Origin of the sequence: Providencia sp. (genome assembly GCF_040396775.1) — a bacterium.
GTDB lineage: Bacteria > Pseudomonadota > Gammaproteobacteria > Enterobacterales > Enterobacteriaceae > Providencia.
The window spans coordinates 1-44,785 of sequence record NZ_JBEBNT010000027.1; the positions used below are offsets into that span (position 1 = coordinate 1).

Genomic DNA, 44,785 nt, shown 5'->3' on the forward strand with positions numbered 1-44,785 from the left:
TCTTTCTCATCAGCTTCGTCTTTAGCGCGAACAGACAGGTTGATTACACGGTTTTTACGATCAACACCAGTGTATTTAGCTTCAACATCATCACCAACGTTCAGAACCAGTGTTGCATCTTCAACACGGTCACGTGAAGCTTCTGATGCACGCAGGTAACCTTCAACGCCCAGTGTCAGCTCAACAGTTGCACCTTTAGCATCAACTGCGATTACTTTACCAGTTACGATTGCGCCTTTCTTAGTTGCTGCTAAGTAGTTATTGAATGGATCTTCAGCTAACTGTTTAACACCTAAAGAAATACGCTCACGCTCTGCGTCGACTTGCAGAACAACAGCTGCGATTTCGTCACCTTTTTTGTATTCACGAACTGCTTCTTCACCTGCAACGTTCCAGGAGATGTCAGACAGGTGAACAAGGCCATCGATGCCGCCGTCCAGTCCGATGAAGATACCAAAGTCAGTGATAGACTTGATTTTACCTTCAACACGGTCGCCTTTGTTGTGAGTTTCTGCAAATTGCTGCCATGGGTTAGATTTGCATTGTTTCAGGCCCAGGGAGATACGACGACGTTCTTCATCGATATCCAGAACCATAACTTCAACAACATCACCAACGTTAACAACTTTAGATGGGTGGATGTTTTTGTTAGTCCAATCCATTTCTGAAACGTGAACCAGACCTTCAACGCCTTCTTCGATTTCGACGAAGCAACCATAGTCAGTCAGGTTAGTAACGCGACCAGTCAGTTTAGTACCTTCTGGGTAACGTTTAGCGATTGCGACCCAAGGATCTTCGCCCAGTTGTTTCAGACCCAGAGAAACACGAGTGCGCTCACGGTCGAATTTCAGAACTTTAACATTGATTTCATCACCAACGTTGACGATTTCGCTTGGGTGTTTAACACGTTTCCAAGCCATGTCAGTGATATGCAGCAGGCCGTCAACACCGCCCAGATCAACGAATGCACCGTAGTCAGTAAGGTTCTTAACGATACCTTTAACTTCCATGCCTTCTTGCAGATTTTCCAGCAGTTGATCGCGCTCAGCGCTGCTTTCAGATTCAATTACAGCACGACGAGAAACAACAACGTTGTTGCGTTTCTGATCCAGCTTGATTACTTTGAACTCAAGCTCTTTGCCTTCCAAGTGAGTAGTATCACGAACTGGGCGTACATCTACCAGTGAACCTGGTAAGAACGCACGAATGCCGTTCAGTTCAACAGTGAAACCACCTTTAACTTTACCGTTGATAACACCAGTTACAGTTTCAGCTTCTTCGTAAGCTTTTTCCAGCATCAGCCATGCTTCATGACGTTTCGCTTTCTCACGAGACAGGATAGTTTCACCGAAACCATCTTCTACTGCATCCAGAGCTACATCGATTTCGTCGCCAACTTGGATTTCTAGCTCACCCTGAGCATTTTTGAACTGTTCTACTGGGATAGCAGATTCTGATTTAAGACCTGCGTCAACCAAGACGACGTCTTTATCAATGGCAACAACAGTACCACGGACAATAGAACCAGGACGAGTTTCAATATTCTGCAGGGATTCTTCAAAGAGTTGAGCAAAAGATTCAGTCATATTAATGATCTTCAAGAGTTTTAAATTAACGTCCACTTAGCTTCCCGCCAAATGGGGTTGTTTCACATACCCGACAACATTCCATGTCGCAAGGTTGATGCTATGCTAATTAAATAACCAACATAGCGGTAAGTGCGTATATTATCTAATTATAAGCTAAAATAAAGCCTATAATCACGATAATTGTAGAATTTTTTTTGCGTAGGTGCGTGCTTTTTCAATAACTTCCTCAATAGACATACTTGTGGAGTCCAGCACTAACGCGTCTTTTGCGGCGATAAGAGGCGCGACAGAACGATTACGATCACGAAAATCACGCTCCTCAATTTCGCTCAAAAGACGTTCAAAATTAACATCAAAGCCCTTTTCTTGCAACTGCTTCATACGCCGATGCGCACGTTCTTCCGCTGAAGCATCAAGAAAAATTTTCACTGGTGCATCTGGAAACACGACAGTTCCCATGTCACGACCATCTGCAATTAGCCCCGGCATTGAGCGAAATGCCCGTTGACGTCTTAATAATGCTTCTCTAACACGTGGAAATGTCGCGGTTTGTGAAGCTGTATTACCAACAGTTTCTGTTCTGATCTGATTGGAAACATCTTCCCCTTCTAAGATCACTTTTAATACATTTTCTTCCGGGACAAAGCGGACATCTAAGTTCGCGGCGAGAGGCACTAGCGCATCTTCTGATTGGATATCAACATGGTGATGCAGCGCAGCTAATGCCAATACACGATATATTGCACCTGAGTCTAAAAGTTGCCATCCAAAATCATTTGCTAATGCTTGGCAAAGAGTCCCTTTACCTGCACCGCTAGGTCCATCAACCGTGATTACAGGGGCGATTGCCACCATAAAAAATCTCCTTTCCTGCAAATAGCCTTAGCTACCTGCAATTGAATTCAGTGAAGGTATTATACCAATTCATCAGTTTTGTGAAATAAGCAGGTTCTGATGATTGCAATAAAATAGGAGAAAGTTGATTTCTAGGCGGAATGAAAAAGGGTTGATATTTAGACTTTGACATCAACCCTTTAAATCAATTGATTAACTTAAGCGAGCCAATTGTTCAAAATAGTCGGGGAAGGTTTTTGCCGTACAGCCTGGGTCTAAGATAGTCACAGGTGTATCCGAAAGAGCCACTAAAGAAAAGCACATCGCGATACGGTGGTCATTATACGTTTCAATTTCAGCATGCTTTAATTCTTTCGGGGGGACGACTCGAATATAATCATGCCCCTCCTCAACTTCAGCACCCACTTTACGTAGCTCAGTTGCCATCGCATATAACCGGTCAGTTTCTTTTACTCGCCAATTATAAATATTGCGAATAACCGTTTCGCCCTCAGCAAATAATGCAACAGTACCAATCGTCATTGCAGCATCAGGGATAGCATTCATATCCATATCAATCCCTGTTAATGTTCCACGCTCACATTCGACAAAATCATCCCCCCAGCGAATGATTGCACCCATTTTTTCCAACACATTGGCGAACTTAGTGTCACCTTGCAAGCTGTTGCGGCCTATACCCGTAACTCGTACTGTGCCACCTTTAATTGCCGCAGCAGCTAAGAAATAAGAGGCAGAAGATGCATCACCTTCAACCAAGTACTCACCTGGTGATTGGTATTGTTGCTGGCCTTTAATGATAAAGTGCTGGTATTGATGATTTTCCACTTCAACACCAAAGGTTTTCATTAGCGCTAACGTGATATCAATATACGGTTTAGATACTAACTCACCGATAATTGAAATCGTTGTGTCTTGTTCTGCGCGAGGGGCTGCCATCAATAATGCAGTTAAAAACTGGCTGGATACTGAACCATCAACCGAAATTTCCCCACCGACAAAACCACCTTTTAGTCTAATTGGTGGGTAATTTTCTTGCTCTAAATATTCAATGACAGCGCCGCCTTCTCTTAGCGAATCCACTAGATGGCCAATTGGACGCTCTTTCATGCGAGGTTCGCCTGTGAGCACAATGTCATTGTGGCTCAATGACAAAGCCGCGGTCAGTGGGCGCATTGCAGTTCCTGCATTTCCTAAAAATATTTCTAGCGTATCTGGATGAGATAAATTCCCCCCCAAACCTTCCACTCGACAACGTGTTTTATCTTCAGAGAGTTGATAGTTTACACCTAGCAAGCTTAATGCATTCAGCATGTGGCGAATATCATCACTGTCTAATAAGTTAGTCAGTGTGGTCGTTCCTTTGGCCATCGCCGCTAACAACAGTGCGCGGTTTGAGACACTTTTAGACCCTGGCAAATTGATTGTGCCGTTAATTGAAGAGATAGGTTGTAATGTCAGGGATTGCATAAAAAGCTGTTTCTCCAGTGAAGTTTGCAAGTAAATAAAATTTGGTCCTATTTTCTTTTTAAGCGAATTGTCAGGGCCAAATAACCGACTGAACATCCTGTTTCAGTCGGCAAATCTCATTATTGAGCGTGATGACGTTCGAAATCAGCCATAAAATCAACCAACGCCTGCACTCCATCTAGTGGCATCGCATTATAGATAGACGCACGCATACCACCAGCCACTTTATGGCCTTTTAGTGAAAGTAGCCCTTGGTCTTTTGCTTCTTCAATAAATTTGGCATCTAGTGAAGGATTTTGCATTTGGAATGGTATGTTCATCCAAGAACGGTTTTCGACCGCAACGCGGTTGATATAAAACTGACTGTCATCAATGGCGTTATAGAGCAACTGTGATTTTTCATAATTGCGTTTTGCCATTTCTTGCAAACCGCCCTGTGCTTTCAGCCATTTGAAAACCATACCCGCTAAATACCACGCAAATGTTGGCGGAGTATTAAACATAGAGTCGTGTTTTGCTAATACAGTATAATCAAATACTGATGGCGTTTGAGGGGAGGCTTTACCTAACAAATCTTCACGAATAATGACAATCGTTAAGCCAGCAGGGCCAATATTTTTTTGTGCGCCCGCATAAATCACACCGTAACGGCTAACATCAATAGGCTTAGAAAGAATGGAAGAAGAGTAGTCCGCGACGATAATTTTATCCTCAGGGAAATCAGGTTCTTCATGGATAGCTAAACCACCAATGGTTTCATTAGGGCAATAATGCACATAAGCAGCATCATCACTTAAAGGCCATTCGCGCATGGGTTTTAAGCTCACAACGCCATCTTTTTCTTCTGTAATGTCGATAACATTTGGTTTGCAATATTTTCCAGCTTCTTTCGCAGCAGATTCAGACCAATAACCACTCACAATATAATCTGCCGTCGTTTTCCCATCTAATAAGTTCATTGGCAAGGTAGCAAAGTGTGCACGGGCACCACCGTGACAGAATAACACTTTATAGTTATCTGGAATGTTTAATAAGTCACGTAGGTCTTGTTCTGCTTCGGATGCCACTTCAATAAAGTCTTTTCCGCGATGGCTAACTTCCATTACCGAAACGCCTAAGCCTTTCCAATTACAAAATTCTTGTTCAGCACGACGCATCACTTCAACAGGTAGCATTGCTGGACCTGCACTGAAATTATAAACCTGACTCATTGACCTCACCCTATCTTCAATTATAGTTAGCAAAATTCACTCAGATACTTAAAGTTGTACCATTGAGCGCCTTTAGCTGCAACGGTTATTGTCACTTGATAATGAAAAGCAATAGGGGAATTTGGGGCAGAATAAAGAAAAGAATTTTGTTAATCTCGTCACACTATCAACAACCCTAATTTTATGAAGAAATTAACAATAAAAAACAAATAATATCCCGAATTGCCCCCGAAAATGACAATGCGGGATATTCAAACGAAGGATTGATTAACTAATCACTTTACTCACAATTTCGATTGCTTCCTTTTCGATTAGGCGAAGGTGTTCTTCACCACGGAAACTTTCACAATATATTTTGTAAGCTTCTTCGGTTCCTGAAGGCCGTGCAGCAAACCAGCCATAATCCGTCATAATTTTTAATCCACCAATGGATGCACCATTACCCGGAGCTTCGGTTAAGCGTTGAGTAATTTTATCCCCGGCTAACGTATCTGCGGCAACCATCTCTGGAGATAATTTACTCAGTTTGGCTTTTTCTTCATGGCTTGCTTTGGCTTGAATACGGTTATAAATTGGCGCACCGAATTTTTCAGCCAATTTATTATAACGTTGCTGAGGATTTTCACCGGTAACCGCTGTAATTTCAGCGGCTAACAAGCACAGAATAATACCGTCTTTGTCTGTTGACCAAGGCGTGCCATCAAATTTAAGAAATGATGCACCCGCGCTTTCTTCACCGCCGAAACCCAGTTTTCCACTAAATAAGCCATCAACAAACCATTTAAACCCGACAGGTACTTCAACGAGTTCACGACCGATATCACTAACAACACGGTCAATCATTGCGCTGGAAACGAGTGTTTTACCAACGGCAACGTCTTTCCCCCATTGTGGGCGGTGTTGAAATAAATAGTCAATCGCAACCGCAAGGTAGTGATTAGGATTCATTAGACCATCAGGTGTCACAATCCCGTGTCTGTCATAGTCAGGGTCATTAGCAAACGCTAAATCAAACTTCTCTTTCATGCCTAATAAACCAGCCATTGCCCAACTAGATGAGCAATCCATACGGATAACACCATCATGGTCAAGCGGCATAAAGCGGAAAGTTTGGTCTAGTTGATCATTAACAATTTCGATATCTAATTGATAATATTCTGCAATTTTTTTCCAGTACTCGATGCCTGAGCCGCCTAACGGGTCAACACCAATTTTCAAGCCGGACTTAGCAATGACAGCCATATCGACAACGTCGCCAAGTGCAGCCACATAAGGCATGATCAAATCTTGGGTAGTGACATATTCGCTCGCTAGTGCCTCATCAAAATTGATACGCTTAACACCAACAAGGTTATCTGCCAATAATTGATTGGCTTGTTTTTCAATAACTGAAGTTAAGTCCGTATCTGCTGGGCCACCGTTAGCTGGGTTATATTTGATCCCACCATCTTCTGGGGGATTATGAGATGGCGTAATAACAATGCCATCCGCTATATCGGCGTGGGATTGGTTATAACTTAAAATTGAATGGGAGACTGCAGGAGTTGGCGTAAAGCCATTATTTTCCTGAACAATCACATGAACTTGGTTAGCCGCTAACACCTCAATAACAGTAATAAACGCTGCCTCAGATAAGGCGTGCGTGTCTTTACCTACGTAACAAGGCCCCGTTACACCTTGCTGTTTACGTAAATCAGCAATCGCTTGTGCTATTGCAAAGATATGATTCTCATTGAAGTTTTTACGCAACGAACTACCTCGGTGACCAGATGTGCCGAATTTAACGGCGTGTGAAGCATTTCCTGGCTGAGGCTGCTGCGTATAATATTGAGCGGTTAATTGAGCGACATTGATCAAGTCACTTTGAAACGGAAGCTGCCCTGCACGTTCATGTATTGTCACTTGTTTTCTCCCAAAGCACTGATGCTTGGTTATCAACATCAGTGAAGTTCAGTTATTAAATAGTATTACTCACTTTTTCAATCACATTAGCGGGAAATTGCATTTCCTGCATGATGGCATCAACCATACTACGTTTGCGATTGGTATTTGTGTTCGTTATCACCCAATAAGGTGTACCTGGGATATGACGGGGTTTAGATTGTTTGCCTGCTGCAAGCAATGTTTGCTCATCACCCGCAAAATAAACACGAGTGCGGCCGTGCATAAGCTCAGTTGCACTGGCAAAGCGTTTTGCATCTAAACTATAGAGCGTCGACAAAATCAACATAAAGCGGTCGATGGCTTTGCTTTTTTCAGCATAAGCGTCAGACAATAATAATTCTCGAACCACCCTAACTGGGTTCTGTGTAGTTACAGGTGCACTCGCTGCGGGTTCTGCCTTAATCACCGGTTGTGCCTGACTAATCTCTTTAACTGGTACTGGCTGCCCGGATTTGAAATTTAACATACGGCGCAAAATATCCGATGCACTTTCACCGATATGCTGTGTATGGCTCGCAATATAGCGGTAAAGCTCTTCATCAACTTCTATCGTTTTCATTTTTTCCCAGTACTTATTTTAACTAAAATTTGCGGTGTGATTATAAGACAGTTTTGAAAAAAACAAAACAATTAAAATTTCAATAACTTAAAGCAAACATTATTCTAAGTTCGATGATATTTCAGTATGTTATCGTCCGATTCCTTTAGGTGTTTTTATTCAACGTTAATATTCAATTTTCTGAGTTTCTGTATAACACCTTTATTTTTTATTGACCTAACTAAATATCCTTTACACTAAAAATGCATAGCCGAATATTTGGATTTTCGTTATAGCCATGACATGATGAATGACCCACTTCTCTAATTATTGATAAGATAAATATGACTCTGTTACTCAACCATACTATTCATAAACCCGAAAATCCACTGAGCAATAGCCCTATCGTTCTTATTCATGGTTTGTTTGGCGACCTCAATAATTTGGGTGTGCTTGGTCGCGACCTTCAACACTATTTTGATACCATTCAAATTGATGTTCGCAATCATGGTGAGTCTTTTCGTGATGAAAAAATGACTTACCAACAAATGGCACAAGATGTTATTACCCTTATAAAATCATTAGGCTATAAAAGTGCGATCTTAATTGGGCACTCTATGGGGGGTAAAATTGCCATGGCAGCCACTGAAATTGTCCCTAATTTTATTGAGAAAATTGTCGCAATTGATATCGCTCCAGTCGCATACCAAGTTCGCCGCCACGATAAAATTTTTGCGGCGCTAGATGCTGTCACCACTGAGCACGCAAAAAACCGCCAAGATGCTGCCGCGATTATGCGAAATGAAATAAACGAAGAGGGCGTTATCCAGTTTTTACTCAAATCCTTTAAACAAGGCGAGTGGAAGTTTAATATTCCAGCACTTAAAGCTAATTACGAAAAAATTATAGGCTGGAAAACCGTACCCTCTTGGGATAAACCTGTCTTATTGATTCCCGGTGGGGGCTCTCCTTATGTGCAGGCAGAGTATAAAGACGAAATTGCCGCTCAATTTCCAAATGCAAAAGCATGGGTTGTCGCAGATACGGGGCACTGGGTCCACGCAGAAAAACCAGATCATGTATTAAGAGCTATCCATCGATTTTTATCTATACCTCAGTAATCCCTCTATTTATAAAGATATTGAAAGTTCATATTCTATTTCAATATCTTTATACTATCTATCCACCACAATAATTAGTTACTGAATAAAAGAATAAGACAAACTTCAATACACAGACAATATTAAAGCCTGTATTATCTTTTTTTAAATAAATTCAAACAAAACCAGGAATTGGTTTAATTTTACATATTAAAAGGAATTATTAATACTAAGAATGAAAAACATCCATGAACAATCAACTTTATATTTCATTAATATTATCGCCAAATTATCAGGATTAGCTGACACCAATGAACTTGAAAAAATAATTAACCAGCCGATAAATTACAATGAAAAAATAAAATCCATCCAAAAAAAACACCATATTAATTGCAAAAAAAAGCAAACAAAAAATAAAGATGTCTTTAAGATTTCGTGTCCTGCAATTTTATATAATGAACAAGGGGAAGCGTTCTTATTAGCTAATCGAAATAATGAACAAGTCTTAGTACAAAAATTTGGCAATACCCCCCCCGAGATCTGGGATATCACAAAGCTCCAACAACAATGGAGTGGCCACTGGTTGCATGTTAGTCTCAAACAAGGGCAATTTGATATCACCTGGTTTCAAGTGGAATTTTTGAAATACAAATCAATTATTCTTTGGGTTTTATTTTTCTCATTCATACTCCAAATATTAGCATTAGTCTCTCCTATTGTGATGCAAGTAATTATGGACAAAGTATTAGTCCATAATAGTTTATTAACCTTGGATGTTTTAGTTTTTGGTCTTATTATCGCAGCGATTATAGAGGTAACATTAAAAGGTTTACGACAATATATTTATCACCATACCGTCAACCGCATTGATGTAACATTAGGATTAAATCTAGTTGACCACTTACTTCGTTTACCCATTCCCTTTTTTAAAAACCGTCAAATTGGGGCGATTGTTACCCGTGTTAAAGAACTTGAAACGATCAGAGAATTTTTAACCAGCAGCTTCTTTACTCTATGTGTTGATGTTTTATTTTTGTTTGTATTTATTTTTGTGATGAATTTAATTTCAACCACACTTACTTTAATATTTTTATGCTCAATTCCATTCTATTTATTATTAGCGTGGTGGCTCACACCTAAAATTGAAGCAGCCGCTCAACAGCAATTCATGAATATCGCCATCAACACCTCGTTCTTGACGGAAAGTATTAATGGTATTGAAACGGCTAAAAGTTTATCTGTAGAACCTAGTTTCACGCGTCGTTGGGATAAACAGACCTCAGAGATGAGCCACACCAATTTTACTTCAGGGCAAATTAGTTCTCGCTCAGAACACCTCGTGATGCTAATTGAAAAATCTACGAGTGCAATCATATTGTGGGTTGGCGCCTCAGAAGTTCTCGCTTTACAAATGACAATCGGTCAATTTATTGCTTTCCATATGATGGTAAACCATGCCAGCCAACCATTAGTGAAACTCGTTAAATTATGGGGAGATTACATTCGAACTCATGTTGCTATCGAAAAATTATCACAGATTATTAATTTGCCCGTGGAACAAAATCGCCAAGAAAACACCGTGCCAATAAACGGTAATATTCATCTGGATAGCATTTGTTTTCGTTACCAGCCCAACACTCCCTATATCCTTCAGAATTTTAGTTTGAATATCAAAGCGGGTGAAACCATCGGTATTGTTGGCACATCAGGTTCAGGTAAAAGCACCTTAGCGCGCCTGTTACTCCGATTATACAGCCCTGAAAGTGGAACAATTTTTATTGATGGTATGCCATTATCCTCCATCAACATTCATTCATTAAGGCAACAAATAGGTATTGTCCTTCAGGAAAACTTCTTATTTAGCCAATCCGTTTTCAATAATATTGCTCAAACTCGCCCCAATGCGTCTATGGATGATGTTGTACATGCAGCCCAAATGGCAGGAGCGCATGAGTTTATTCTTAAACTACCGATGGGTTATGACACCGTTTTAGCTGAAGGTGGCTCATCCCTTTCGGGTGGTCAACGCCAACGCATTGCAATAGCAAGAACCTTACTTGCAAATCCTAAAGTGATTATTTTTGATGAGGCAACCAGCGCTCTAGATGATGAATCCCAAGCCATTATTCAAAAGAATATGCAAATTATCGCAGAAGGCAGAACAGTAATTACCATCGCACATCGCCTTTCAACAATTCGTAATCACCAACGAATTTTAGTCATGCAAAACGGGGAAATTATTGAACAAGGCAGTCATCAGCAACTCATTGAGCAAGGTGATTTCTATAAACATTTATGGACGCTGCAGCAATCCCTTAAATAAGACATGGATGTAATATGAAACAAAGATTAGAAAAAGTTCGCTATAACAGTTTTTTACCTTCTCATTTGGCTATTTTAAAGACGCCCCCCTCTTACTTAGCCTCGTGTGTTGCAATTTCAATCAGCTTAGGTGTTTTTATTGCCATTATCTGGTCATTTTTTGGAAAATTAGATATTCAAGCAACCACACAAGGAAAATTAATTGTTTCTGGACGTACTCAACAAATTCAAGCATTTGAGCTAAGTCGCTTACAATATATTCATGTAGCCGATGGACAACATGTTAAGCAAGGTGACCCATTATTTACTGTGAATGTTTTAGGGGTAGATCAAGACATTCACAGTTTACATTATCAACGCAATTTCCAGCGCATTGAAACATTAATCTACCAAGCGCTACTATCACAACAATCTATTGCTCAATTTCCCTTATTTAATGCACTCTCTGAAGAAGAGCAAACCAACGCATTAGCGAGTTATCAAACACAAAAAATAGAGTTTGATTCACTTATCAATGAAATATCAAATGAAATCCAACTGAATACCGTCAGTCAACACGCTAGAAAAAATGAGTTAAAAACAATTAACTCTCTCATATTGAATATAAAAAAACGCTTAGAGGCACATCAATCACTTAGCCAAAAGCAAATTATTAGCCAAAAAGAATTCCTTGAACAAGAACGTGAATTGCTTATTACCCAAAAAGAAAAAACGACCAAACTTTCCGAATTGTCTATTTTAGACAGTCAGCATCATGCTTTGATTAAAAAACGCGATCGGATAAAAGCGCAAAAAAACCAAGAATGGGATGAGAAATATAAGCAAGCAGCATTTAAGCAAGTCTCTCTTGACCAAGAGTTACTAAAAAACCAAGAAAGAAATCAGCTTGAAATTATTCGAGCGCCAGTTGATGGTACTGTTCAGCAGCTTGCCACACACACAATTGGTGCTGTCCTCCAACCTGCGCAGCAATTAATGGCTATTGTGCCGAATAACGATGTCCAGCTCGCCGAAATTAAAATTCTGAATAAAGATATTGGATTTATTCATGAGGGGTTAAAAGCCGAAGTAAAAATAGATGCATTTCCTTATACCCGCTACGGAACAATTGATGGCGAAATTCTTTCAATTTCGAGGGATAGTACCCATGATGAAAATTTGGGTTTGGTTTTTTTAGGTCAAATTGGTTTGCAACAAAAGTCATTGTTAGTTGACGGTGAGAAAATTGAACTCACCCCAGGCCTTTCCATTGTGGCTGAAATTAAAACAGATAAACGGCGCGTTATCGATTATCTCCTTAGCCCTATCAATGAATACACCTCGAATGCGATGAGAGAAAAATAATCAATGGAACAAATGAATAATAACGGCTTGGAAGCTATTGTTTGGATTGCTAATTTCTACAAACAAAATGTGACAAAAGAGCAGCTTCGTCATGCTATTGGACTACAAACAGTTTCACCAACTGAATGGGATATTCAAGAATGTGCACATACATTAGGATATGAAACGGAACTCATTTCAGTATCTCACTCACAACTCAATATATTACCGCTACCTGTTTTAATTTATTTTGAAAAAGAATGGGCAATTTTAGACAAAAAAAATGAACTTATACTTATCAACCCAACGAATGGAGAGAAACAACTTATTAATGATATTGTATTTGGGGCATCCGCTCAGTTAGACGTTATGTTAATCAAGGAGCAATATGAGCCTGAGCAAAAAAAAGCCTTTGGTTTTGGTTGGTTCATTCCTTCAATAATGCGCCAATACGGTAAGTTGAGAAATATTTTTATTCTCTCCGCCGTCATCCAATTATTTGCCTTAGTCAGCCCCCTTTTATTTCAAAACCTTGTTGATAAGGTTTTAGTCGGGCGCAGTATTTCCAATTTACATGTTATCGCCATTGCTATTTTTGCAATTGCAGTTATGGAGCCAGTTTATGCTTTTATACGCAACAAAATTTTTAGTCATACCAGTAGCCAAATAAGTGCCGAATTGTCAGGGAAAATCTACCGCCATTTGATGGCGTTACCACTAAACTATTTTAAATTAAGGCCAACAGGAAAGATTATCGCTCGTGTTCGTGAGCTTGCCCATATTCGGCAATTTCTGACAGGTTCAACCTTAATGCTGTTTATCGATTTTATTTTTGTCATCATTTTTATTGCAGTTCTATTTTCTTATAGTTCACTTATGGCGTGGATTCTAATAGGCTCAATGGGCGTATTTTTTATTTTATGGACGATATTCGGCCCCATCATTCGCCAGCAAACAGAAAAAGCCTATCAAGCTGATGAAAATGGGCTGACTTTTCTAACTGAAAGTATTACAGGGATTGAAACGATAAAAACAACAGCGACCGAGAAATACTTTAACCAACGATGGAAAAAAATATTCAGTAAACAGCTACGCCAAAACTTCAAAGTCTCTATACGCAGTGAAATTGCAGGGCAACTAATGACCTTTGTCAGCAAAGCTACCACGGCGGTACTTTTATGGGTGGGAGTCAAAGAGGTTTTAAACGGTGCTATTAGTCCCGGTGAATTAGTTGCTTTTAATATGCTAAGCGCACATGTGACACAACCTGTTTTACGCTTTGCACAAGTCTGGCAAGATTTTCAGCATACTATAATCTCCTTGCGCCGTGTAGGGGATATTTTAGATAAGCCGGTTGAAAATGAACGACAAGGAATAGCAAGCTCAGCCAGCGTTCAAGGTAAAATTGAATTTCAAAATATTCGATTTCGTTATCAACCTGATACACCCGAAGTTCTCAATAATTTAACGCTGTCAGTTAAGGCAGGTGAATTTATCGGAATAACAGGACCATCAGGCTCAGGCAAAAGTACGCTGACAAAATTGTTGCAACGTCTTTATGTCCCACAACACGGCCAAGTCATTATCGATGGAATGGACTTAGCCACTGCAGATACAGTTTCATTACGTCGAAGAATGAGTGTTGTTTTGCAAGAAAGCACACTATTTGTTGGAACAATTACTGATAACATCCGACTAAGTACCCCCAATGCAACTGAAGAGCAGGTCATTCGTGCCGCAAAACTAGCGGGAGCCTATGATTTTATTATGGCTTTACCAGATGGTTTTGATTATCAATTATCTGAAAAAGGGGTAAATATTTCAGGGGGGCAACGCCAACGTATCGCCCTTGCTCGTGCCTTGCTAACTGAGCCTGATATTTTGATCCTTGATGAGGCCACTTCTGCACTCGATTATGAGTCTGAGGCTGCAATCATGGCAAATATGCCTTTAATTTCCCAAGGGAGAACCGTCATCAGTATCGCCCATCGATTAAACACAATTAAACACGCTGATAGAATTTGTGTGATCTGTCATGGAGAAGTTACTGAAGTAGGCACACATACGGACTTACTTCAATCAAATGGACTTTACGCCAGCTTGTGGCAACAACAAACACAATAAGTGTTCAAAAAAGCATCACTGATATAGCAAGGGGTGCTTTTTTCTTAAAACCGCGTTTTTTTTCGCCAATCAAACCTATACCTTCCCCTCGCAGCTATAGCACTAGGGGATTAGCTAGGGTATCATGGCGCGCTGAATTATTGGCACACCCTTTTAGCAATTATAGACATGGCAAAAGAACAAACTGATCGTACGACTCTGGATTTGTTCGCTGAGGAACGAAGGCCTGGGCGACCTAAGACAAGCCCGCTATCACGGGATGAACAATTAAGGATCAACAAGCGCAACCAATTAAAACGCGATAAAGTGAAAGGATTGCGCCGAGTTGAACTTAAATTAAATGAAGAGGCTGTAACTGTACTGAATCAGTTAGCTGAAGAAAAAAACATAAGCCGCAGTGAATTAATAGAAGAAATCTTGATGTCACAACTTCAACAAGTTGATGAGACAATACTCAAGTAACACTATCTTAGTAAATCACACAAATTTGACAGACTTATAAAAGTTTTTTCGCCAGAATAAGGCATAAAATTCTATTTATTTTCGTTCTAAATGAGTTCTAGAAGTTGAGGCACTCCTTCTTTCTCTCTTAGAAAAACAAGAGGTTAATCAGTTTATGGCAGTCATCGGTATTTTCTTCGGAAGTGATACAGGTAACACAGAAAATATTGCCAAAATGATCCAAGAAAGATTAGGCAAAGACGTAGCAGAAGTTCATGATATTGCTAAGTGCAGCAAAGAAGACATTGAAGCTTTTGACATTCTACTTCTTGGTATTCCAACTTGGTATTACGGCGAAGCACAATGCGATTGGGATGACTTTTTCCCAACGTTAGAAGAAATTGATTTTGAAGGCAAACTTGTCGCTCTTTTTGGTTGTGGAGACCAAGAAGACTACGCAGAATATTTCTGTGATGCGATGGGCACCATCCGCGACATCATCGAACCACGAGGTGCGGTGATTGTTGGACACTGGCCAACCGAAGGCTACCACTTCGAAGTTTCAAAAGGTATGGCAGATGACACCCACTTCATTGGTTTAGCAATCGATGAAGATCGCCAACCTGAATTAACAGATGAACGAGTGGATGCATGGGTCAAACAAATCTCTGATGAGATGTCATTAGCTGAAATTCTTGGCTAGTCGATTAAAAATAAGTGTTATTCATTAGGCAGAATACCTTTTCGCTCAAAGTGCACCATCGCGGAACGTCATTCGGTCTAAAATAATCGATTAAATATCCTAATTGGATAGACTTATAAGAGATTATCAAAATAATGAGACAATACATGGTTTCTATTTTTATTTTCCATGCCTATAATTGTAAATCAGTTTAGAAGACAACTGGATTTATGTTAAAAATGTCTCATTATTGTTAAATTTATGATTTAAGATACAGGACAAACCCGCATGACAGACAACAACAAAGCATTGAAAAATGCTGGACTCAAAGTCACTCTTCCAAGACTTAAGATTTTGGAAGTACTTCAGGAGCCTGAGTGCCACCACGTCAGTGCGGAAGATCTCTACAAAAAGCTGATTGATATGGGCGAAGAGATCGGGCTAGCGACTGTATACCGTGTATTAAACCAGTTTGATGATGCAGGTATCGTTACACGCCATAATTTCGAGGGTGGAAAATCCGTATTCGAACTAACTCAGCAGCATCACCATGACCACTTAATTTGTTTAGATTGTGGTAAAGTGATTGAGTTTACTGATGAATCGATTGAAACTCGCCAAAAAAATATCGCTGCTCGTCACGGTATTAAACTGTCTAACCACAGCTTATACTTATACGGCCACTGTGCTGATGGTGATTGCCGCGATAATGCTGACGCACACGAAGCAAAAGAGTAATAATTTAATCGCTATCATACCTTGATGGTGACCCATTTCTCAAAAGCCTGATAACAACCGTTATCGGGCTTTTTTATTGTGTAAATTCACCGATAAATTAAGCATTCCCAGTTAGAATATCCATAATTTCTCTTATTCACTTTATATTTATCACTAAATATGTCGTTAAGGTGAAATATTGAAGTGTTCTATAATAAGTTGCAATTCACTTCAAATCCTTTATATTGTTTTACAGATAAACCACCTTCTCTATTTGAGAATATTTACAATGATATCATAGCGATGTACAACGTTATTTAAAATATAAATTGCATCTACTTTTTATATCATTGTCATATGATTTATCTAATTAACGTCTATAATAAGCCCAATATATTACGACCAAAATTTCGGCTTACCTTAATTTAATAAGCCAGACAAATGTAATAAAAAAGTTAAATTACAATTCCATAATGTAATTCATGTATTTTTAGCTAGACTTATTTGGATTGCTCTCGTACTTCGTAAGAGATTAACTGATGAAAAAAACATATCTTTTTATTAACACTAGTTTTTTCTTCTGGTTTCTTACTTTAATAGGATGGTTTTTTCGTCATACAGCCATCACCTTATTTTCATTTGTATTATCAATTCTGTTCTTGATCTTATACTTCAATCAAAAAAAGGTAAGTAAAATGTTCACCAAAAGACAAAACAAACAAACCCCTGAAGAAACGCCTACTATTCGTGAACCTGAGATTATCTCTAAGATAGAAGAACAAGTTACGATACCAACCCCTACTCTTAGTGAAGAAAAATCGAATACAATTATCTCAAGGGATGTGATGTTTGAAGGCAACATAACCTCAAACGAGCAAGTCCACATTTATGGCAAGGTCGTTGGTAACATCACAGGGAAAGATAATACCGTTAAAGTGATGCTAAATGGCCAAGTGACAGGTAATATTATTTGTAAGGAATTGATTATTAATGGCCGAGTTGAGGGTGAATGTACCTCTGAATCTATCAGTATCGAAAATAACGGCGAAGTCCATGGAACGATTCAGTACAGTAGTTTATCGATTAAAAAAGGTGGTATCCTTTCTGGGCAAGCTAAAGTCAAAAATAGTGTTACTCACACAGATAAAGTCACGCAATTAAAAGATAAAGTAAAACATGATGCGACTACCATCAATAATGAAGGTGATAAAGGAATTGCCTCGTTATAAATGTTTATTTTTCTGCACTAGGATAATGACTAAATAATAAAAATAAGGTGAATGTTATCCACCTTATTTTTAATTTTTAAACTTGCAATATAAGTATATTTTCTTATTTTATTCGGCGATTTGAAACTACATATATATGCTAAGTGTATTTTAGTCGGTTACCATCATGTTTATTTCAATGGTAACCACTATTTATTTAATTCATTAAAAAACCGTAAATGGCATCATCACCATAAACTTAATATCTTTTTCATCTTGGAAGATATTTCCATAACCACCACCATAGCTAGGAATATCGGTATGGTTATCATATTTGGTGAAGTGCAATTTAAATAGCGTGTCTTTTGCTCGGCCTGTTTGAACCGTGTATAAAACATCAAAGTTCCACGCACTTTCTTTTAAGCGCACATCTTGGGCATATTGGGAATTTGTGCTTGGCTTTGCATCCCAACCATAAATATAGGAAGTACCAACCTTCCAACCTGCGAGATCCCAATTTTTAAGGTCGTACATCACACCTGCATATAATGCTTTTTCATTGTTGGCGTTCCAATCTGAACGGCCATCCCACCAAATATCCATACGCCCATTAGATGTCGCCCAGCCTGGCGTCATACGTTGCAAGAAGTAGCCTTGGTTACCTTCCGCTTTAACGTAGGTTCCTTCAACTTTAAAATCAAACTGTTCATAGGTATACCCTAATGTCATCGCTTGCAACCACGCTAAGCCGTCATAAACATCATTGACACCACCGTCAGAAACTTTGTCTTTTGAGCCATAGAATTGATATGAAAGGCGTAAATCGCGTTCAGCCACAGGCACGGCATATGAAACCTTAGCAAAATACTGATCCATATAGTCTTTAGCTTGGCCATAGGCCCCTTCTAGCACTAAATTATTTTTAAAATCATATTTAAATCCAATAGAGTGCAAATAACTGATCCCTGTTTTGCCATCAGCTTCACGGAAGTCATACATTGAGCGGTACCACGGAGCCTTATAGCGGTCTGTCCACATATAGGACATGCTCAGTTCACCATTTTGCTCGAAATCAAAAACACCACCAACTTCCAAACCACGATAAGTCCCTGGCATGTAACTCCAATGTGAAGCTAATAACGTTTGTCCTGTAGGCTGGATATAGCCCCCTCTTCCCCAGAAAGGACCGTATTTCAATTTTGCAGCAGCTTTATAAAATGTTACACCACTGCGATCGCCAGTCCATTTTTCATCCCAACGTGATTTAGCATCACTAAAACCAATTTCGTTAGGTGCAGCAGGGCCACTGTTCGATAATTCAATCGCAGTAAAACCCGCTAAATCCAAGCCGATAACATCTTGAAAATAACCAGATGAAAAATCTAGGCTAGCATTGAATGTGGAGTGTTTAAGATTATCTGCATATTTTTTATATTTATCGCTATTTGGGTCCAAATCCTTACGAGAACGATCCCTTTGCCAGTAATAAAGTCCACCTGTGAGTTTTGAATCTTCAAGAAATTGTTCTGCGTGAGTCATTGGCTGATACGCGATAGGCAACATCGCGATGGCGATTTTTAAGACGAGCAACTTCCTGCCAGTATTGACATGTTTATTAACCATTCTTGTATTCCTCTAATATTTTTTATGTTTTATTTTTCGGCCGAAATACGATTTAACTTTTCATTTAAATCTAAATATTCACAACAACTTATGTTGTTTGTGATGTGATTAGCCTATTTTTTGCGACGCGAATTATCAACACTGATACTGGCTTTGTTGCCAAAATATGATCAACGGCACATTAATTTTAATTAACAGTCATTATCACAAATGATGACTCATTAACCAGTCAACCATAACTAATTGATAAATAATTAAAATAAATAAAAGTTAGCGCAATAATTAAACTTAGGAATACTTGAATAAATTGCTTTGTTATGAAGTTAGCGTTACAAATTAAGCACCATTGATTATGTTCTATCACCACATTGACTTAATTTTGTGAGAAAGATAAACGAAATAAGCCTTTTTAGATTCACTTTCTTGTTTTAGCTTAATCATATTTATAAATTGATAGCGATTTCTCGTTATCATTTCTCAGCTTTTTACACGTTAATATGACCGTTAATAAGATAGCATTAATGAGAAAAGTATCCTGTTTTCATCTGCTACTATGAAATTTCATTTCAACAAAGAGCGTACACAAATGAAAATTGATTTAACGGGAAAACGCGCCTTAATTAGTGCATCAACCGCAGGCATCGGTTTTGCTATAGCAAAAGGACTTGCAGTCTGCGGCGCAGAAGTATTCATTAACGGCCGTAATAAAAAAAGTGTTGATGACGCGGTATTGCGCCTACAAAAAGAACTCCCTAATGCCAAAGTATCCCCTGCCGTCGCTGATGTAAGTGATCCTGCAGGCATCACCCTGCTACTTAGTGAAATCAAAGAAGTTGATATTTTAGTCAACAATGCCGGAATTTATGGTGCTGAAGACTTTTATGCAACCGACGATGCAACTTGGAATAATTACTGGCAAACCAATGTGATGTCATCTGTCCGTTTATCCCGAGCCCTATTACCTGCAATGGTGGAAAAAGGTTGGGGTCGAGTTGTCTTTATTTCATCTGAATCTGCACGCAATATTCCTGCGGATATGATCCACTATGGTGTCACAAAAACGGCTATGCTTTCGCTTTCTCGTGGGCTCGCAAAATATGTTGCCGGCTCAGGGGTTACTGTAAACAGTGTTCTTCCAGGACCAACACTATCTGATGGTTTTGCCAATATGATGGAAGATGAAGCAGCGAAAACAGGTAAGCCAGTCGAAGCACTCGCCAACGAATTTGTGATTGCACACAGACCAAGTTCTATTATTCGACGTGCAGCCTCTGTAGAAGAAGTGGCGAATATGGTGGTTTATACTTGTTCGAAGCAAGCATCAGCAACCTCAGGGGCTGCATTACGTGTTGATGGAGGTGTTATTGACGATATCATTTAATCATTGGCAAGTTGTTACCTAATGTATTGATTATTTAGTATTAAGTAGCAAGGCAATTAACGGGGTTCAGAAAACTGCACCCCGCTACCTTAACGCTCAAAATGCATTAAGTTTAATATTTTTCAAATAGCGCCTGAATTTTCTGCGGATCTTTCGTTTCAGTTAACACTAATTGTAATAACACGCGAGCCTTTTGCGGGTTTAACCTTTCAGATGCCACAAAGCCATATAAATTATCATCAACCTCAGCATTACGAGTGGTATAACCTGTTGGAACGCGACTTGCACGCACCACAACCACATCCTCTTTTGCTGCCTTCGCTAATGCATCAAATACTGTTTTATACATGTTGCCGTTACCAACCCCCGCACTGACAATCCCCTCTACGCCTTCCTCTCTCAATGCCTTAACAGGAGCAGCGGATGCATTGGCATAGTTATAAACGATCCCCACCGCAGGTAATTTCTCTAATTTACTCACATCAAATTCGGCCTTATCAGCACGAGGTTGAGGTGCTTGGAAATACGTCACTTTGCCATCGTGAATAAAGCCTTCAGCACCTGCGTTAACCGCATCAAATGCCTGTACTTCTGTTGTGCTCATTTTCATCACATTACGGCCTTGAACGACTTTATCGTTCATCGCCATAAGTACACCACGGTCACCAGCTGATTTATCCGTTGCAAGTACCACGGCGTTATATAAATTTAGAGGGCCATCCGCGCCCAGTGCCGTTGATGGACGCATTGCGCCCACTAATACAATTGGTTTCTTACAATAGGTTGTTAAATCAAGGAAAAAAGCCGTTTCCTCTAGCGTATCTGTTCCATGAGTGATCACAAATCCATCAGTTTTATCGCAGTCCTGATTAATTTTTTTCGCCAACGTCAACCAAACTTGGTCATTCATATCTTGCGAACCGATATTCACCAACTGCTCACCGCTTAAATTGGCGATTTTCTTGGTTTCTGGAACTGCATTAATTAACGCATCAATGCCCACTTTACCCGCTTGATAGCTAGAAGAGGTTGCTGAATCCCCGCCCCCAGCAATAGTTCCCCCCGTTGCCAATACCGTAATATTCGGCTGAGCGATAGCAGATACGGCAAACAGTGAAACCAGTGTCGCGAGCAGCGCTTTATTTCTGTTTTTCATCCTATTTTCCTTTCATTAATAAACTTTAGTTATTATGTGGATTTATGCTGAATTTATTGTGACCTATACCCCAAATAATTCGAGTTGCAGGTAGGCGACAAGCGACGATAGACGGGGAGCATAGGTAAACTATGTGACTCGGCTAGCGTAGCGTAGTCAACACCGCCGCAAGTTGAAGGATTTCGGGTATATATAATTATTTTAGGAGAAATAATGAATATTAAGATGATTTCTCTATGAATGAATAAAAAGCGTGAGGTTGAGGCAAAAATCCGTATGATAGCCCGTTTGACACACTCTATTCACAAGTGACTGACAATGAGCCAAACATATATCCCCGGCAAAGACGCCGCTCTTGAAGACTCCATTGATGCATTCCAAACCAAATTAAAAAAATTGGGGTTTGATATTGAAGAAGCGTCATGGTTAAACCCTGTACCAAACGTTTGGTCAGTACATATTCGCGATAAAGAGTGCCCTCTTTGCTTTACCAATGGTAAAGGTGCGAGCAAGAAAGCCGCGTTAGCCTCTGCCCTTGGTGAGTATTTCGAACGTTTATCGACTAACTACTTCTTTGCTGATTTCTACTTGGGTAAATTCATTTCTGAAGGTGACTTTGTCCACTATCCAAATGAAAAATGGTTCCCACTCACAGAAGATGACAGCCTGCCTGAAGGCTTGTTAGACAGTCGTTTGATTAAGTTCTATGACCCTGATGAGGCATTAGCTGCAAGCCAGCTCATTGACCTGCAATCCGGCAATGAAGAACGCGGCATTTGTGCCCTGCCATTTACACGCCAGTCTGATGACAAAACCGTCTATATTCCTATGAATATTGTTGGGAACTTATACGTTTCTAACGGTATGTCCGCAGGTAACACCGCAAACGAAGCGCGTGTACAAGGGCTTTCTGAAGTATTTGAGCGTTTTGTGAAAAACAAAATTATCGCAGAAAGCATCAGCTTGCCAACGATCCCAGCGGACGTGATGGCGCGTTACCCAAGCGTAGTGGAAGCGATTGATACTCTTGAAAAAGAAGGGTTCCCAATTTTCTGCTATGACGCGTCATTAGGTGGAAAATACCCTGTCATTTGCGTGGTGCTATTTAATCCGCAAAATGGCACTTGCTTCGCGTCATTCGGCGCACACCCTGACTTTGGTGTTGCCCTTGAGCGTACCGTCACTGAATTATTGCAAGGGCGCGGCTTAAAAGACTTAGACGTCTTTAATGCACCGACTTTTGATGATGAAGAAGTCGCTGAGCACACTAACCTTGAAACTCACTTTATTGATTCAAGCGGTTTAATCAGCTGGGATCTGTTCAAAGATGATGCGGATTATGAATTTGCAGATTGGAGCTTCAAAGGCACGACACAGGAAGAATTTGCAACGCTTATCCGTATTTTCAACACCTTAGATGCCGAAGTTTACATCGCGGATTATAATCATTTAGGCGTGTATGCATGCCGTATTTTAGTACCCGGCATGTCAGATATCTACCCAGTTGAAGATTTGCATATCGCGAATAACGCAATGGGTGCTTATTTGCGTGACACCATTATCGGTTTACCGGATAGCCAATGGGAAAAGCAAGACTACCTTGCCCTGATTGAGCAATTGGACGATGACGGTTTAGATGATTTCACCCGTGTACGTGAGCTGCTTGGTTTAGCGGTCGGTAAAGACAATGGTTGGAGTAATCTACGTGTTGGTGAGTTAAAATCAATGTTAGCGCTTGCGGGGGGCGACCTCGAACAAGCCCTTGCATGGGTTGAGTGGACACAAGACTTTAACAGTTCAGTGTTCACCCCTGAGCGTGCAAACTATTATCGTTGCTTGCAAACATTGCTGCTATTATCGCAAGAAGAAGAAAGAAACCCTGCGCAATACTACAATGCATTTGTCCGTATGTATGGGCAAGAAGCAGTCGATGCGGCTTCAGCAGCTGTAGCAGGTGAGTCTTGCTTCTACGGTCTCTGGTCAATCGATGATGAGCTGAAGGCATTGCCAGCTCACCAAGCGCTGCTTGCAGCTTATGAAAAACTGCAAAAAGCCAAACGCGCTAACGCGTAATTGAACCAATGTGTTGACGGGAAGCCTTTCCCGTCAACATTTACAGCGTTATCTATTTATATAAATCATAAATCTAATGAACGTTTCCACAGTAAGAAATCAAATTGCTCTAAACGATCCGCTTTCACTTGATAATCACCACTTGCCGTTTCAATCACCCGTTCAAAAAGCCCCTGACTGATTGTCGGTAGAGGTACACCATCAATAATTGGCCCACAATCATAATCAATCATGTCAGATAGGCGTTCCGCTATCGCACTGTTGGTGGAGATTTTTAACACAGGTACAATTGGGTTACCCGTTGGCGTACCTAGCCCCGTCGAAAAAATAACCACATTGCAACCTGCGGCAACAAGGCCTGTTACCGCATCTACATCATTCCCCGGCGTACAAACCAGTGACAACCCGCGCTCTGGCATGGGCTCTGCATAATCACACACCGCACTAATGGGTGAAGTACCGCCTTTCTTTGCCGCGCCCGTAGATTTAATCGCATCGGTAATTAAACCGTCTGCAATATTGCCAGGGCTCGGGTTATCCGCGATGGTGGTATTAAAGAAATTTGCCGTTTTTTCATAGCGATCCATCAATTCGAGAAATTTCTTTTTATCATCGAAAGACACACAACGTTTCACCATATCCCCTTCTGCACCGCATAATTCAGGGAATTCTGCCAAGCCAGATGCGCCACCTAACGTGACTAACCAATCCGAAACAAGCCCCATCGCAGGGTTACCGGAAATTCCTGAAAAACCATCAGATGCCCCGCATTTCACCCCCAGTTTGAGATGGGATAACGGTACATCGCGCCTTGATTGTGGTTTGACCGCTTTCATGCACTCATAGGTTTGTTTGAGTGCGGTTTGCATCATTTCCTCTTCGCTATTCCACTCTTGCTGGCGAAAATAGAGTGCAGGTTTATCAAAATTTGGGTTGCGAGCCGCCAGTGACTCTTTAAACATTTTACGCTGTGCTTTTTCACACCCTAAACTAAACACCGTAATACCAATCACATTGGGGTGATCTGCATAAGCCGCCAGCACATCACACATGGTTTTGCTGTCTGATGTCGCACCACCACAGCCGCTGGTGACGGTAATGCATCGAACCCCTTCAATGTGTGGGAATAGCTTTGGTTTTGCTGTCGGCGCTTGTGTTCCTGCAGTTAAGTCTAATGCAAAGCTTTTCAAGCTGTTATTGGTGTAGCCTAACGCATCATTTAACGCGTCGGTTAATTTCGTCACATTGCGGTTTTCACAAAACACTAACGGAAAAATTAACCAGTAATTCGCTGTGCCTACACGCCCATCATCCCGTACATACCCTTGAAAAGTGCGGTTCTCATAAGTGGAAACATCGGGAGCTTTCCATTCGTATGGTGAATCATTTTCTAAGGAAACAGGGGCGGCATAGTGACGAATATTGTTTACCGTGATGGCTTCGCCTTTGGCGATCGGCTGAGTGGCTTTACCCACTGCTGTGCCATACATGGATACCACGCCATCGACGGGCACCGCTTCTAGTGCAAATTTGTGTTTGGCCTTCACATCGGTAACTAAAGCAATTTCTTCATTGCCCCAGTGGTAAACTTCCCCAGCCTGTAGGTCTTTCAAGGCAACAATCAGGTTGTCGCTTTCATCAATTCGTAAAATCTTTTGCATGTCACACCTTCCAATTGTTGCCATTAATTTGACGACAAAACTTTATGGCCATTTTTATGAGAATTCTTTTTGAGTAACGCAATTAACACAGCACAACCCACGGTTATTACAGACAATGTCATGATCCCTGCCGTGTTACTGTTCATCATTTTATCCACTTCAACACGGATGATAGGCGCAAGGAATGAACAAAACGCCCCCATTGTGGTACAAAAACCGATCCCCGCGGCTAATGCAGGGCCACTGAGTAATTGAGGTGGAAATGTCCAGAAGACTGGTTGAACCGATAAAAAGCCCACTGCGCTTAAGCACAGTGCCGCAATGGCGAAAACGGGGCTGGCAAACGCTGATAAAGCTAGGCCCACTGCCGCAGCTAACATGCACAGAACAGAGATTTCAACACGACGAGTTGGATGGCGATCGGCAAAACGCGGAATATAGTAGACACCAAAAGCGGAGCAAGCCCACGGAATAGCAGCCACCAGCGACTGTTTGAACCCTAAGCTTTCCCCCATTAATGAGGCCACTTGGGAAGGTAAAAAGAACATCAAACCATACACGGATATTTGGATGGTGCCGTAAATCAGTGCAAGGTGCCACACTTTGGCATTTTTGAGTGCAGAAAGGACGGAGGTGGTTTCTGTTTTTGCATTTTCTTTCGCAAGTTGCTCTGTTAACGCTTTTTTCTCTTCATCAGTTAAAAAACGCGCTTTTTCAGGGCTATCGTCCAGATAAAAGAAGGCAAAAATACCAATAATAACTGCAGGTAAACCTTCGATAACAAACATCCAGAACCAGCCCGGACGGCCAAGCCAGCCATGTAACTCTAATAATGCACCAGAAAGTGGAGAGCCCAGCGTCAGCGCAAGAGGCACACCTAAAACAAAGATGCCAATCACCGAACCACGGACGTTATTCGGGAAATAAATTGACGCTAATAATAAAATTCCCGGATAAAAACCCGCTTCCCCTAGCCCCAATAAGAAGCGCAAAATAATAAATTGCGTTTCATTGGTGACAAAGCCAGTCATCGCAGACAGCACGCCCCAGATGATTGTAGTGATACTCAACCATTTTTGGGCGCCGATTTTGTTTAAAATTAGGTTTGCGGGGATACCAAATAATGCATAAGCCGCAAAGAAAATCCCTGCCCCAAACGCAAATGCAGAGTCCGATAACCCGATATCTAACTGCATGGCATCTTTGGCAAAGCCAACATTCACTCGGTCAATAAATGCAACGAAATACAAAATAAACATCAGGGGTACTAAACGTTTCCACGACTTTTTAATCGCGGAGTTTAAAACAGGATTGTTATAAGCTTGTGTTGTCGCCATGATATTTTTCCCTGTCGATAAGATGTTCTATTGTGTTGTTATAGGAAAGATCAGAGCGGTAAATCAGCCAGTGATAATAATTGCTGAAGTTGCTCTGTCTGTACACTGTTCAATCCAATAAAGGGTGAGGTACAACGGTCTGAATTAATTACCCCTTTCAATTGCAACGCTTTTTTAAAGGTTGGAATAAACGGAGAATTCACGCCGTAAATGGCCATCAGTTGGTCAACACGTTGTTGATGTTTAGCAACGAGCGCTAAATCGCCATTTGCAAAGGCTTGCATCCATGAAGAAAAAAACTGTGGAATAATATTTGAAAGCCCACCAATACAACCACTTCCGCCCGATAACACCACATGGGCAAAGTTGTTGTCGTAACCTGCGTAGACTTCAAAGTGAGGAATGCGAGATTTTACCATATCAATGACTTGTGCCGTATGGTTGGTATCGGGAATGGTATCTTTTAAACCAATAATATGAGGGTACTTATCTGCTAAGCGTAAACACACCTCAGGGGATACGGAATACCCCGTACGCTCAGGGAAGTTATAAATAAAGATTTTTGCTGAGGTTTTTTCCGCTATGGTGCTGTAAAAGCGAAATACGCCCTCGTCATCCAATGGGAAATAATATGGGCTAATAATCATCACCCCATCAACTCCTTGCTCGTTCGCATAATTGGCTAGTTCAATCGACTCGTTGACATCTAACCGGCTCGCCCCTGCATAGACCTTCATATCCCCTTTAGGGTAATGGCCACAAAGGTCAATCAAGGTTTTCGAACTGTCCATGTCTAACGCAAAAAATTCCCCTGTACTGCCCATTGTGACAAAACCCGATACTTTTCCACTTAGCGAATCATAAACTTGTCGATTTTGTTCCGTATCAACGCGGCCTTTATTATCAAAAATAGTCACAACTGGGGTGATATAGCGACTTTCCATACTTAACGGCTCCATCTCATTACTGTTCATATATACAAACCTTATTCATAAATAAAAACAACTTTAAATAACCATGAAAAATGGATTGAGTCAAATTTGAACAAAGTAAAAATAAAAATGATTTAATTGATTGATTTGAATGAAATAAACATAAATTTATTGCTTGTGTTAAAAACAAAAAGGTCATTTTTTATTGGTAAATTTTGAACAGGATCACGACTTTTGCCATCAAGCACACAATGCCATCCGATAGATTTAGAAAATAAATGGGTTTTTGTGAGTGATTTACATAGTGCAGTTTTGAACCTAGAATAGCGGCACAATAAATCAGGGAGGTGGTTCAATGTCTACGGGACACATGCCGACAATTCGTGTTTTAGAGGTACTTCAAGTATTGGCTGCGGAAAATACCGGGCTATCTTTAACACAACTTTCTGATAAAACAGGTATTTTAAAAGGGACTATTTACCCTATTCTAAAAACGTTGGTTGAGCACCGTTATATTAATTACGATGATAACAGCCAGCTTTATTACCTTGGTATCGCCTGCTCTATTCTTTCTCGAGTTTTCTTCGAAAAATCATATTGGCTGAAAATGATCCACCGTGAGATGGGGGTGATTGTTGAGCAGTGTAACGAAGTTTGCCAAATGGGTATTTTAGATGGTGCTGATGTCTTGTATATAGATAAAGTACAATCTGCACAAAAAGTCCAGTTAGTCTCCAGTATTGGCACCCGCCTACCTGCTATTTATTCTGCGCTAGGTAAGGCAATGATTTTTAACTATAGTGATGAACAAATTTCCCAGCTTTATCCCGCAGGTTTCACCCCGCTGACACAATACAGTGTTCACACCCTGCCACAATTACGCAAGCAACTAAATGCCGTAAAAGAAAATGGTTATGCCATTGATAATAAAGAAATTAATGAAGAAACCATTTGCTATGCGGTCGCATTACGCCAACGAAACAAAATTATTGCCGCTATCAGTGTGTCTATCCCCACCTTCCGCGGTAACAATGAAAAAATTGCCCAAGTCATCGAAACGCTGTTAACGAGCCGCGAACGCATCGAACAAGAACTTAATACGCTCGATAATATTGAATTTTATAGATAATAAAAATTCAATATTGGCAAATATAGTCTAAAATGATCTGGAACAACGATTTTTGCATACCGTATTGTTTTGTTGATTGTTAGCAAAATATGACAATTTAGCGTGAATGTAACAGGTGGTTTATGAGGTTTATATCAATAAATACATTACCAAACTTAGACATAAGTTAAATACCGTAGCAAAGGGTTCATATTGCACTTAAATAATTAACATTTATATGCATATTTTCACTTTCAATGTCGCTAAAAATGCTCTTTATAAAAAATTTTAATAAAATTTAAAAAATATTTAATTTATATTTTTCAATTGGTTAGGTATAAATTTAACAATGCATTAACTATTTTGGCGGTATTCTTGCGAGTGTTCATGATCCATATCAAATTTCTTACTTATCCCCTTTGTTACTATTATTGCGTGCTATAATTAATCAACTTTGTAAGAGAGTGTTAGTATGAAAGCTGACAACCCTTTTAATTTATTGCCACCTGCTGTAATGGCGCAAGTCGCGGATGATTCTGGCTTTTATAAAGCGAACAAACATCCTGCAATTACTTACTTGTCAGCATTCACTGCCGGTATTTTTATTTCTATTGCTTTTGTTTTCTATATTACTGCAACAACTGGGGCTGCCGACGCACCGTACGGCTTTACCAAACTGATTGGCGGGATTTGTTTCTCACTCGGTTTAATGTTAGTCGTTGTTTGTGGTGCCGACCTTTTCACTTCCACTGTCTTAACTATCGTTTCTAAAGCCACAGGTAAAATTACTTGGGGGCAAATGTTCCGCAATTGGTTCAATGTGTATATCGGCAATTTAATTGGTGCACTGTTCTTCGTAGCTATCATTTGGTTTGCGGGACAATACACTGCGGCTAATGGCCTATGGGGATTAAATGTCTTACAAACCAGTAGCCATAAATTACACCATACCTTTGTTGAGGCAGTTGCACTCGGAATTTTAGCAAACTTAATGGTTTGTCTGGCTGTTTGGATGAGTTATGCAGGACGCAGTTTAACCGATAAACTGGTTGTTTTAGTTTTGCCTGTTGCGATGTTTGTCGCCAGCGGGTTTGAGCATAGCATTGCAAACATGTTTATGATCCCATTAGGGATTATGATTAAAGAATTCGCTCCTGCTGAATATTGGACACAAATCAATATGGCACCTGAGCAGTTTTCACACTTAACGATTGGAAATTTTATTACAGATAACTTAATTCCAGTCACTATCGGAAATATTATTGGCGGCGCGCTTTTAGTCGGCCTCATTTATTGGTTTATGCATTTACGCGGTGGCCAAAAACATTAATCGCCACTGACACACACGAAAAGATTTATTAAGATCCCTAAAAGATCCACTGTTAAAAGGTAAAAGTATCATGTCCGAATTAAATGAAAAATTCGCTTTAGCATGGCAAGGTTTTAACCAAGGTGACTGGCAGAAAAACGTCAACGTACGTGATTTCATCCAGAAAAACTACACTCCATATGAAGGTGATGAATCTTTCTTAGCAGGCTCTACCCCAGCAACTGACTCGCTGTGGGATAAAGTTATGGAAGGGATCAAAATCGAAAACCGCACGCATGCGCCTGTTGATTTTGATACAGATGTTGCTTCAACCATCACTTCCCATGATGCAGGCTACATTACTAAAGAATTAGAAAAAGTCGTTGGTTTACAAACTGATGAACCTCTGAAACGTGGTCTTATTCCGTTCGGTGGTATCAAAATGGTTGAAAGCTCATGTAAAGCCTACGACCGTACATTAGACCCAACTGTGAAAAAAATCTTCACAGAATACCGTAAAACGCATAACCAAGGTGTTTTCGACGTTTATACGCCAGACATCTTAAAATGCCGTAAATCAGGTGTATTAACTGGTTTACCAGATGCATACGGTCGTGGTCGTATCATCGGTGACTACCGTCGCGTTGCGCTGTACGGTATTGATTTCCTGATGAAAGACAAGTTCCAACAATTCACTTCTCTACAAGAAAAATTAGAGAAAGGTGAAGATTTACAAATGACTATCCAACTGCGCGAAGAAATTGCTGAACAGCACCGTGCACTGGGTCAAATGAAAGAAATGGCGGCGAAATACGGTTACGATATTTCTGCGCCAGCAACTAACGCACAAGAAGCAGTACAGTGGACTTACTTCGGCTATTTAGCTGCGGTTAAATCACAAAACGGTGCAGCAATGTCATTTGGTCGTGTTTCTACTTTCTTAGACGTGTATATCCAACGCGATATCGAAGAAGGCAAAATCACTGAGCAAGAAGCGCAAGAATTGATTGACCACTTAGTCATGAAACTGCGTATGGTCCGTTTCTTACGTACCCCTGAATACGATGAACTATTTTCTGGTGACCCAATTTGGGCAACAGAATCTTTAGCAGGTATGGGCCTTGATGGCCGTACACTGGTAACGAAAAGTACTTTCCGTTTCTTGAACACACTGTATACCATGGGCCCATCTCCTGAGCCGAACATGACTATCCTGTGGTCAGAAAAACTGCCAATGAATTTCAAAAAATTCGCGGCGAAAGTGTCTATCGATACTTCATCCGTTCAGTATGAAAATGATGACCTGATGCGTCCTGACTTTGATAACGACGACTATGCAATCGCATGTTGCGTTAGCCCAATGATTGTGGGTAAACAAATGCAGTTCTTCGGTGCTCGCGCTAACTTAGCGAAAACCATGCTGTATACCATCAATGGTGGTGTGGACGAAAAACTGAAAATGCAAGTGGGCCCTAAACACGCGCCAATCATGGACGAAGTCCTTGATTTTGATACCGTGATGGACAAAATGGACCACTTTATGGATTGGTTAGCAACGCAATACGTCACCGCGTTGAACATCATCCACTACATGCACGATAAATACAGCTATGAAGCATCGCTGATGGCACTGCACGACCGTGATGTTTACCGTACAATGGCATGTGGTATCGCAGGTCTGTCTGTTGCTGCTGACTCACTGTCTGCTATCAAATACGCAAAAGTTAAACCTATCCGTGACGAAGACGGCATCGCTGTTGACTTCGAAATCGAAGGTGAATACCCACAATTTGGTAACAATGACTCACGTGTTGATGACATCGCTTGTGACTTAGTTGAACGTTTCATGAAGAAAATTCAGAAACTGCAAACTTACCGTAACGCGGTACCAACTCAGTCAATTCTGACCATCACTTCAAACGTTGTGTATGGTAAGAAAACAGGTAACACACCAGATGGCCGTCGCTCAGGTGCACCATTCGGACCAGGTGCAAACCCAATGCACGGCCGTGACCAAAAAGGTGCGGTAGCTTCTCTGACTTCTGTTGCTAAACTGCCATTTGCTTACGCAAAAGACGGTATCTCTTATACCTTCTCTATCGTACCAAATGCGTTAGGTAAAGATGACGATGTTCGTAAAACTAACTTAGCAGGTCTGATGGATGGTTACTTCCACCACGAAGCGTCTATTGAAGGCGGCCAGCACCTGAACGTTAACGTCATGAACCGTGAAATGCTGTTAGAAGCGATGGAAAACCCAGAGAAATATCCACAGCTGACTATCCGTGTATCAGGTTATGCAGTGCGTTTTAACTCACTGACTAAAGAACAACAGCAAGACGTTATTACTCGTACTTTCACAAGTTCAATGTAATAATTAGCTCATTAAAATAAAGTAAATTAAAGACCCCGCTTTATGGGGTCTTTTTATCTATACTGTCAGTTAAAGACTACAAATCACTATTTTATGCATAAAGTCTTAGAAGTATGACGGATATTTTGGAGTACCTGCTATGTCTGCCGAAATTATTACAACAACCGATATCACTAAAACGGAAGCTCCAGCAACATTAGGCCGTATTCATTCATTTGAATCTTGTGGCACTGTTGATGGTCCCGGTATTCGTTTTATTGTCTTTTTCCAAGGCTGCTTAATGCGTTGCCTGTATTGCCACAATCGCGATACTTGGGATACCCATGGCGGTAATATTGTCACCGTCGATGAATTAATGAAAGAAGCAGTCACTTATCGCCACTTTATGAATGCGACGGGCGGTGGTGTCACGGCCTCTGGTGGTGAAGCTATTTTACAAGCCGAGTTCGTACGTGATTGGTTCCGCGCTTGTAAAAAAGAGAATATCCACACTTGTTTAGATACTAACGGCTTTGTTCGTCGTTATGACCCTGTGATTGACGAACTGATGGATGTTACTGATTTGGTGATGTTGGATTTAAAACAAATCAACGATGACATTCACCAAAAATTAGTCGGTGTATCCAATCACCGCACTTTAGAGTTTGCGCAATATTTAGCTAAGCGTAATCAAAAAACATGGGTACGATATGTCGTTGTTCCAGGCTGGAGTGATGATGACCATTCCGTGCATCTGCTCGGTGAATTTACCAAGGATATGAGCAATATCGAAAAAATCGAATTATTGCCTTACCATGAACTTGGTAAACACAAATGGGAAACCATGGGTGAAGAATACAAACTTGATGGCGTTAAACCACCGTCAAAAGAGGTGATGGAGCGCGTCAAAAATATCCTTGAAAGTTATGGTCATAAAGTCATGTACTAACCAATTTGAGGCTCTTAATAGAGCCTCTTATTTATCTGCCATTATTCCTATCTAAATAAAGGTAAATGGCCAATAAGCTGAGTCACTGCCTTTTTATTTCCCACCAACCCAATGCCCGCTAACTGAATATTTTTATATTCATGTTCTGATAATTTTTGCTGATACTCATCATAAGTGCGGCACGACTGCGCTAATAAACTAAATGGAATGATATAAATTTCACTTTCCTTTAATGCGGCCACTTCAATATCTTTAATATACTGCTCTGGCGATTTTAAAATCGGTAAAGGCGCATAAATTACCCCCGGATAATGAATATTATCTGCACTGTTTAAATCCTCTCCCACCATATTATTAACTTTATTTCCTAGGCTCACACCAATCACACTGGCTGCATTTATAGCAAGCCCATTAGATAAATCCTGATTGACGACGATCGCGCAGCGATGCTCGGCTGGATTAAATATCATTCCTGTCCCCTACTGTTTTTAATTGTGTTCAATTTCCCGATAATTATGGCATTTAAAGAAAGAAATAGGCTTTCTAACTCAGCTATGGCAAACTGATTTTTTGGTAATTTTTTTCTCTATTTCATTAAAAATAGGTAAAAATATTCATTTATGGCAATAGATAAGACAGAAACAAAAATTCTCTCACTGCTACAGGAAGACGCGCGGATCACCAACCATGAACTGGCTGAAAAAGTGGGCATGTCTGCCTCACCTTGCTGGCGGAGAGTAAAAAAGCTTGAAGAAGATAATGTCATCCAAGGTTATCGCGCGATTTTAAACCGCAAGAAAATTGGCCTAGGTGTCATGGTATTTGTACGGGTGATTATTGATAGCGATAGTGAGGCAGAAGCACAAAAATTTGAACAAGAAGTTAGTGAACTCGAAAACGTTGTCGCTTGTTATAGCATTGGTGGTGATACCGACTTTTTATTGCAAGTGGTTTCTCATGACTTAGATTCTTATGCCGACTTTGCGATGTCAGTCATTCGTAGATTACCCGGTATTAAAGAGATGCAGAGTATGTTTGTATTAAAAGAAATCAAGCCGCTTGATGCTTACCCAATATCTATTTTTGAATAATTCATCGAGGTTTGCCTTAATCTTCACAATGGTTATTAGTTATATTTTATTCTACAAAATAACCATCCCCTAAAAATAACCCTTCTATTTAAAGTTAAATAGCCCTATATTTAACTAATGATCACTAGTTTAAACAGTCTATAAATTCAATATCAAATAAATGATTAACTTACTACCCTAAAAAATATTTTATTAAGAAAAAATTAATCAAAAATACCTTACCAGAATAGTCTGCTTTATAATGTATTAACTTATCTGCATACTACTGCCGATAAAGTAAAAGAGTGCATATAAACTCACAAACTTTTTTATAATAATTATTGCTAATTCACTACGACAAATAGGTTCCTTTTTTATCATGAACAATGAAAACTTTAGTGCAGATAATAACCCTGCACCTAACACTAACGCTCAAACTCAAGTTGATACTTTTGTTTTTCACGCTGAACCTCGCGCTGTTGATGCTGGTGAAGGCGTTAATTGGATCAGCCAATCATGGTCAATGGTTAAAGAAAAACTGGGCATGTGGATCTTAATCAATATCGTCTTATTTGCATTGATTCTGATTATCTCCATGATCCCATTCTTAAACTTACTGATCACCTTTATTACCCCAATTTTTGTTGGTGGTATTATCGCTATCAGTGAAAACCAACGTAAAACTGGCCAAGCAGAAATTGGACTATTATTCGCAGGTTTCCAAAACAAATTCGGCGCGCTGTTTGCTGTTGGTGCCATTAACTTTGCTGCAAACTTAGTCGGAATGATCATCGCCTTTATCATTGGCGGCTCTGCGATGTTTGGCTTATTAATGGAAAGCAACCAATACGGCTCACCATCTGATGCAGCGATTTTAGCATCTTCAGGTTCATTCTTCTTCGCTATCATTGTGATGGCAGTTGCGGGCTTAGTGGGTACTGCGTTAACTTGGTTTGCCCCTGCTCTAGTCATGAACCACGATTTCACTGTTGGTGCTGCAATTTCAGCTAGCCTGCAAGCGGTTAAGAAAAATATCTTACCAGGTATCCTGTTCTTTATCGTTCTGTCTATCTTAATGATTATTTCTGTGATCCCATTAGGCTTAGGTTTATTAGTTTCTATGCCTATTATGTATGTTTGCTATTACAGCAGCTACCGCAGCCTATTTTTCTCACAAGTAAAATAAGTTCGAATAACACCGTTATTCCTTCATACTCAAAGGGAAAGCAAATGCTTTCCCTTTTCCAAAAATATACTTTTAATACCTTTCATTCTTCAACTTCTCATTTAAGTGACCTTTTTTTCCGCAGCGTAACACCACCTAACAATTCAATCGAATCAGTTCCAAATAACGTCAGCATCCTGGAAAAATGAAACAAAGACCAAATACACTTGGTTTACAATAACTTGCCCTTATCAATTAATAAAGGTAGCTTTTAAAATTGCCTGTTAAGAAGCTGGCTTTTTTAACGACCTCCGTCATGACTATGCTAGAGCAACGTTGAGACTGCACCATTTAATGCGAGATCAATTCCATAAATAAAAACCACAAAGGCACTGACGATAAGGAGAATTAAAGATGGCTTATGATGATCTTCGTAGTTATTTAGTGGCGCTTGAAAATGCAGGGCAACTACTGGAAATTCAAGAAGAAGTACAAGCAGAGCCTGATATCGCTGCGGCTGCAAATGCAACAGGAAGGATTGGTGAAGGGGCTCCTGCCATTTCATTTAAAAAAATCAAAGGGTTTAAACATGCCCATGTTGTTATGAATACGATAGGCTCTTGGAAAAACCACGCTATTTCACTCGGCCTTCCTGCAACCACTCCAATTAAACAACAAATCCAAGAACTTATTCACCGCTGGGAAAAATCGCCCGTTTCACCTGAACGCCGAAATAATCCGCCTTGGGCTCAAAATGAAGTAAACGGTGATGATATTAACCTATTTGATATCCTCCCTCTGTTTCGCCTAAATGATGGCGATGGAGGCTTCTATCTCGACAAAGCCTGTGTTATCTCTCGGGACCCTCAAGATCCTGAGCATTTTGGTAAGCAAAACGTGGGTATCTACCGGATGGAAGTTAAAGGTAAGCGTAAACTCGGCATACAGCCCGTTCCCATGCATGATATCGCCTTACAACTTCACAAGGCGGAAGAATCTGGTGAAAACCTTCCCGTTGCTATTGCGCTTGGCAATGACCCGATTATCACTTTAATGGGTGCAACACCACTGAGATACGACCAATCCGAATATGAAATGGCAGGGGCAATGCGCGAAAGCCCTTACCCAATAGCCACTGCACCGCTGACAAGATTTGACGTCCCTTGGGGTTCAGAAGTCATTATTGAAGGTGTCATTGAGAGTCGACAAAGAGAAATTGAAGGCCCATTCGGTGAGTTTACTGGGTACTATTCAGGTGGGCGTAATATGCCAATAATTCGCATTGATAAAGTATCCTATCGCACCCACCCCATTTACGAATCCCTTTATCTGGGCATGCCTTGGACAGAAATTGATTATCTTATCGGCCCTGTCACTTGTATTCCCCTTTATCAACAACTGAAAGCGGATTTTCCAGAAGTTCAGGCAGTCAATGCCATGTACACCCATGGCCTTCTCATTATCATTTCCACCCAAAAACGTTATGGTGGTTTCGCTAGAGCCGTGGGAATGCGGGCAATGACCACTCCGCATGGTTTAGGTTATGCGAAAATAGTGATTATGGTTGACGAAGACGTTGACCCTTTCAATTTACCTCAAGTGATGTGGGCGCTTTCTACTAAGGTTAATCCGTCAGGTGACCTTATTCAAATACCCAACCTGTCCGTGCTCGGTCTGGACCCAAGCTCTAATCCTGCAGGGATCACGGATAAATTAATCATTGATGCGACAACACCTGTTGCACCCGATAATCGCGGCCGTTACAGTCAACCCGTCAAGGATTTACCAGAAACTGCACTGTGGATTGATAAATTAACGACTCTGCTCGCTAATCGTCAATAAGGAACTCATATAATTTGCCCTCGTTGTACAAGTGACAAAATAGATGTCATGGCAAACTCCCCCATTGAGGGGATATGGATAATATATCAGTGCCAATGCTGCCTTTATACCTGGAGAAATACAGAACCAGTACGCCGAACGGAGCGAGAACATTACCCAGTTGAATTCCGAATGACCCAGCAAGATATTAACAACGCATCAGAGACCCCTATAATTCCACCTCTTATTGTAAAATCGCCTTTAAAAGGAGCAAGCTAATGTGATAATGCTATTCTTTATCGCTAGTTTCTGATTAATTAACCTAATAATTAAAAATATATATTTTCGCCCTAAATTGGAGTTACCAAGCTATGCACTTTGATATTACCGACTTGCAATTGTGCGTAAATATCGCTAATACAGGCAGCATCACTGGTGGCGCAAGTTTAACACACCTAACACTACAATCTGCCAGCGAACGTGTTAAAGGCCTCGAAAGTGAGCTCGGTACTTCCTTATTTATTCGTTCGACCAGAGGTGTTTCTTTATCCAATGCTGGCATTGCTTTTATTGAGCATGCTAATGATATTTTACAACGCATTGATTTAATGAAGGGTGAAATGCGCCAGTATAGCCAAGGGCTACGTGGACATATCAACCTTTTGTGCAATGCCTCGGCTCAAATGGAATTTTTGCCTGAACGTATTGGAGCGTATTTACAACAACAATCTAATATGTCGATATCTGTCAAAGAGATGCCGAGCCATGAAATTGTCACGACGATTAAAAATAAAATGGCCAATATTGGCATAGTGGCAGACTCTACCGATTTATTAGGGTTAGCATTTCGCCCTTTTTGTTCAGATGAACTTATCGTGCTGGTTCATTACCATCACCCATTAGCGGGTCAGCAGCATGTAACATTCAATGACCTTATACATTCAGATTTTATTGGGTTATCTGAAGATAATTCATTACAAAAACATATTGATAACTATGCTAAGCAGCAAGGTTTTCGCCTGAACTATCGGGTTCGTCTGCCTACCTTTGATACGGTTATGCAGCTGGTGGCGAATGACGTGGGTATTGCCATTATTCCTAAACAGGCCACGCAACGCATTCTGCCTTCCCAAACAAAAATACTGACACTGACAGAAAAATGGGCACAACGAAAATTAGTTATTTGTGCCCGCGATTTTAATCAGCTTCCTGAATATACCAATGAATTCATTAACTTTTTAATTAATTGGCAAAATAAACCTTAAGGTTTTATCGCCATATACATGCCCAAAAGCACCAATCCACTAAAAAAGCAGCGGCGAAATACGCTTTCATTCATAATTTTGCGCAGATATTGCCCTAAATACATCCCAACTAATGCAGGGAGTAATGCGATGAAAGACAAACCATAATCGATGTACTCTTGTTGACCGCTGTTCCAAAGTTTAATTGCCAATGCGAGGGTCGATACAGTGAAGGCTAAGCCAAGCGCCTGTATTAATTCATCTTTATTTAGCTTGAGTGTTTGCAAATAAGGCACCGCGGGAATAACAAAAACGCCGGTTGCGGCGGTAATTACCCCAGTAAGGTAACCCACTACAGGTGAAAGCCAACGCTCAGATTTTCCGCTGGAAGGCATCATTTTTGCCAATAACCCCCAAATACCATAAAGCACCAGCACGCAGCCTAATGCTGGCTGTGTCCAACCTGAATTTTCAGTTAAAGAGGGTAAAAAACTCCATAATGTGCCAACAGTTATTCCCACCATCAATCCCCATAGTCGCTTTATTAATGCGATAAATTGGGGACCAATGAGTAGTTGCCAAATATTAGTCACTAAGGAAGGTATGATCAAAATACTTGCCGCAATCGCAGGCTCCATAGTCGTACTCAAAAGCCCCATCGCAATAGTTGGCAGCCCTAGCCCAATCACCCCTTTAATAATTCCAGCCAATAAAAAAACACTAATTATTATTTCCATTTAATTTATCTCTCATGCCTACGATAGCCCACAGACTATCGATAGCTCAGAGACATCACTATCAGGAATATATTCAGAGGGGGTTAGGTAAAGATTGAGGAGGAGGATAGATTGCTTGATTTAGATAAAAAAAACCGCCAGAGTTACCCGAGGCGGTTTTTGTGTATAAACCATATGGCTATTAATTAGCCAATATATTCTAAGCCTTTCATATACGGACGTAATACTTCAGGTACTTCGATACGACCATCAGCTAATTGGTAGTTTTCTAAAATTGCCACCAATGTACGACCGACTGCTAAGCCTGAGCCATTCAGCGTGTGAACGAGTTGGGTTTTCTTATCACTCTTACCGCGGAAACGTGCTTGCATACGGCGCGCTTGGAAATCCCACATGTTTGAACAAGAAGAGATTTCACGGTAAGTATTTTGCGCTGGCAGCCACACTTCTAAATCGTACGTTTTACGTGAACCGAAACCGATATCACCTGTACATAAAATCACTTTACGGTAAGGTAAGTTCAGTAATTGCAGAACTTTTTCAGCGTGACCTGTTAGCTCTTCCAGTGCATCCATCGATTTTTCAGGATGAACAATTTGCACTAATTCAACTTTGTCGAACTGGTGCATACGGATAAGACCACGGGTATCGCGGCCATAAGAGCCCGCTTCTGAACGGAAGCATGGTGTGTGAGCTGTCATTTTCAGAGGAAGTGCATCTTCATCTAAAATTTCATCACGAACCAAGTTAGTCACAGGCACTTCAGCGGTTGGGATCAACGCATAAGTGCTGCTATCCGCTTCTTCTTCCAGTGGTTTTGTGTGGAATAAGTCTTCACCAAATTTTGGCAACTGACCGGTACCATACAGCGTATCATGGTTAACTAAATACGGAACATACAGTTCTTGATAACCATGCTGCTCAGTATGTAAATCTAACATGAACTGGGCTAACGCACGGTGCATACGCGCAACTTGCCCTTTCATCACAACAAAACGCGCGCCTGTGAGTTTAACCGCTGCTGGGAAATCCAAGCCGCCCGTTAGTTCACCAAGGCTAACGTGATCGCGAACTTCAAAGTCATACTGGCGAGGCTCGCCCCAGCGTGCAACTTCAACGTTATCAGAGTCATCTCTACCATCAGGCACTTGGTCATCTGGAATATTCGGGATACTTAACGCAATATCACGGATTTCTTGTTGCAGCTTGTCTAACTCTGCTTTCGCAGAATCCAATTTTTCGCCTAATTGGTTAACTTCCAGACGTAATGGCTCAATGTCTTCACCACGTGCTTTAGCCGCACCGATAGTTTTCGATCGCGAGTTACGGTCTGCTTGCAGGGTTTCAGTTTCAACTTGTAAAACTTTGCGGCGTTCTTCAAGTTCACGCAGCTTTTCCACATCAAGGGTAAAACCCCTGCGAGCCAGTTTTTCAGCAACCGCGTCTAGCTCCGTACGCAGTAAATTGGGATCGAGCATGCTTATCCTGTGAGTATTGTGAGTAATAGATGATACTTTTGATGATGCATTCTAGCACCATCAATAAAGTAAATTATTTCGCTATATAACCTTACCGCATTGCCCAGTTTAGCGGTAGCGTTTTGTGGTACTAATTTGATCCTGTTGGGCTAACCAGTCTAATTTTTCAGCAAACTTGCTTTCTAAGCCACGTTTTGTTGGGTGGTAATAGCGAGTTGTTTGCATTGGCTCAGGAAAGTAGTTCTCGCCCGCAGCATAGGCATTGGGTTCATCATGGGCATAACGGTATTCTTCACCTGCCCCCATCTCTTTTAATAGTTTTGTCGGTGCGTTGCGTAAGTGATCAGGTACATCGTAATCAGGCTGCATTTGCGCGTCTTTAATCGCGGCTTTGTATGCCGTGTAAACCGCATTACTTTTAGGTGCACAAGCTAAATAAACAATGGCTTGAGCAATAGCCCGTTCGCCTTCTGCAGGTCCGACTCGTGTAAAACAATCCCAAGCAGACACGGCCACTTGCATCGCACGAGGATCGGCATTCCCGACATCTTCGGAAGCAATGGCTAATAAACGACGTGCCACATACAAGGGATCGCCACCCGCTGTAATGATCCTTGCATACCAATACAATGCCGCATCTGGCGCTGAGCCCCGAACTGACTTATGCAATGCAGAGATTAAATCGTAAAACCGGTCACCTTTGTTATCAAACCGTGCAGTACGTTCACCACTGACTTCTTTGAGTAAATCTGCGGTTAAAACGCGTTGGCCTTGGCTATCGGCTTCAGCCATATCCGCCATCATTTCAAGTAAATTTAGCGAGCGCCTTGCATCCCCATTAACAAGCTGTGCTATCATTTTGCGTGTACTATCAGGCAAGACAATATGTTGCCCACCAAGCCCACGAGAGGTATCTGCTAGAGCTTGTAATAGCACTTGCTCAATATCGTCCTCTTCTAAGGATTTAAGCAAGTAGACTCTGGCGCGGGATAACAATGCTGAATTTAATTCAAATGAAGGGTTTTCAGTCGTCGCGCCAATAAAGGTGATCGTACCGTCTTCAATATGTGGTAAAAAGGCATCTTGTTGGCTTTTATTAAAGCGATGAACTTCATCCACAAACAAAATTGTTCTGCGCCCTGCACTACGGTTTTGGCGCGCTTTTTCGATGGATTCACGGATTTCTTTAATACCTGAAGTCACCGCAGATATGCGCTCAATATCCGCTTGGGCATAATGGCCGATGATTTCTGCTAGCGTTGTTTTGCCTGTTCCTGGTGGCCCCCATAAAATCATGGAGTGCAGATGCCCAGCCTTGATTGCTCGCGGCAAGGGTTTTCCTTCGGCCAGCAGATGCCGCTGACCAATATATTGCTCAAGAGTTTCGGGCCGCATACGCGCCGCTAAAGGCTGAAATTCATTCTGCGAAAAATCGAGAGACAGGTTACCCACAATATCCTCTTTATTGCCGCTTAAAGCTAATGACTGACTCGCTAACCACCAGCCAAAAACACCGATGGTTAGCGACAAAAACAGGTTTAAGGCTTATTTTGCACTTGAACGTTGGTCGTCCAGCGTCACACCTTTTGGTACTGTAAACTTAAACTTACTGGCATCAACATGACCATTCTTTTGCTGTTTTAGCTGATAAGCACTGGTTTGCCCATCTTGCTCAACCGCCGAAAATTTCTCAATAGTGCCTTCTGGTGAAACCGTGATCGAGAATTTTTTTAACGTGCCATTGGTTTGCTTAGGTTTAAGATCAAACGTATTGCCCTGTTGAATGATTGAATATTGCTTCCAATCTTTTGGGTCATTACGTGTGATCAATAAAAATGGCGTGTCTTGCGTCGCATCGGCTAAGTTTGTCACAGTCACCTGCTCAACAAATGGGTTATAAAACCATAAGTTTTTACCGTCAGAAACCAACACGCTTTCATCGGGAGATGTCATGTTCCAGTTAAATAAGTTAGGGCGCTCTAACCATAAATCACCGACGCCTTCTTGAACAAGATCGCCCTCAGGGCTCGTCACTTTTTGTGAAAAACTGGCTTGAAAACTATTGACCTTATTCAGTCGTGCTTGAAGGTCTTGACTCGCATCTGCCAGTACTTGGCCGATATGTAAACTGAAGGCTAATGCACCTAACAACATCATTTTTTTCATCGAACAAAGACCTTAATATGATTACTTTAAGAGGCGTGATGACGTTATACACCCCTTAAATTGAACCCGCAATTAGCCCATTAAATTATTAATTTGCTATCCTCTTTTAGTGCCCCATTGATGGCGGCGCAAGTACTTCTCGGTTTCCATTATGGCCTTGTTCGCTAACAATGCCTTGGAGCTCCATTTGCTCAACAATTCGCGCAGCACGGTTATAACCAATACGGAATTGGCGTTGAACACCTGAAATAGAAACACGTTGTTTATCAACAACAAATTCAACCGCTTGATCAAACAGTGGGTCGAGTTCTTCGCCGCCACCATCGTAGCCACCACCTTCGCTATCATCACTGCATGTGGTGATGCTATCAATATATTGCGGTTTACCACGCGCTTTCCAATCATTCACCACAGCATGTACTTCTTGATCACGAACAAACGCACCGTGTACGCGCATTGGAATTGATGAGTTAGGGGGTAAGTAAAGCATGTCACCCATTCCTAATAGTGACTCTGCGCCACCTTGGTCAAGAATTGTCCGCGAGTCAATTTTGCTGGATACCGTAAAGGCTATACGCGTTGGAATGTTGGCTTTAATTAACCCTGTAATGATATCGACTGAAGGGCGTTGAGTAGCAAGAACTAAGTGGATACCAGCGGCACGGGCTTTTTGTGCTAACCTAGCTATCAACTCTTCCACTTTTTTCCCTGCGGTCATCATCAAGTCTGCAAACTCATCCACCATGACGACGATATAAGGCTCTTTTTTCAGCGTTGGATGTTCCGTTTCCATGCTGTCCCCTGGTTTCCAGAATGGGTCAGGAATTGGGCGCTGCATATCCGCTGCTGCTTTAATTTTTTCGTTATAACCCGCTAAGTTACGAACGCCCAGCGCAGACATCAGTTTATAACGACGTTCCATCTCATTGACACACCAACGCAGTGCATTCGCCGCGTCTTTCATGTCTGTGACCACTTCCGTTAATAAGTGTGGGATCCCTTCATATATAGAAAGTTCCAACATTTTCGGGTCAATCATGATAAAGCGCACATCTTCAGGTTTCGCTTTATACAAGATACTCAAGATCATCGCATTGACCCCAACCGATTTACCTGAACCTGTTGTACCCGCCACTAATAAGTGTGGCATTTTCGCTAAATCAGCGACAACGGGATCACCTTCAATATCTTTACCAAGTACAATGGTCAGTGGTGATGGATTTTTTCTAAAATCATCGCAATCTAATACTTCGCTCAAATAAACGGTTTGGCGTTTTTCATTCGGTAATTCAAGCCCGACATACGGTTTACCCGGTATCACTTCAACGACACGCACAGCCACCGTTGACAATGAACGTGCAAGGTCACGGGATAATGTCGAAATACGGGCGGCTTTAACACCTGGCGCCAAATCAAGCTCAAAACGGGTGATAACAGGCCCAGGCGAGAAGCCAACCACTTCAGCTTTCACGCGGTAATCGTTTAACCGAGCTTCGATTAGCCTTGCTGTTTGCTCCAGTTTAAACATATCCACAGGCTCTTCTTGCTCTGGTGGACTTGCCAGTAGATCAAGGGAAGGCATCGGTGTTGTTGGTTTTGGTAATGGTTGGTCATTACGCACCAAGAACGGGTGGAATAAGCTATCTTGCTGTGGCTGCTGTGGCTGCTGTGGCTGCTGTGGCTGCTGTGGCTGCTGTGGCT

The 44,785-nt window shown here is 41.0% G+C and carries 36 protein-coding genes; 19 read left to right on the plus strand and 17 right to left on the minus strand.

The genetic code is table 11. The annotated features are described in order from the left end of the window. The 6 genes from rpsA to seqA all read right to left on the minus strand — a co-directional run. A partial coding sequence (gene rpsA, locus ABWP91_RS18675) for a 30S ribosomal protein S1 (protein ID WP_353244512.1) occupies positions 1 to 1,586 on the minus strand: 1,586 nt, incomplete at its 3' end. Positions 1,587 to 1,760: 174 nt separating this feature from the next. Further along, on the minus strand, positions 1,761 to 2,444 hold the full coding sequence (cmk, locus tag ABWP91_RS18680) for a (d)CMP kinase (RefSeq protein ID WP_353244513.1): 684 nt from the start codon (positions 2,442 to 2,444) through the stop codon (positions 1,761 to 1,763). Between the two features lie 192 nt (positions 2,445 to 2,636). Further along, positions 2,637 to 3,911, minus strand: coding sequence for a 3-phosphoshikimate 1-carboxyvinyltransferase (gene aroA, locus ABWP91_RS18685; protein WP_353244514.1), 1,275 nt, complete (start codon positions 3,909 to 3,911; stop codon positions 2,637 to 2,639). A gap of 119 nt (positions 3,912 to 4,030) precedes the next feature. Beyond that, entirely contained in the window at positions 4,031 to 5,122 is a 1,092-nt protein-coding gene (serC, locus tag ABWP91_RS18690) for a 3-phosphoserine/phosphohydroxythreonine transaminase (RefSeq protein ID WP_353244515.1), read from the minus strand. 267 nt (positions 5,123 to 5,389) lie between these two features. Further along, complete coding sequence (gene pgm / locus ABWP91_RS18695) at positions 5,390 to 7,024, minus strand: phosphoglucomutase (alpha-D-glucose-1,6-bisphosphate-dependent) (RefSeq protein WP_353244516.1); 1,635 nt, start codon at positions 7,022 to 7,024, stop codon at positions 5,390 to 5,392. Positions 7,025 to 7,079: 55 nt separating this feature from the next. Beyond that, a complete protein-coding gene (gene seqA, locus ABWP91_RS18700; protein ID WP_353244517.1) occupies positions 7,080 to 7,625 on the minus strand; it encodes a replication initiation negative regulator SeqA in 546 nt (181 codons plus the stop codon). Between the two features lie 323 nt (positions 7,626 to 7,948). Here seqA and ybfF point away from each other — a divergent pair, with 323 nt between their 5' ends. The 8 genes from ybfF (at position 7,949) to ABWP91_RS18740 (ending at position 17,542) form a co-directional block, all read left to right on the plus strand. Continuing rightward, positions 7,949 to 8,725, plus strand: coding sequence for an esterase (ybfF, locus tag ABWP91_RS18705; RefSeq protein WP_353244518.1), 777 nt, complete (start codon positions 7,949 to 7,951; stop codon positions 8,723 to 8,725). 214 nt (positions 8,726 to 8,939) lie between these two features. After that, positions 8,940 to 11,027, plus strand: a complete 2,088-nt coding sequence (locus tag ABWP91_RS18710) for a peptidase domain-containing ABC transporter (protein ID WP_353244519.1) — start codon at positions 8,940 to 8,942, stop codon at positions 11,025 to 11,027. 14 nt (positions 11,028 to 11,041) lie between these two features. Beyond that, on the plus strand, positions 11,042 to 12,370 hold the full coding sequence (locus tag ABWP91_RS18715) for an HlyD family type I secretion periplasmic adaptor subunit (protein ID WP_353244520.1): 1,329 nt from the start codon (positions 11,042 to 11,044) through the stop codon (positions 12,368 to 12,370). A gap of 3 nt (positions 12,371 to 12,373) precedes the next feature. Next, the gene (locus ABWP91_RS18720) at positions 12,374 to 14,473 is read left to right on the plus strand and encodes a type I secretion system permease/ATPase (RefSeq protein WP_353244521.1); all 2,100 of its coding nucleotides are present in this window, start codon (positions 12,374 to 12,376) and stop codon (positions 14,471 to 14,473) included. 168 nt (positions 14,474 to 14,641) lie between these two features. After that, complete coding sequence (gene ybfE, locus ABWP91_RS18725) at positions 14,642 to 14,935, plus strand: LexA regulated protein (protein ID WP_349415402.1); 294 nt, start codon at positions 14,642 to 14,644, stop codon at positions 14,933 to 14,935. Positions 14,936 to 15,089: 154 nt separating this feature from the next. After that, positions 15,090 to 15,617: a flavodoxin FldA gene (gene fldA / locus ABWP91_RS18730; RefSeq protein WP_353244522.1), complete on the plus strand. Its 528-nt coding sequence runs from the start codon at positions 15,090 to 15,092 to the stop codon at positions 15,615 to 15,617. A gap of 267 nt (positions 15,618 to 15,884) precedes the next feature. After that, positions 15,885 to 16,334 (plus strand): ferric iron uptake transcriptional regulator, encoded by a 450-nt coding sequence (gene fur, locus ABWP91_RS18735; RefSeq protein WP_004256285.1) that lies wholly within the window; start codon positions 15,885 to 15,887, stop codon positions 16,332 to 16,334. A gap of 674 nt (positions 16,335 to 17,008) precedes the next feature. After that, positions 17,009 to 17,542, plus strand: a complete 534-nt coding sequence (locus tag ABWP91_RS18740) for a bactofilin family protein (RefSeq protein WP_353244523.1) — start codon at positions 17,009 to 17,011, stop codon at positions 17,540 to 17,542. A 204-nt stretch (positions 17,543 to 17,746) separates the two neighbouring features. Here ABWP91_RS18740 and chiP read toward each other — a convergent pair whose 3' ends face one another. Continuing rightward, on the minus strand, positions 17,747 to 19,144 hold the full coding sequence (gene chiP, locus ABWP91_RS18745) for a chitoporin ChiP (protein WP_502935826.1): 1,398 nt from the start codon (positions 19,142 to 19,144) through the stop codon (positions 17,747 to 17,749). 586 nt (positions 19,145 to 19,730) lie between these two features. Between chiP and ABWP91_RS18750 the strand changes: the two genes are divergently transcribed. Beyond that, positions 19,731 to 20,525, plus strand: coding sequence for an SDR family NAD(P)-dependent oxidoreductase (locus ABWP91_RS18750; RefSeq protein ID WP_353244524.1), 795 nt, complete (start codon positions 19,731 to 19,733; stop codon positions 20,523 to 20,525). A 112-nt stretch (positions 20,526 to 20,637) separates the two neighbouring features. Here ABWP91_RS18750 and ansB read toward each other — a convergent pair whose 3' ends face one another. Then, complete coding sequence (gene ansB / locus ABWP91_RS18755) at positions 20,638 to 21,681, minus strand: L-asparaginase 2 (RefSeq protein WP_353244525.1); 1,044 nt, start codon at positions 21,679 to 21,681, stop codon at positions 20,638 to 20,640. 318 nt (positions 21,682 to 21,999) lie between these two features. Here ansB and ycaO point away from each other — a divergent pair, with 318 nt between their 5' ends. Next, on the plus strand, positions 22,000 to 23,754 hold the full coding sequence (gene ycaO, locus ABWP91_RS18760; RefSeq protein ID WP_353244526.1) for a 30S ribosomal protein S12 methylthiotransferase accessory factor YcaO: 1,755 nt from the start codon (positions 22,000 to 22,002) through the stop codon (positions 23,752 to 23,754). Between the two features lie 65 nt (positions 23,755 to 23,819). On the opposite strand, the gene ABWP91_RS18765 is transcribed toward ycaO, so the two are convergent. Genes ABWP91_RS18765 through ABWP91_RS18775 form a run of 3 tightly spaced genes read right to left on the minus strand, consistent with a single transcriptional unit; the run spans position 23,820 to position 27,696 of the window. Beyond that, positions 23,820 to 25,415 (minus strand): UxaA family hydrolase, encoded by a 1,596-nt coding sequence (locus ABWP91_RS18765; RefSeq protein WP_353244527.1) that lies wholly within the window; start codon positions 25,413 to 25,415, stop codon positions 23,820 to 23,822. Positions 25,416 to 25,438: 23 nt separating this feature from the next. Further along, on the minus strand, positions 25,439 to 26,752 hold the full coding sequence (locus ABWP91_RS18770) for an MFS transporter (RefSeq protein WP_353244528.1): 1,314 nt from the start codon (positions 26,750 to 26,752) through the stop codon (positions 25,439 to 25,441). Between the two features lie 50 nt (positions 26,753 to 26,802). Further along, positions 26,803 to 27,696, minus strand: coding sequence for a dihydrodipicolinate synthase family protein (locus ABWP91_RS18775; protein WP_353244538.1), 894 nt, complete (start codon positions 27,694 to 27,696; stop codon positions 26,803 to 26,805). A gap of 343 nt (positions 27,697 to 28,039) precedes the next feature. On the opposite strand from ABWP91_RS18775, the gene ABWP91_RS18780 reads away from it, so the two are divergent. The 4 genes from ABWP91_RS18780 to pflA all read left to right on the plus strand — a co-directional run bounded on the left by ABWP91_RS18780 (position 28,040) and on the right by pflA (position 33,403). After that, positions 28,040 to 28,813, plus strand: coding sequence for an IclR family transcriptional regulator (locus tag ABWP91_RS18780; protein WP_353244529.1), 774 nt, complete (start codon positions 28,040 to 28,042; stop codon positions 28,811 to 28,813). Between the two features lie 451 nt (positions 28,814 to 29,264). Next, on the plus strand, positions 29,265 to 30,122 hold the full coding sequence (focA, locus tag ABWP91_RS18785) for a formate transporter FocA (RefSeq protein WP_353244530.1): 858 nt from the start codon (positions 29,265 to 29,267) through the stop codon (positions 30,120 to 30,122). 70 nt (positions 30,123 to 30,192) lie between these two features. Continuing rightward, entirely contained in the window at positions 30,193 to 32,475 is a 2,283-nt protein-coding gene (gene pflB, locus ABWP91_RS18790) for a formate C-acetyltransferase (RefSeq protein WP_219249307.1), read from the plus strand. A gap of 139 nt (positions 32,476 to 32,614) precedes the next feature. Then, on the plus strand, positions 32,615 to 33,403 hold the full coding sequence (pflA, locus tag ABWP91_RS18795) for a pyruvate formate lyase 1-activating protein (protein WP_219249309.1): 789 nt from the start codon (positions 32,615 to 32,617) through the stop codon (positions 33,401 to 33,403). A 47-nt stretch (positions 33,404 to 33,450) separates the two neighbouring features. Here the strand turns inward: pflA and ABWP91_RS18800 are convergent, their stop codons facing one another. Beyond that, the gene (locus ABWP91_RS18800) at positions 33,451 to 33,873 is read right to left on the minus strand and encodes a DUF2000 domain-containing protein (RefSeq protein ID WP_353244531.1); all 423 of its coding nucleotides are present in this window, start codon (positions 33,871 to 33,873) and stop codon (positions 33,451 to 33,453) included. Positions 33,874 to 34,023: 150 nt separating this feature from the next. Between ABWP91_RS18800 and ABWP91_RS18805 the strand changes: the two genes are divergently transcribed. The 5 genes from ABWP91_RS18805 (at position 34,024) to ABWP91_RS18825 (ending at position 38,724) form a co-directional block, all read left to right on the plus strand. Next, a complete protein-coding gene (locus tag ABWP91_RS18805) occupies positions 34,024 to 34,494 on the plus strand; it encodes an Lrp/AsnC family transcriptional regulator (protein ID WP_225819771.1) in 471 nt (156 codons plus the stop codon). A 358-nt stretch (positions 34,495 to 34,852) separates the two neighbouring features. Then, the gene (locus ABWP91_RS18810; protein ID WP_353244532.1) at positions 34,853 to 35,659 is read left to right on the plus strand and encodes a BPSS1780 family membrane protein; all 807 of its coding nucleotides are present in this window, start codon (positions 34,853 to 34,855) and stop codon (positions 35,657 to 35,659) included. 393 nt (positions 35,660 to 36,052) lie between these two features. Continuing rightward, entirely contained in the window at positions 36,053 to 37,480 is a 1,428-nt protein-coding gene (locus ABWP91_RS18815) for a non-oxidative hydroxyarylic acid decarboxylases subunit C (RefSeq protein WP_353244533.1), read from the plus strand. 9 nt (positions 37,481 to 37,489) lie between these two features. Beyond that, the gene (locus ABWP91_RS18820) at positions 37,490 to 37,738 is read left to right on the plus strand and encodes a non-oxidative hydroxyarylic acid decarboxylases subunit D (RefSeq protein WP_353244539.1); all 249 of its coding nucleotides are present in this window, start codon (positions 37,490 to 37,492) and stop codon (positions 37,736 to 37,738) included. Positions 37,739 to 37,830: 92 nt separating this feature from the next. Continuing rightward, entirely contained in the window at positions 37,831 to 38,724 is an 894-nt protein-coding gene (locus ABWP91_RS18825; protein ID WP_353244534.1) for a LysR family transcriptional regulator, read from the plus strand. Here the strand turns inward: ABWP91_RS18825 and ABWP91_RS18830 are convergent. The 5 genes from ABWP91_RS18830 to ABWP91_RS18850 all read right to left on the minus strand — a co-directional run. After that, positions 38,721 to 39,440: a sulfite exporter TauE/SafE family protein gene (locus tag ABWP91_RS18830; protein WP_353244535.1), complete on the minus strand. Its 720-nt coding sequence runs from the start codon at positions 39,438 to 39,440 to the stop codon at positions 38,721 to 38,723. The two genes, ABWP91_RS18825 and ABWP91_RS18830, sit on opposite strands and share 4 nt — an antisense overlap. A 185-nt stretch (positions 39,441 to 39,625) precedes the next feature. Then, the gene (gene serS / locus ABWP91_RS18835; protein ID WP_219244157.1) at positions 39,626 to 40,918 is read right to left on the minus strand and encodes a serine--tRNA ligase; all 1,293 of its coding nucleotides are present in this window, start codon (positions 40,916 to 40,918) and stop codon (positions 39,626 to 39,628) included. Positions 40,919 to 41,026: 108 nt separating this feature from the next. After that, a complete protein-coding gene (locus tag ABWP91_RS18840; RefSeq protein ID WP_353244540.1) occupies positions 41,027 to 42,370 on the minus strand; it encodes a replication-associated recombination protein A in 1,344 nt (447 codons plus the stop codon). Between the two features lie 93 nt (positions 42,371 to 42,463). Next, positions 42,464 to 43,084, minus strand: coding sequence for an outer membrane lipoprotein periplasmic chaperone LolA (gene lolA / locus ABWP91_RS18845; protein ID WP_273804950.1), 621 nt, complete (start codon positions 43,082 to 43,084; stop codon positions 42,464 to 42,466). Positions 43,085 to 43,190: 106 nt separating this feature from the next. Next, positions 43,191 to 44,785: DNA translocase FtsK (locus tag ABWP91_RS18850; protein ID WP_353244536.1), on the minus strand; the 1,595-nt coding region annotated here is incomplete at its 5' end.

Excerpts from the sequence above, each read along its gene's own strand:
- cmk (WP_353244513.1), bottom strand. The coding sequence starts at position 2,444 with ATGGTGGCAATCGCCCCTGTAATCACGGTTGATGGACCTAGCGGTGCA.
- aroA (WP_353244514.1), bottom strand. The coding sequence starts at position 3,911 with ATGCAATCCCTGACATTACAACCTATCTCTTCAATTAACGGCACAATC.
- serC (WP_353244515.1), bottom strand. The coding sequence starts at position 5,122 with ATGAGTCAGGTTTATAATTTCAGTGCAGGTCCAGCAATGCTACCTGTT.
- seqA (WP_353244517.1), bottom strand. The coding sequence starts at position 7,625 with ATGAAAACGATAGAAGTTGATGAAGAGCTTTACCGCTATATTGCGAGC.
- ybfF (WP_353244518.1), top strand. The coding sequence starts at position 7,949 with ATGACTCTGTTACTCAACCATACTATTCATAAACCCGAAAATCCACTG.
- ABWP91_RS18710 (WP_353244519.1), top strand. The coding sequence starts at position 8,940 with ATGAAAAACATCCATGAACAATCAACTTTATATTTCATTAATATTATC.
- ABWP91_RS18715 (WP_353244520.1), top strand. The coding sequence starts at position 11,042 with ATGAAACAAAGATTAGAAAAAGTTCGCTATAACAGTTTTTTACCTTCT.
- ABWP91_RS18720 (WP_353244521.1), top strand. The coding sequence starts at position 12,374 with ATGGAACAAATGAATAATAACGGCTTGGAAGCTATTGTTTGGATTGCT.
- ybfE (WP_349415402.1), top strand. The coding sequence starts at position 14,642 with ATGGCAAAAGAACAAACTGATCGTACGACTCTGGATTTGTTCGCTGAG.
- fldA (WP_353244522.1), top strand. The coding sequence starts at position 15,090 with ATGGCAGTCATCGGTATTTTCTTCGGAAGTGATACAGGTAACACAGAA.
- fur (WP_004256285.1), top strand. The coding sequence starts at position 15,885 with ATGACAGACAACAACAAAGCATTGAAAAATGCTGGACTCAAAGTCACT.
- ABWP91_RS18740 (WP_353244523.1), top strand. The coding sequence starts at position 17,009 with ATGTTCACCAAAAGACAAAACAAACAAACCCCTGAAGAAACGCCTACT.
- chiP (WP_502935826.1), bottom strand. The coding sequence starts at position 19,144 with ATGGTTAATAAACATGTCAATACTGGCAGGAAGTTGCTCGTCTTAAAA.
- ABWP91_RS18750 (WP_353244524.1), top strand. The coding sequence starts at position 19,731 with ATGAAAATTGATTTAACGGGAAAACGCGCCTTAATTAGTGCATCAACC.
- ansB (WP_353244525.1), bottom strand. The coding sequence starts at position 21,681 with ATGAAAAACAGAAATAAAGCGCTGCTCGCGACACTGGTTTCACTGTTT.
- ycaO (WP_353244526.1), top strand. The coding sequence starts at position 22,000 with ATGAGCCAAACATATATCCCCGGCAAAGACGCCGCTCTTGAAGACTCC.
- ABWP91_RS18765 (WP_353244527.1), bottom strand. The coding sequence starts at position 25,415 with ATGCAAAAGATTTTACGAATTGATGAAAGCGACAACCTGATTGTTGCC.
- ABWP91_RS18770 (WP_353244528.1), bottom strand. The coding sequence starts at position 26,752 with ATGGCGACAACACAAGCTTATAACAATCCTGTTTTAAACTCCGCGATT.
- ABWP91_RS18775 (WP_353244538.1), bottom strand. The coding sequence starts at position 27,696 with ATGGAAAGTCGCTATATCACCCCAGTTGTGACTATTTTTGATAATAAA.
- ABWP91_RS18780 (WP_353244529.1), top strand. The coding sequence starts at position 28,040 with ATGTCTACGGGACACATGCCGACAATTCGTGTTTTAGAGGTACTTCAA.
- focA (WP_353244530.1), top strand. The coding sequence starts at position 29,265 with ATGAAAGCTGACAACCCTTTTAATTTATTGCCACCTGCTGTAATGGCG.
- pflB (WP_219249307.1), top strand. The coding sequence starts at position 30,193 with ATGTCCGAATTAAATGAAAAATTCGCTTTAGCATGGCAAGGTTTTAAC.
- pflA (WP_219249309.1), top strand. The coding sequence starts at position 32,615 with ATGTCTGCCGAAATTATTACAACAACCGATATCACTAAAACGGAAGCT.
- ABWP91_RS18800 (WP_353244531.1), bottom strand. The coding sequence starts at position 33,873 with ATGATATTTAATCCAGCCGAGCATCGCTGCGCGATCGTCGTCAATCAG.
- ABWP91_RS18805 (WP_225819771.1), top strand. The coding sequence starts at position 34,024 with ATGGCAATAGATAAGACAGAAACAAAAATTCTCTCACTGCTACAGGAA.
- ABWP91_RS18810 (WP_353244532.1), top strand. The coding sequence starts at position 34,853 with ATGAACAATGAAAACTTTAGTGCAGATAATAACCCTGCACCTAACACT.
- ABWP91_RS18815 (WP_353244533.1), top strand. The coding sequence starts at position 36,053 with ATGGCTTATGATGATCTTCGTAGTTATTTAGTGGCGCTTGAAAATGCA.
- ABWP91_RS18825 (WP_353244534.1), top strand. The coding sequence starts at position 37,831 with ATGCACTTTGATATTACCGACTTGCAATTGTGCGTAAATATCGCTAAT.
- ABWP91_RS18830 (WP_353244535.1), bottom strand. The coding sequence starts at position 39,440 with ATGGAAATAATAATTAGTGTTTTTTTATTGGCTGGAATTATTAAAGGG.
- serS (WP_219244157.1), bottom strand. The coding sequence starts at position 40,918 with ATGCTCGATCCCAATTTACTGCGTACGGAGCTAGACGCGGTTGCTGAA.
- lolA (WP_273804950.1), bottom strand. The coding sequence starts at position 43,084 with ATGAAAAAAATGATGTTGTTAGGTGCATTAGCCTTCAGTTTACATATC.